The organism is Pradoshia sp. Z4_20, assembly GCF_058216035.1.
This window is the reverse complement of sequence record NZ_JBZAJD010000011.1, coordinates 1-56,035: the sequence shown is the minus strand read 5'-3', so window position 1 is coordinate 56,035 and position 56,035 is coordinate 1. Positions and strand designations below refer to the sequence as shown.

Genomic DNA, 56,035 nt, shown 5'->3' with positions numbered 1-56,035 from the left:
GATATGAATCAGCAAAATGGATGGGGAAATGCCCTGGCTGTAATGAATGGAATACCATGACAGAGGAAATTGAAATAACAGCTAATAAAAATCAGAGACGTACAGCTTTTACCCATTCGGATCAGGCAATGGCTAAGCCTACATCGATTAGTTCCATAGGTACGGAGCAGGAACCTCGCGTATTAACAGATTCAAATGAACTCAATCGTGTTCTTGGAGGAGGAATTGTACCTGGATCCTTGTTATTGATAGGTGGAGATCCGGGAATTGGAAAATCTACTTTATTACTGCAGGTTTCATCCCAGCTAGCGAATAATAATTACGATGTTTTGTACATATCTGGCGAGGAATCAGTGAAGCAAACAAAACTGAGGGCTGTTAGACTGGGGGTATCTTCAGACCATCTCTATGTTTATTCTGAAACAGATATGGGGATGATTGAACAAGCTATCAATGAAATGAACCCTAATTTTGTCATAATTGACTCTATTCAAACGGTATTCCATCCTGATGTAACATCTGCTCCAGGCAGTGTATCACAGGTTCGTGAATGTACAGCTGAATTAATGAGACTGGCTAAGACAAAGGGAATTGCAATATTTATTGTTGGCCATGTTACAAAAGAGGGTAATATTGCCGGACCGAGACTATTGGAACATATGGTGGATACCGTGCTCTATTTTGAAGGGGAACGTCATCATACTTATCGTATTCTAAGGGCAGTCAAGAACAGATTTGGTTCTACAAATGAAATGGGTATTTTTGAAATGAAGGAAGAAGGATTGGAGGAAGTTTTGAATCCTTCGGAGATATTCCTTGAAGAACGTTCTCAGGGTGCAGCGGGTTCAACTGTCGTAGCTTCGATGGAAGGAACACGGCCCATACTTGTAGAAATACAAGCCCTCATTTCTCCATCTATCTTCCCTAATCCAAGAAGGATGGCAACAGGAATTGACCATAATCGTGTCTCTTTGTTAATGGCTGTTCTGGAGAAAAGAGTTGGTCTCTTACTTCAAAACCAAGATGCATATTTAAAGGTCACCGGTGGAGTAAAGTTGGGTGAGCCTGCTGTAGATTTGGCTGTAATTGTCAGTATAGCTTCAGGCTTTAAAGACGTACCTACTAGAGCAACGGATTGCATTGTTGGTGAAGTTGGATTAACCGGTGAAGTTAGAAGGGTATCGCGGATAGAACAAAGAGTAAAGGAAGCAGCGAAGCTTGGATTTGAGCGTATTATCGTGCCTGCCAATAATTTGGGTGGCTGGAAACCTCCGTCAGAAATCAAAGTGATTGGAGTCAATTCGGTAAGCGAAGCTTTAAAATATGCATTAGGGGGTTAAGGTAATGGATAAAAAGGCAGCAGAAAAAGCCAAGGCGCAAATCATTCAATTGGTATCCCCAGGCACACCCTTTAGAGAGGGCCTTGATAATGTTTTGCGTGCCAATACGGGTGGATTAATTGTGGTTGGATATAACGATAAAGTTAAATCCCTTGTAGATGGAGGATTTAAAATCGGCTGCCCTTTTTCACCCAGTTATCTATATGAATTAGCTAAAATGGATGGAGCCATTATCCTTAATGAGAAAGTGGAGACCATTATGCTTGCGAATGCCCATCTTGTACCAGATAAAACGATACCTTCAATGGAAACCGGAATGAGGCATCGAACAGCTGAGAGAATTGCTAAAGAGACGAAGGCATTGGTAATAGCCATTTCTCAACGAAGAAATGTCATTACTCTTTATCAAGGAAACTTTCGATACGTGCTGAGGGAATTGTCTGTGATATTAACAAAGGCTAATCAAGCGATGCAAACACTTGAACGGTATCGTTCTGTTTTGCAGGAAAGTATTCATAATTTAAGTAAGCTGGAATTTGAAGAGATGGTAACATATGCGGATATTCTATATGTAATGCAGAGGCTTATAATGGTTATGAGAATTAAAACCGAGCTTTTGATTTATATGAATGAATTAGGTGTTGAAGGAAGGCTGCTGCGTTTGCAATTACATGAAATGCTGCATGTGGTGGAACAGGAGGTAATGCTTGTCTTAAAGGATTACACAATTGATCCGGAGGGCCTTAAGCCAGAACAGGTTTTTCAGGCGTTTGTTGATTTATCCTATTCAGAATCTGTTGAGGACACAGCTATCATGAAAACTCTTGGGTATACAGGGTTTGTACCGATGGAACAGATCGTCTCACCCTGTGGGTATCGGGCCCTTCATAAGATACCAAGGCTGCCCTTCAGTATCATCCATAATCTCGTAAAGAGGTTTGGCAAGCTATCTAATTTGTTGAATGCAAGCGTAGCGGATTTGGATGACGTAGAGGGTATAGGAGAAGTAAGAGCTAAAAAAATCCACCATGGGCTGAGACATATAAAAACAGAAATTGGGCAGCACAGCTTATAATATAAGATAAAATATGGAAGTTCTGACATCTATCTGACGTATAATCAGGTTATAATAATAGATAATGCATAAAAAAGGCTGATATATGCTTTTTGTTACAGTGTAATTACATCTTCTTTACAGCAAGTTAATTAATGGGTAAAAACTATTAAAGCAGGAAAGTCCTCGTTTATAATTATTAATGGGAGGTGAAGGAATGTTAAAAAGAATTATACAACTGTGTTTCTTAATCGTAGGAGGAGCCATAGGAATCATCGTATTGCCAGATTTATTTTCATTAATTACTGATAATTCATTTATTACTAATCCTATTTTTACTGGTTTCGCAGGTGCAATTATTTTTTATATCATTACTTTCTGGATGGTTGATCATGTAGTACATTTCATTAAATGGGTGGAAGAACAATTAATTATTGCTCCCATCACGGATATTATATTTGGAAGTATGGGGCTTTTACTTGGCCTTCTATTGGCCTTCCTTATTGGTCTTCCGCTGAATTCAATTCAGTTACCGATCATCAACACAGTCGCTCCAATTCTCTTGACTTTAATATTTGGTTATTTAGGCTTCCAGGTGGGCTTTAAAAAACGGGATGAGCTAACCAACCTTGTGACTAACTCGGTTAAAACAAGGAAAAAAGGTACAGAGCAAGATGGCGATACAGAAGCAGCTCCATCCAATATAAAAAGGAAAGTTCTCGATACAAGTGTAATTATCGACGGACGTATTGCAGATATTTGTAAAACTGGCTTTTTGGAAGGACCTATCGTTATTCCACAATTTGTGCTTGGTGAATTGCAGCATATTGCTGATTCTTCCGATGCATTGAAAAGAACAAGGGGAAGAAGAGGGCTCGATATTCTGAATAAAATCCAAAAAGAGCTTCCAATTGAAGTCGAGATGTATGAAGGTGACTTTGAAGACGTACAGGAAGTAGATAGTAAGCTGGTCAAATTAGCCAAGGTATTGGACGGTATTGTTGTGACCAATGACTTCAATTTAAATAAAGTCTGTGAGTTCCAAAATGTTCAGGTATTAAATATTAATGATTTAGCAAATGCAGTTAAACCGGTGGTTATTCCTGGTGAAGAAATGCTCGTCCAGGTTATCAAGGATGGGAAAGAGCAAAATCAGGGTGTAGCGTATCTGGATGACGGAACGATGATTGTGGTTGAAGATGGCCGAAATTATATCGGTAAGAAGATTGAGGTCATTGTTACATCCGTTTTACAGACTTCGGCTGGACGTATGATATTTGCGAAACCAAAATTAATGGAAAAAGCATTATAAAAGAAATAGCTATCGATGATATAGGAGTAGAAGATGGATTATGAAGTGATTATCCCTGCAGCTGGGCAAGGGAAAAGAATGAAGGCAAGTAAAAATAAGCTTTGGATTGAACTGAAAAATAGCCCGATTATCGCACATACCTTGTCTGTATTTGGCACGGATAAGCATTGTAAACAAATTATTTTGCCAATCAATCCTGCAGAAAAAGAAGAATTTAATAGGCTGATCAAAACATTATCACTACCGACTCCTATTGTATTGATAAATGGCGGCAGCGAGCGGCAATATAGTGTCAGCAATGGGTTGAAAGCCTTAAGTGACGAGGCAGAAATCGTCCTCGTGCATGATGGAGCCAGACCGTTTATTAATCATTCTATGTTAAGAAATTTAATTGCTGATGCAAAAGAGTTCGGTGCAAGTGTGTTAGCCATACCTGTTAAGGATACGATTAAACAAGTCAGAGATACCATGGTAGAGAAAACAATCGATCGATCAAGCTTGTGGGCAATCCAAACCCCGCAAGCTTTTCGTGTGTCTCTGTTAAAGGAGGCACATGAGGCAGCTGTTATCACAAATTACCTTGGAACAGATGATGCGAGTCTGGTTGAGCAAATTGGGAAGAGAGTAGCCATAACAGAAGGAAATTACGATAATATTAAAATTACCACACCAGAGGATCTATATTTTGCTGAAGCGATTCTTGAGAAAAACTTAAAAGGAGACCGTCATGTTTAGAATAGGACAAGGTTTTGATGTACATCAATTAGTAGAAGGACGACCATTGATTATTGGGGGTATTACCATTCCTAATGACAAAGGATTGCTTGGGCATTCTGATGCGGATGTTCTGCTCCATACTGTAGCAGATGCATGTCTGGGTGCTGTGGCAGAGGGAGATATCGGCAAGCATTTTCCGGATACTGACCCGGCTTTTAAAGATGCCGATTCTAAAAAGCTTTTAACCCATGTATGGAAACTTGTAAAGCAAAAGGGATATAAGCTAGGCAATATTGATTGCACAATAATTGCAGAGCGGCCGAAAATGCGCCCTTATATCGATCAAATGCGTAAAGTAATAGCCGATCTACTTGAAGGTGACATGGAACAAGTAAACGTAAAAGCTACTACAACTGAAAAGCTTGGATTTCCAGGCAGAGGTGAGGGCATAGCGGCTCAAGCTACGGTTCTTTTAATAAAAGAATAGAACTGGTGGTTTTAAACAAGATTAAAATAGTGGTAAAATGAATCCTACTTAGGTACTTTATCATTTGGGAGGAAATATTAATGACTAGCAGTATACGTGTTCGGTACGCTCCAAGTCCGACTGGACATCTTCATATCGGTAATGCCAGAACAGCTTTATTTAACTATTTATTTGCACGCAGCCAGGGTGGCAGCTTTGTTATAAGGATTGAAGATACAGACCAAAAAAGAAATATTGCCGGTGGAGAAGAAAGCCAATTAAAGTATTTGAAATGGCTGGGCATGGATTGGGATGAAAGTGTCGATGTACCTGGTGCATATGGACCTTATCGCCAATCAGAACGTACTCATATTTATGAGGAATATTATCGTGATCTTATTAAAAGAGATATGGCTTATAAATGCTATTGCACAGAAGAAGAACTAGAACAAGAACGTGCGGAACAGATGGAACGTAATGAAACTCCGGCTTATTCGGGTAAATGTCGCCATCTGACAGAAGAAGACCATGCAAGGCTCGAAGCGGAAGGCAGAAAACCAAGCATTCGCTTTGTTGTTCCAAAAGGTAAAGTATACACATTCAATGATATGGTTAAAGGTGATGTATCGTTTGAATCTGATGGCATTGGAGACTTTGTCATTATTAAAAAAGATGGAATTCCTACGTATAACTTTGCAGTAGCAATTGATGATCATTTGATGGAAATATCTCATGTACTTCGCGGAGATGACCATATCACCAATACGCCTAAGCAATTGATGGTTTATGAAGCCTTTGGGTGGGATCCTCCTGTTTTTGGCCATATGACATTGATTGTCAATGAAAGCCGTAAAAAATTAAGTAAGCGTGATGAATCCATTATTCAGTTTATCGAGCAATATGAAGAACTTGGCTATTTGCCTGAGGCTCTGTTTAATTTTATTGCCCTTTTAGGATGGTCTCCGAGCGGTGAGGAAGAAATCTTCTCGAAGGAAGAGTTTATCTCAATCTTTGATGCAGACCGATTATCTAAATCACCAGCTTTGTTTGATAAACAAAAGCTTACGTGGATGAATAATCAATACATGAAAAAGGTTGATACGGAACGAGTGCTTGAATTGGCGTTGCCTCATTTACAGGAAGCAGGTCTTGTACCAACTGAAATGTCTGAGGAAGAACATCATTGGGTACAAAAGCTTATAGCTTTATATCAGGATCAAATGAGCTACGGAGCAGAAATCGTGGACCTATCAAGCATCTTCTTTAAGAAAGAGATTGTTTATAATGATGAAGCGAAGGAAATACTGGGAGAAGAACAGGTTCCTGAGGTATTGAAGGCCTTCCTTGATGAAGTAAAGAGTATGCCTGAATTTGTTGACAGTGAGATTAAGGCAGCAATTAAACGAGTACAAAAAGAAATAGGCCATAAAGGCAAAAAATTATTTATGCCTATCCGTGTAGCGGTAACCGGACAAGCTCACGGTCCTGATCTGCCAAAAGCAATCGAGCTTTTCGGCCGCAATCGAGTGATTTCTCAATTAGAAGAACTTTTACGTTAACATTTTAACCGTAATATAATATAGTATAATTAAACATTCATACTTAAAGTGATGAATGGGGATAAGTAGGATTAAAGAAGATGTTTATTAGAGAATAACCATCATTGGCTGGAAATGGTTATAACCTCTCTTAATCTGAATGCACCCCTGAGCCCTTCTTTGAACGCCTGGTAATTTAGGCCAGTAGAGGAAGGCGGCATACCCACTGTCGTTAAAAAGGGGAAAGTTGGAGCTCGATACTTAAGCTCAAACAGAGTGGAACCGCGCCTATAAGCGTCTCTGTCTTTTGGACAGGGCGCTTTTTTTATGCAGAAAAATGGCTGGTGATGGGAGAAACAGGATGTTTATTATACGATCTTTAGGAAGGATAAGTTACCGTGTTTCCATCTTTCGTAAAGTACATCTCTAGAGAAGAGAAAAGTACTGCTTGTTTTTGCTTTTATGCGTTTAAGGAGGGGTAACATCATGTGGAAACGGTTAAAAGAAGATATAGACGTTATATTTGAACAGGATCCTGCAGCAAGATCGACAATTGAAATCATCCTGACGTATTCAGGTTTACATGCTATCTGGAATCATCGAATTGCACATTTTTTTTATAAGAGAAATTTCAAATTTATTGCCAGGGTCATCTCCCAGTTTAGCCGATTTTTAACCGGTATAGAGATACATCCGGGAGCGACAATCGGCAGGCGCTTTTTTATTGATCATGGCATGGGTGTCGTTATTGGAGAAACTTGCGAGATTGGTGATAATGTGACTGTATACCAGGGGGTTACACTTGGAGGTACAGGTAAAGAGTCAGGCAAACGTCATCCAACAGTTGAGGATAATGTATTGATTGCAACGGGGGCTAAAGTGCTCGGCTCCATCGTCATAGGGGAAAACTCGAAGGTTGGAGCGGGTTCAGTGGTTTTAAAAAATGTCCCTGCCAACTCAACGGTAGTCGGCATTCCCGGTAAGGTGGTTATCAAAGATGGCGTACGATTAAAACAAGATTTAAATCATCGGGACCTTCCTGACCCTGTAGAAGATCATTGCAATCGAATGGAACAGGAAATTGATATATTAAAGAAAGAGATAATGGATTTGCGAAAGGAGTTAAATAAACGTGAGCGTTCAAATTTATAATACACTGACAAGAAAAAAGGAAACCTTTCAGCCGATTGAAGAGGGAAAGGTTAAGATGTATGTGTGCGGTCCGACTGTATACAACTATATTCATATAGGGAATGCGAGACCGGCGATTGTATTTGATACGGTCCGCAATTACTTACAATATAGAGGCTATGATGTAAAGTTTGTTTCTAATTTTACAGATGTTGATGACAAGTTAATCAAAGCAGCTCGTGAACTGGGAGAAGATGTGCCGGCTACAGCTGACCGGTTCATTAAAGCTTATTTTGAGGATGTTGGAGCACTTGGATGCAAAAAAGCTGATGTGCATCCAAGGGTAATGGAAAATATGGATTTAATCATTGAATTTATTCAGGCCCTAATAGATAAAGGAATGGCTTATGAATCCAGTGGGGATGTGTACTACCGTACAAGAGATTTTAAAGATTATGGAAAGCTTTCGCACCAGTCCATAGATGAGCTGCGGGTAGGCGCGAGAATAGAAGTAGATGAGCGGAAACAGGATGCACTTGATTTTACTTTGTGGAAAGCGGCTAAAGATGGTGAAATTTCTTGGGATAGCCCATGGGGCAAAGGAAGACCGGGTTGGCATATAGAATGTTCTGCGATGGCTAAAGAATACTTAGGGGATAGGATTGATATTCATGCTGGAGGACAGGATTTAGCATTCCCTCACCATGAAAATGAAATTGCACAGACAGAAGCTTTAACCGAAAAGCCATTCGCAAATTATTGGATGCATAATGGCTATATTAATATTGATAATGAAAAAATGTCTAAATCTCTCGGTAATTTTGTAATGGTACATGATATTATTAAGCATCATGATCCGGCAGTATTAAGATTCTTTATCCTGTCCGTTCATTACAGAAATCCAATTAATTACAGTGAAGAGTTATTAGAGTCAACGAAGATTTCATTGGACCGCTTGCGAACTACTTACGAAAACTTAAAACACCGCCAAACGGCAAGCACCAATATTACTCATAACGATGCGGAATGGTTCGAGAAAATCGGAGAATTGCATGCAATGTTTGAAGAAGCAATGGATGATGATTTCAATACCGCAAATGCTATTTCGGTATTGTTTGAACTATCAAGGCAAGGTAATTATTATCTGTTAGAAAAAGTGACCTCCGATGCAGTTATTGAAGCATTTTTAAATGAGTTTCGTATTTTATTTGATGTACTCGGTATTAAGCTTGAGGTTGAACAATCGCTTGATGCTATGGTAGAAAAATTAATTGAAGAACGTAATCGGGCAAGAAAAGAACGTAATTTTACTCGCTCTGACGAGATTAGAGATGAGCTAAAAGCAATGAATATTATTTTGGAAGATACTGCCCAAGGTACACGCTGGAAACGGGGATAAAAAGAATGCTTGAGGACTTAAAGGAATTAGATGTAACGGCTTTGGGAAGTCTGGCTCTGGCCTATATTGGAGATGCGGTATATGAAGTATATATTCGCCATCATCTGCTATCTATTGGACAAGTAAAACCAAACAGGCTTCATAAAGAAGCAACGAAGTATGTATCTGCTAAATCACAGAGTGCAGTCGTACATTATTTATTAAATGAGCATCTTCTAACTGAAGAGGAAGAAGCTGTTATCCGCAGAGGGAGGAATGCTAAGTCAGGCACAATCCCAAAAAATACAGATGTGCAAACATATAGATACAGCACAGCTTTTGAAGCATTAATTGGTTATCTATATGGGAGCAAGAAACAGGAACGTCTTGATGAAATTATAGAGTTGGCGATTCAATTTAAAGAGAGGAGTGAAGTGCAGAGATGAGCGATGATTTAATTATGGGACGTAATACCGTCTTAGAGGCATTGCGATCGAAACGCGATATTCATAAGATTTGGATTGCAGAAGGAGCTACGAAAGGGCAGATTCAGCAGGTAATCGCGGTTGCAAAAGAAAATAAAGTTATGATACAAACAGCACCAAAGAAAAAACTGGATCAAATGATTGAGGGGAATCACCAGGGAGTTATTGCTCAGGTGGCGGCCTATCAATATGCAGAAATTGACGACATGTTTAAGCTGGCGGAATCCAGACAGGAAGACCCATTCATTCTATTGCTTGATGAACTGGAGGATCCGCACAATCTGGGTTCTATCTTAAGGACAGCTGATGCATCCGGTGTTCATGGTATCATCATTCCTAAGCGGAGAGCGGTTGGGTTAACAGCTACAGTTGCTAAATCATCGACCGGGGCAATTGAGCATATCCCGGTTGCACGCGTAACGAATTTATCACGCACGATAGAAGATTTAAAGGAACGCGGTGTATGGATTGCTGGTACAGATGCGAAGGGAAGCCAGGATTATCGGTTGATGGATGGAACGATGCCTCTTGGGATTGTAATTGGTAGTGAAGGGAAAGGAATCAGCCGGGTAATCAAGGAAAAATGCGATTTCTTATATCACTTGCCAATGGTGGGGCATGTTACCTCTCTCAATGCAAGTGTGGCAGCCAGCTTGCTAATGTATGAAGTATATCGAAAGCGATATCCGTTAGAGGGATAAAGATGGAAACCATACTGGTGGTAGATGGCTATAATATCATAGGTGCATGGCCTGATTTGCGCAAGCTGCGCGATCAGGACCTTGCTGCCGCTAGAGACCGTTTAATTGAAATGATGGCTGAATTTCAAGGTTTTTCCGGACACCGGGTTATAATTGTATTTGATGCTTACTTCGTACAGGGAATGGAGAAAAAGTATAGAAATTCAAAAGTTGATGTTATTTTTACAAAGGAAAATGAAACAGCTGATGAATGTATCGAAAGGCTGGCTTCTAAATTAATAAAAATAAATACTCGTGTGTATGTTGCGACATCAGATTACACGGAGCAGCGAACCATCTTTGCGCAGGGGGCTTATCGGAAATCTGCCCGTGAACTGTTGCAGGAGATGGAATATGTAGAAAAAGAGATTGAAAAAAAGGTCGTGCAAACAAAGGATGAACAGCCTGTATCAAGGATCCCGTTAAGTCGAGAAGTGTCGGAAATGTTCGAAAAATGGAGGAGAGGAAATCTGTGAGGGCATTGACGCTATAAAAGCGCTTACTGTATAATATTGCTATCTTTGGTATCTTACGGAGGGATCGGTGTGGCAATTTCTATCGGGGTAATGCTGGATGATGATTATGGTCATATGGAAGATGAACTGTTAGTCGACCGGGTTCATCAAGGGGACAGCGGGGCCCTGGATTTTTTGATCCACAAATACAGAAACTTTGTAAGGGCTAAAGCGAGAACCTATTTTTTAATAGGTGCAGATAAAGAAGATATTGTTCAGGAAGGTATGATTGGTTTATTCAAGGCCATCCGAGATTATAAGGAGGACAAGCTTACATCCTTTAAAGCGTTTGCTGAGCTCTGTATTACCAGGCAAATTATTACTGCTATTAAAACTGCGACAAGGCAGAAACATATACCGCTCAATTCCTATGTCTCTTTGGATAAGCCTATCTATGATGAAGAGTCAGATCGCACATTGATGGATGTTATAACAGGTGTTAAAGTTATGGATCCAGAGGAATTAATTATTAATCAAGAAGAATTTGATTATATTGAGCTTAAAATGAGCGAGCTGCTAAGTGATCTGGAACGAAAAGTCCTGTCTCTGTATTTAGATGGACAATCCTATCAAGAGATATCAGAGGAATTGGATAGACATGTTAAATCAATTGATAATGCATTGCAAAGAGTAAAGCGTAAATTGGAACGGTATCTAGAAGTTCGCTAGTTTAGTATATTCATAGGGTTATATCTTTAACCCGCTTATTGACAGACAATTTCCTACATGATAAATTTGTAGTGGACTTGTTAATTAAAATAAAGGTGCATTTTTATGAATAAAAAAGTTATCATCGCATGTACAAAATGCGGTTCAAGGAACTATTCAACGAATCATAACCAGTCTAACCAAGAAAAGGTGCGACTGGAGCTAAATAAATTTTGTAAAACTTGTAATACGCACACACCTCATAAACAAACAATCTAATGATTTGGATTGTAAAACTGTATTGGCTGGAGGTTTCAAATTAATGCGACGCATTCTAGAATTCTTCCGAGGCGTTTCTCGAGAAATGAAAAAGGTAAGCTGGCCTAAGAAAAAAGAGCTTACAACCTATACGATAACTGTTTTATCAACAGTCATCATTATGGCAGTGTTTTTTGCGGTTATTGATCTAGGGTTATCCGAACTTATACGTGTCATTCTTAAATAGTGAATAAACAGCACAAAACATGGTATAATGAAAACTAGCATAAGAAAAGACTTGAAAGCCCGGAAACGGGTTTTTTAATTTGTCTAAAAAATAGATTCGATACTTAGCAGGAATCTGCTGGATTTAAAATTTGCGCAAAAATTAAAAAATAACAGCTGACAAGATATATTTGAATATCACTGTTTGCAAGGAGGGAAGGACGTTTAGTCCTAATAGAATATGGAGAAAAATTGGTATGTTGTTCATACGTATTCCGGATATGAAAATAAAGTTAAAGCGAACTTAGAAAAACGTGTAGAGTCAATGGGTATGCAAGATAAGATCTTCCGTGTCATTGTTCCGGAAGAAGAAGAAACTGATTTCAAAAATGGTAAGAAGAAAGTAGTTAAGAAAAAGGTATTCCCAGGATATGTACTCGTGGAAATTGTTATGACAGACGATTCTTGGTATGTTGTCCGCAATACACCAGGTGTAACTGGGTTTGTAGGTTCGACTGGATCAGGTTCTAAGCCGGTTGCGTTAATGCCTGAAGAAGCAGCAGTGATTCTGAAAAGAATGGGTATGGACGAAAAAAGAATTGAAATCGATTTGTTTATTGGCGATTCAGTTAAAGTTAAGGAAGGTCCCTTCGCTGAATTTGCTGGTACAATAGAAGAGTTGGACAAGGCTAAGGGTAAACTGAAAGTTCTTGTTAATATGTTTGGCCGCGATACCCCGGTTGAATTGGATTTTGACCAGGTGGAAAAATTATAATCCTGAAAAACTTGCCTTTCATATTAAAAAGTGATAATATTTCTAGGGTCAGTATGTCTCAAGACAGAGACCTGAACTAATGGTAAATTCTTTATGAGTGAAATAAAGAATGATTGTATATTTGAGTGGGAGGGCAAAGCCCAATTACCACATCACGGACGATAAGGAGGTGTGTCTCGTGGCTAAAAAAGTAATTAAAATCGTGAAATTGCAGATTCCTGCAGCTAAAGCTAATCCAGCTCCACCGGTTGGTCCAGCATTGGGTCAAGCAGGTGTTAACATCATGGGTTTCTGTAAAGAGTTTAATGCTCGTACAGCAGAACAAGCAGGTCTAATCATTCCTGTTGAAATCACAGTATTTGAAGACCGTTCTTTCACTTTTATTACAAAAACTCCTCCAGCAGCTGTTCTTCTTAAGAAAGCAGCAGGAATTGAGTCTGGTTCTGGTGAACCAAACCGTAATAAAGTGGCAACAGTTAAGCGTGACAAAGTACGTGAAATCGCTGAATCCAAAATGCCTGACTTAAATGCAGCAAGTGTTGAATCAGCTATGCGTATGGTAGAAGGTACTGCACGCAGTATGGGAATTGTCATCGAAGACTAATTGTTGTATGGAGGTTGCGAATGTACGGTACATCGCAACCTTTTTCGTGGGAGGTCAATTCCGTTAAAACCACAATATTAGGAGGATATAATAATGGCTAAGAAAACTAAAAAATACGCTGAAGCTATTCAGCTTATCGATCGTACAAAAGCTTATTCCGTAACAGAAGCAATTGAATTAGCGAAGAAAACAAGCTTCACTAAATTTGATGCAACTGTAGAAGTAGCATTCCGTCTTGGAGTTGATCCTAAGAAAGCTGATCAACAAATCCGTGGAGCGGTTGTACTTCCAAACGGTACTGGTAAAACACAACGTGTATTAGTATTTGCTAAAGGTGAAAAGCTTAAAGAAGCTGAAGCTGCAGGTGCTGATTATGTTGGAGATACTGACTACATCAACAAAATCCAACAAGGTTGGTTTGACTTTGATGTTATCGTAGCAACACCTGATATGATGGGTGAAGTTGGTAAATTAGGTCGTGTATTAGGACCTAAAGGTTTAATGCCAAACCCTAAAACAGGAACTGTTACATTTGATGTTGAAAAAGCAATCAATGAAATTAAAGCTGGTAAAGTAGAATACCGTGTTGATAAAGCGGGTAACATTCATGTTCCTATCGGAAAAGTTTCCTTCGAAGATAGCAAGCTAGTTGAAAACTTCACTACAATTTTTGAAACTCTTCAAAAAGCGAAGCCAGCAGCAGCTAAAGGAACTTACATGAAGAATGTAGCTGTTACTACAACTATGGGACCTGGAATCAAGGTAGATCCATCTTCTTTCTAAGCTAAAAAATAAAATTTGACAACAGGGTAGTTATTTAATATAATTACAAATGTTGTTATAAATAATTTAACATTTATGCCATAGACAGCAGGTGCGGTTAAAGCTTAATTTCCTGCCGAGGTATTCGATCATAATAGAACTATTTTGTTCGGACTATCATCGTACCTCCATGTCTGTCATGATATGGAGGTTTTTTTACGGGTGTGAATGGTAACATTCTACAGGAGGTGTTAATATGAGCAATGCGAATAATGTTAATGCAAAGAAACAAATTGTTGATGAAATCGCTGGTAAACTGAAAGACAGTGTATCCACAGTTGTTGTTGACTACCGTGGTTTAAACGTTGCTGAAGTTACAGAACTTCGTAAACAATTACGTGAAGCTGGCATCGAGTTCAAAGTTTACAAAAACTCCATGACTCGCCGTGCTGCTGATCAAGTTGAACTTTCTGACCTTAACGAAGCTCTTACTGGACCAAATGCGATTGCATTCAGTACTGAGGACGTTGTAGCTCCGGCTAAAATCTTGAACGACTTCGCTAAAAAACACGAAGCTCTAGAAATTAAAGCAGGTGTAATCGAAGGAAACGTTGCAACTGTTGAAGAAGTTAAAGCTCTTGCAGAACTTCCATCTCGCGAAGGTTTGCTTTCTATGTTGCTCAGCGTGCTTCAAGCACCTATCCGCAACTTGGCACTTGCTACAAAAGCAGTGGCAGAACAAAAAGAAGAACAAGGAGCTTAATTGCTTCTTGATTAGAAATACGTATACAACGATTTATTAAAAACTAAGGAGGAACTTATAATGACTAAAGAACAAATCATTGAAGCAGTTAAAAATATGACTGTTTTAGAACTTAACGATCTTGTAAAAGCAATTGAAGAAGAATTTGGCGTAACTGCAGCTGCTCCTGTAGCTATGGTTGGTGCTGCTGGCGGAGAAGCTGCAGCTGAAAAAACTGAATTTGATGTTGTTCTAGCTAGCGCTGGAGATCAAAAAATCAAAGTTATCAAAGTAGTACGTGAAATCACTGGCCTTGGTCTTAAAGAAGCTAAAGAAGTTGTTGATAACACTCCTAAAGCTATCAAAGAAGGCGTTTCTAAAGACGAAGCTGAAGAAATCAAAGCTAAACTTGAAGAAGTTGGCGCTGGTGTAGAAGTTAAGTAATTTTACACACATCATATGAAAAGGCTCGCTGCAAATACAGCGGGCTTTTTCTGACTTTAGAAATAGGTTTTCGTTAAAATGATCCGAAATGCAATTGGTCAGGAGGGATCTGGGTTGTCAGATCATTATTATTCCCGCAATCCTCAGGTTGATAGTAATCCTGATGAATGGAGCTATACTTTAAGAGGGAAGACATTTCGTTTTAAAACAGATGCTGGTGTTTTTTCTAAACGTGAGGTTGATTTTGGCTCAAGATTGTTAATCGAGGCCTTCGTGGAACCTGCGGCTTCCGGCAAACAGCCAATCATTGATGTCGGCTGCGGCTATGGACCGATAGGTTTATCTTTGGCTGATTCTTTTTCTGACAGAACAATTCATATGGTAGACGTGAATGAAAGAGCTCTCCATTTGTCAGGGGAAAATGCTCGAATCAATGAGATCAAAAATGTTAAGATTTATGAGAGTTCTGTTTATCAAAATGTTACGGAAGCTGAATTTGCGGCGGTTGTTTCGAATCCGCCCATCAGAGCCGGAAAAAAAGTGGTTCACGAAATACTTGAAAGAAGTAAGAGTGTTTTACAGGATGGCGGCGAGTTGTGGATTGTCATTCAAAAGAAACAGGGAGCTCCATCCGCAATGGCTAAAATGGAAGATGTTTTTGGAAACGTTGAGGTCATTATAAAGAAAAAAGGGTACTATATTTTGAAGTCTAAAAAAGTTTGACTTGACAATATGCCTATGTTAATATTAAAAAATGCATATATATAATTTGGGACACCCTGCACATTTTGGTAAAGAAACAAATAAATGTGTATATGTTCTGGAAAATATGGAAAAAATAAACCAATACTATGCGTTTTTGAAATTGAGGTTTTCAGATTGAAACCCTTTTTCTTTTTTTGTTCTATCAGCTTGTATATGGCTGTTAGAATATAAATTCTATCATAAACGCTTTATTTGAGGGGTGAATCAGTTGACAGGTCAACTTGTTCAGTATGGACGACATCGCCAACGCCGGAGCTATGCGCGCATTAGCGAAGTGCTCGAATTACCGAATTTAATTGAAATTCAAACCTCTTCCTATCAATGGTTTCTTGATGAGGGCTTAAGAGAAATGTTCCAGGACATTTCCCCTATCGAGGATTTTACAGGAAATCTGTCTCTTGAGTTTATCGATTATAGCCTCGGAGACCCGAAATATCCTGTGGAAGAATCTAAGGAGCGGGATGTAACCTACTCCGCCCCATTACGGGTTAAAGTAAGACTTGTAAACAAAGAGACGGGAGAAGTTAAAGACCAAGATGTCTTTATGGGTGATTTCCCTCTCATGACGGAAACGGGAACGTTTGTTATAAACGGTGCCGAACGTGTTATCGTATCCCAATTAGTACGATCCCCGAGTGTATACTACAGCGGGAAGGTTGATAAAAACGGAAAGCGTGGATTCACAGCTACCGTAATTCCAAACCGCGGAGCATGGTTGGAATATGAAACTGACGCGAAAGATGTAGTTTACGTAAGAATCGATCGTACAAGGAAGTTGCCGGTAACGGTTCTTTTGCGTGCTCTTGGATTCGGCTCTGATCAAGAAATCATCGATCTAATCGGTGATAACGAGTACATCCGTAACACATTGGAAAAAGATAATACTGAAAGTACAGAAAAAGCTTTGCTTGAAATCTATGAGCGTCTTCGCCCAGGTGAACCACCTACGGTCGAAAATGCGAAAAGTTTGCTTGTATCACGTTTCTTTGATCCGAAGAGATATGATTTGGCAAATGTAGGACGCTATAAAATTAACAAGAAACTTCATATAAAAAATCGTCTTTTCAACCAAAAAGTAGCTGAAACTTTGGTGGACCCTGAAACAGGAGAAATCTTAGTTGAAAAAGATACTTTGTTGGATCGCCGTACTCTCGATAAAATCATCCCTTACTTAGAAAATGGGATTGGCTTCAAAACGTACAACCCTGTTGGGGGAGTCGTGGAAGAAGATGTACTGGTTCAAAATGTAAAAATCTATGCACCGAGCGATGCTGAAGGTGAAAAAGTAATTAATGTTATCGGCAATGCTTATGTAGAAAAGAAAGTTAAAAACATTACACCTGCTGATATTGTATCTACTATCAGTTACTTCTTTAACTTACTGCATGGTGTTGGCGACACAGATGATATCGATCATTTAGGTAACCGACGTCTGCGTTCAGTTGGTGAGCTATTGCAAAACCAATTCAGAATTGGTTTATCCCGTATGGAGCGTGTGGTTCGTGAGAGAATGTCCATCCAGGATACAAACACAATTACACCGCAGCAGCTTATTAACATTCGCCCGGTTATAGCTTCTATTAAAGAATTCTTTGGAAGCTCCCAGTTGTCTCAGTTTATGGATCAAACAAATCCACTTGCTGAATTGACACATAAACGGAGATTGTCTGCACTTGGACCTGGTGGTTTAACAAGGGAACGTGCCGGAATGGAAGTTCGTGACGTTCACTATTCCCACTATGGACGTATGTGCCCAATTGAAACACCTGAGGGACCAAACATTGGTTTGATTAACTCACTATCTACATTCGCAAAAGTAAACCCATACGGTTTCATTGAAACGCCATATAGAAGGGTAGACCCTGCGACAGGCAAAGTAACTGATCGAATGGATTACTTGACTGCTGATGAAGAGGATCTTTATGTAGTGGCACAGGCAAATGCCCCGCTAACTGAAGATGGTGGATTTATGAACGAGGAAGTTGTAGCTCGTTTCCGTGGTGAAAATACAGTTGTTAAACGTGATCGCGTTGACTATATGGACGTATCACCTAAACAGGTTGTATCAGCTGCAACAGCTTGTATCCCGTTCCTTGAAAACGATGACTCCAACCGTGCCCTTATGGGAGCGAACATGCAACGTCAAGCGGTTCCGCTTATTCGTCCGCAGGCTCCAATTGTTGGTACAGGTATGGAATATGTATCCGGTAAAGATTCCGGTGCTGCTGTAATTTGTAAGCACGATGGAATCGTAGAACACGTGGAAGCCAGAGAAATCTGGGTAAGACGTGTTAGTGAAGTAGATGGTGAAGAGGTAAAAGGTAATCTTGATAAATACCGTACCCTTAAATTCATCCGTTCTAACCAAGGAACATGTTATAACCAACGTCCGATCGTTAAATCGGGTGACCGTGTTGTTAAAGGAGAAATTCTTGCAGATGGTCCGTCCATGGAGCTTGGCGAATTGGCATTAGGCCAAAACGTACTTGTTGCCTTCATGACATGGGATGGTTATAACTATGAGGATGCCATCATTATGAGTGAACGTCTTGTTAAAGACGATGTATATACTTCTATTCATATCGAAGAATATGAATCTGAAGCTCGTGATACTAAACTTGGACCGGAAGAAATTACACGTGACATTCCAAACGTTGGGGAAGATGCCCTGCGCAACTTGGATGACCGTGGAATCATTCGCATCGGTGCCGAAGTTAAAGACGGTGACCTTCTAGTTGGTAAGGTAACTCCTAAAGGGGTTACGGAGCTGACTGCAGAAGAAAGATTGTTACATGCAATCTTTGGTGAGAAGGCTCGTGAAGTTCGTGACACATCTCTCCGTGTACCGCATGGCGGTGGAGGAATTGTCCATGATGTTAAAGTCTTTACACGTGAAGACGGTGATGAACTGCCACCAGGTGTGAACCAGTTGGTACGTGTATACATCGTTCAGAAACGTAAGATCCATGAAGGAGATAAAATGGCCGGTCGTCACGGTAACAAAGGGGTTATCTCCCGAATTTTACCTGAAGAAGATATGCCTTTCCTTCCGGATGGAACACCTGTCGATATCATGTTGAACCCATTAGGGGTACCATCACGTATGAATATCGGTCAGGTATTGGAATTGCACTTAGGTATGGCTGCAAGACAGCTTGGAATCCATGTGGCAACTCCTGTATTTGACGGTGCGCGTGAAGAAGATGTTTGGGATACAATCGAAGAGGCTGGTATGTCTCGCGATGCGAAAACAATTCTTTATGACGGCAGAACTGGAGAACCATTTGATAACCGTGTTTCCGTTGGTGTCATGTATATGATCAAACTGGCACACATGGTTGATGATAAACTTCATGCCCGTTCAACAGGACCTTACTCACTTGTTACGCAACAACCATTGGGTGGTAAAGCTCAATTCGGTGGTCAGCGTTTTGGTGAGATGGAGGTATGGGCACTTGAAGCATATGGTGCTGCATACACACTTCAAGAAATCCTTACAGTTAAATCTGATGATGTTGTTGGTCGTGTGAAAACTTATGAAGCAATTGTAAAAGGTGACAATGTACCTGAACCGGGCGTTCCGGAATCTTTCAAGGTTTTAATCAAGGAACTTCAAAGTTTAGGTATGGATGTTAAGATTCTTTCTGGTGATGATAAAGAAATTGAAATGCGTGATCTGGAAGATGATGACGATATTCACCAAGCAGATACATTAACCATAGATCCTGATGTGAAAAGTCCCGAATCAGAAACAGTTGGTACAATCGAGTAACCTTAGTGATATTGGGATACGGAAAGGGAGGTAGGCCCCTTGTTGGATGTAAACAATTTTGAATATATGAAAATAGGCCTTGCTTCACCGGATAAGATTCGCTCTTGGTCTTTCGGAGAAGTGAAAAAGCCAGAAACTATAAACTACCGTACACTTAAACCTGAAAAAGATGGGTTGTTCTGTGAGCGCATTTTCGGTCCTACAAAGGACTGGGAATGCCACTGCGGTAAATATAAAAGAGTACGCTACAAAGGTGTAGTTTGTGACCGTTGTGGTGTTGAAGTAACTAGAGCTAAAGTGAGACGTGAGCGTATGGGCCATATTGAATTGGCTGCTCCGGTTTCTCATATTTGGTACTTTAAAGGAATTCCAAGCCGTATGGGTCTTTTGCTTGACATGTCTCCGCGTGCCTTGGAAGAAGTAATTTATTTTGCTTCTTACGTTGTTACAGAAGCAGGAGATACTGCTTTAGAGAGAAAGCAGCTTCTATCTGAAAAAGAATACCGTGCATACCGTGATAAATACGGCAACAAGTTCCAAGCTGGGATGGGTGCAGAATCCATTAAAAAGCTTCTTCAGGATATCGATCTTAACAAAGAGGTAGAATCCTTGAAAGAAGAGCTTAAAACAGCTCAGGGACAACGCCGTACACGTGCGATTAAACGTCTTGAAGTATTGGAAGCATTCCGTCATTCAGGTAACGAACCTTCTTGGATGATTCTGGATGTACTTCCGGTTATTCCTCCTGAGCTTCGTCCAATGGTTCAATTGGATGGCGGCCGTTTTGCAACATCTGACTTGAATGACCTGTATCGCAGAGTAATCAACCGTAACAATCGTTTGAAACGTCTGCTTGATTTAGGTGCTCCAAGCATCATTGTTCAAAATGAAAAGCGTATGCTTCAGGAAGCAGTTGACGCATTGATTGATAACGGTAGACGTGGCCGTCCTGTAACAGGACCTGGTAACCGTCCGCTTAAGTCTTTGTCTCATATGCTTAAAGGTAAACAAGGTCGTTTCCGTCAAAACTTACTCGGTAAACGTGTTGACTATTCTGGTCGTTCCGTTATCGTTGTAGGACCAAACTTGAAAATGTACCAATGTGGTTTGCCGAAGGAAATGGCAATCGAACTATTCAAGCCTTTCGTAATGAAAGAACTTGTTGAAAAAGGATTGGCTCATAACATCAAATCAGCTAAGAGAAAGATCGAAAGACATTCTCCTGATATTTGGGATGTGCTTGAAGAAGTAATTAAGGAGCATCCGGTTCTATTAAACCGTGCCCCGACACTTCACCGTCTAGGAATCCAGGCGTTCGAACCAACATTAGTTGAAGGTAGAGCTATTCGACTTCACCCGTTAGTATGTACAGCGTATAACGCTGACTTTGACGGTGACCAAATGGCTGTTCACGTACCTTTATCTGCAGAAGCACAAGCGGAAGCCCGTCTATTGATGCTAGCTGCGCAAAACATCCTTAACCCTAAGGATGGTAAACCGGTTGTAACTCCATCACAGGATATGGTTCTTGGTAACTATTATCTGACAATGGAAAGACCAGGAGCAGTTGGAGAAGGTATGATCTTCAACGACACTAATGAAGCAGTACTTGCCTATCAAAACGGATATGTTCACTTACACACTCGTGTAGCTGTTCATGCTAGCTCTTTAAATAACGAAACGTTTACGGAAGAACAGAATAAGCAATTATTGCTTACTACTGTTGGTAAATTGATATTCAATGAAATTCTTCCTGAAACTTTCCCTTATATTAACGAACCAACAAGATCCAATCTGGAAGAAAAAACACCAGAGAAATATTTTGTTGAAAAGGGAGCAAATGTGAAGGAGATCTTGGCGAATCGCGAAAGAATCCAACCATTTAAGAAGAAAATTCTTGGTAACATTATTGCTGAAGTCTTTAAACGTTTTAAAATAACTGAAACATCCAAAATGCTTGATCGCATGAAGGATTTAGGATTTAAATATTCGACTCGTGCAGGTATTACTGTAGGGGTTGCAGATATCGTCGTTTTACCTGAAAAACAAGAAATTCTTGAAAAAGCTCAAGGTAAAGTAGACAGTGTCATGAAACAATTCAGACGTGGTTTAATCACAGAAGAAGAACGTTATGACCGTGTTATCTCAATTTGGAGTGAAGCGAAGGATGATATCCAAAGTAAGCTAATGGCATCCTTACATCACTTGAATCCAATCTTTATGATGAGTGATTCCGGAGCCCGTGGTAACGCATCTAACTTTACGCAGCTTGCGGGTATGCGTGGATTGATGGCCAACCCGGCTGGTCGTATTATTGAGCTCCCAATCAAATCAAGTTTCCGTGAAGGCTTAACGGTATTGGAGTACTTCATCTCCACTCATGGTGCGCGTAAAGGTCTTGCCGATACAGCATTGAAAACAGCCGATTCCGGTTACTTAACAAGACGTCTGGTTGATGTTGCACAGGATGTTATCGTTAGAGAAGATGACTGTGGAACAGACCGCGGCTTAGAAGTAAGAGCTTTGAAAGATGGTACAGAAACGATCGAAAGCCTTGAAGAACGTCTGGTAGGACGTTATGCAAGGAAGAAAGTTAAACACCCTGAAACAGGCGAAGTTCTGATTAATGAGAACGAAATCTTCACTGAAGATCTTGCTCAAAAAATTGAAGAACTTGGTATTGAAGAAGTAACAATTCGCTCTGCATTTACATGTAACACTCGCCATGGTGTATGTAAGAAATGTTACGGACGTAACCTTGCAACTGGTCAAGAGGTTGAAGTTGGTGAAGCAGTCGGAATCATCGCTGCTCAATCCATCGGTGAACCTGGTACACAGTTGACAATGCGTACTTTCCATACAGGTGGGGTTGCCGGAGACGATATTACACAAGGTCTTCCGCGTATTCAGGAGTTGTTTGAAGCACGTAACCCTAAAGGGCAGGCAGTTATTGCTGAAATCGAAGGTACGGTTACAGCGATTAACGAAGTCCGTGACAAACAACAGGAAATCACAATTCAAGGTGCAGTGGAAAGCCGCTCTTATACAGCTCCGTACTCTGCGCGCTTGAAAGTGAATGTAAATGACACAGTTGTTCCTGGTCAGGAACTTACAGAAGGTTCTATTGATCCAAAAGAACTTCTTAAAGTTACAAATGTACGTTCTGTACAGGAATACCTGTTAAAAGAAGTGCAAAAAGTATACCGCATGCAAGGGGTAGAAATTGGCGATAAACACGTAGAGGTTATGGTTCGTCAAATGCTTAAGAAAATTCGTGTTATCGATGCCGGAGAAACCGATGTATTGCCAGGAACATTACTGGATATTCATCAGTTCACAAAAGCAAACCATGAGGCGTTGCTTCAAGGTAAAAATCCTGCTACGGGACGCCCGCTATTGCTTGGTATTACAAAAGCATCTCTTGAAACGGATTCCTTCCTGTCCGCCGCATCCTTCCAGGAAACTACTCGTGTCCTTACAGATGCAGCGATTAAAGGAAAACGTGATGAATTGCTTGGACTTAAAGAGAACGTTATTATCGGTAAGTTAATACCTGCTGGTACAGGTATGCATCGTTACCGTAAAGCTGTTCCGGTTCTAACTGAACAAAAGGAAGAAACGGTTCCAGCTGAGTAACCAATCTACATCAGAAGAGGTAGCCGGATGATCAATCCGGCTAATCTTCTGTATATATAAAGTAAATAAGGGTAACAAATTAATTTTTTTCGTGCGATTGTTGACATTTATGTTTTATAAATGGTACTATAGCAAAGGTGCTCCTATTAACCTGTTACTTTGGAGGATATTAATGATGTCTTATGAAAAAGTATCTCAGGCAAAGAACCTGATAATAGGGACGAAACAAACAGTGAAAGCTCTCCGAACAGGAAATGCCGAAACAGTTATTATTGCTCTTGATGCTGATTCAACAATCACATCAAAAGTAATTGATGCTGCTAAAGAGTATTCCGTTCCAATCGATTATGTAGACTCGATGAGGTTGCTCGGAAAAGCATGCAAAATAGATGTTGGAGCAGCAGCTGTTGTCATTATGAAATAGAAAACTGTTTTTGCAGTTGATGCAAAAACTTTGTTTTTACCCTTTTATGAACCACCTGGATGTGTGGGACTAGGGGAACCAATTTTGAAGGGAGGAAACATCATGCCAACTATTAACCAATTGGTACGTAAGCCACGTAAATCTAAAGAAGAAAAATCAAAGTCTCCAGCTTTGAATAAAGGTTACAACAGCTTCAAGAAATCCCAAACAAACGTATCATCTCCACAAAAACGTGGGGTATGTACTCGTGTTGGTACAATGACTCCAAAGAAACCAAACTCCGCGTTACGTAAATATGCGCGTGTACGTTTGACTAATGGAATCGAGGTTACTGCTTACATTCCTGGTATCGGCCACAACTTGCAAGAGCACAGTGTTGTATTAATCCGTGGAGGACGTGTAAAAGACCTTCCAGGGGTACGTTACCACATCGTGCGTGGCGCTCTTGATACTGCAGGCGTTAACAACCGTATGCAAGGTCGTTCTAAATACGGTACGAAAAAACCTAAAGCAGCTAAAAAATAATTTTAAAACCAAAATAATTACTTCTTTGAAAGGAGGAACAAAATATGCCTCGTAAAGGACCTGTTTCAAAAAGAGATGTATTACCTGATCCGATATATAATTCCAAGCTTGTAACAAAATTGATCAACAAAATGATGATCGATGGAAAAAGAGGGACTTCCCAAAAAATCCTTTATGCTTCTTTCGATATCGTAAGAGAGCGTACTGGTAACGATCCAATGGAAGTTTTCGATCAAGCTTTAAAAAATATCATGCCAGTTCTAGAAGTTAGAGCACGCCGTGTAGGTGGAGCTAACTACCAAGTACCAGTTGAGGTTCGCCCTGACAGACGTACTACTCTAGGACTTCGTTGGTTAGTAAACTATGCTCGTCTTCGTGGTGAAAAAACTATGGAAGAGCGCTTAGCTAACGAAATCATGGATGCAGCTAATAACACTGGCGCTTCTGTTAAGAAACGCGAAGATACACATAAAATGGCTGAAGCTAACAAAGCTTTCGCTCACTATCGTTGGTAAAATCAAAACTACTAAAAATCTATATCCACAAGGAAGGAGAAAGACCCAATGGCTAGAGAGTTCTCCTTAGAAAAAACTCGTAATATTGGTATCATGGCTCATATCGATGCTGGTAAAACGACGACTACTGAGCGCGTTCTTTACTACACAGGTCGTATCCACAAAATTGGAGAAACTCATGAAGGTGCATCACAAATGGACTGGATGGAGCAAGAACAAGAGCGTGGAATCACGATCACATCTGCTGCAACAACAGCAGCTTGGAAAGAACACCGTGTAAATATCATCGACACACCAGGACACGTAGACTTCACAGTTGAAGTTGAACGTTCCCTTCGTGTACTTGATGGTGCGGTAGCAGTACTAGATGCACAATCCGGTGTTGAACCACAAACTGAAACAGTTTGGCGCCAAGCTACAACTTACGGAGTACCACGTGTTGTTTTTGTTAACAAAATGGACAAAATCGGTGCGGATTTCTTATACTCCGTAAAAACTTTACATGAACGCCTTCAAGCGAATGCACACCCAATTCAGATACCAATCGGTGCTGAAGATGACTTCGAAGCAATCATTGACCTAGTGGAAATGAACGCAGTATTCTATGGTAACGACCTTGGTACTGATATCGAAGTTCGTGAAATTCCTGAAGAGCACATGGCAATAGCAGAAGAATACCGTGAGAAGTTAATAGAAGCAGTAGCAGAACTTGACGAAGAATTAATGGAAAAATACCTTGGCGGTGAAGAAATCACTAAAGAGGAATTGAAAGCAGCTATCCGTAAAGGTACTGTAAACGTTGAATTCTACCCAGTTATCTGTGGTTCTGCATTCAAAAACAAAGGTGTTCAGTTAATGCTAGATGCTGTAATCGACTACCTTCCATCTCCATTAGATGTACCTGCAATCAAAGGTATTCTACCGGATACAGATGAGGAAGTTGAACGTCATGCTGATGACAGCGAGCCATTCTCTGCGCTTGCTTTCAAAGTTATGACTGACCCTTATGTTGGTAAATTAACATTCTTCCGTGTATACTCTGGTACTTTGAGCTCCGGTTCATACGTACAAAACTCTACTAAAGGAAAACGCGAGCGTGTAGGACGTATCCTGCAAATGCATGCGAACTCCCGTCAAGAGATCTCAGAAGTACACGCTGGGGATATCGCCGCTGCTGTAGGTCTAAAAGATACTACAACTGGAGATACTCTATGTGAAGAAAAGAACCTGGTTATCTTGGAATCCATGGAATTCCCTGAGCCAGTTATCTCTCTTTCAATTGAACCTAAATCTAAAGCAGACCAAGACAAAATGTCTACTGCTCTTCAAAAGCTTCAAGAGGAAGATCCAACTTTCCGCGCTCATACTGACCAAGAAACTGGTCAAACTATCATCGAAGGTATGGGTGAGCTTCACTTAGATATTCTTGTTGACCGTATGCGTCGTGAGTTTAAAGTAGAAGCTAATGTTGGTGCACCTCAGGTTGCTTACCGTGAGACTTTCCGTACACCTGCACAGGTTGAAGGTAAGTTTGCTCGTCAATCCGGTGGACGTGGACAATACGGTCACGTTTGGATCGAGTTCTCACCTAATGAAGAAGGTAAAGGCTTCGAATTTGAAAATGCTATCGTTGGTGGTGTAGTACCACGTGAATACGTTCCTGCTGTACAAGCTGGTCTAGAAGACGCTCTTGACCGCGGTGTACTTGCTGGCTACCCATTAATCGATATTAAAGCAAAACTATTTGATGGTTCTTACCATGACGTTGACTCCTCTGAGATGGCATTTAAAGTAGCAGCATCTTTAGCACTTAAAAATGCAGCGAAAAAATGTAATCCCGTTATCCTTGAGCCAATGATGAGCGTTGAAGTTGTTATCCCTGAAGAGTACATGGGTGACATCATGGGTAATATCACAGCTCGTCGTGGACGTGTAGAAGGTATGGAAGCACGCGGTAACGCACAAGTTGTACGTGCTATGGTACCTCTATCTGAAATGTTCGGTTACGCAACAACATTGCGTTCCAACACTCAAGGACGTGGCGTGTTCTCTATGACTTTCGATCACTACGAAGAAGTTCCTAAGAGCATCGCTGAAGAGATTATCAAAAAAAATAAAGGTGAATAATTGATTTTCATTCTTTATTAAAGTATAACTACTTATGTAAGCCAAGATAGAAGACATTGTCAACTGTCTTGGCACATAGTATAAAATAACAATTTTCTTATATTAAAGGAGGAAATTCCTAAAATGGCAAAAGCTAAATTTGATCGTTCTAAACCACATGTTAATATCGGAACAATCGGTCACGTTGACCATGGTAAAACAACTTTAACAGCTGCAATCACTTCTGTACTTGCAAAAGTAGGTGGAGCTGAAGCTCGCGCTTACGACCAAATCGATGGTGCTCCAGAAGAAAGAGAACGTGGTATCACAATCTCTACTGCACACGTTGAGTATGAAACTGAAACTCGTCACTATGCACACGTTGACTGCCCAGGACACGCTGACTATGTTAAAAACATGATCACTGGTGCAGCACAAATGGACGGCGGTATCTTAGTAGTATCTGCTGCTGACGGCCCAATGCCACAAACTCGTGAGCACATCCTTCTTTCTCGTCAAGTAGGTGTACCTTACCTTGTTGTATTCATGAACAAATGTGACATGGTTGATGACGAAGAACTTCTTGAACTAGTTGAAATGGAAATTCGTGACCTTCTTTCTGAATACGAATTCCCTGGCGATGATATCCCAGTAATCAAAGGTTCTGCTCTTAAAGCTCTTGAAGGAGAAGCTGAGTGGGAAGAAAAAATCAACGAGCTTATGGCTGCTGTTGACGAATACATCCCAACTCCAACTCGTGACACTGACAAACCATTCATGATGCCAGTAGAGGACGTTTTCTCTATCACTGGTCGTGGAACAGTTGCTACTGGCCGTGTTGAACGTGGTCAAGTTAAAGTTGGTGACGTTATCGAAATCATCGGTCTTGCTGAAGAACCAAAATCTACAACTGTAACAGGTGTAGAAATGTTCCGTAAGCTTCTTGATTACGCTGAAGCTGGTGACAACATCGGAGCTCTTCTTCGTGGTGTAGCACGTGAAGAAATCCAACGTGGACAAGTACTTGCTAAACCAGGTACTATCAACCCACACACAAAATTCAAAGCAGAAGTTTACGTATTGTCTAAAGAAGAAGGCGGACGTCACACTCCATTCTTCTCTAACTACCGTCCACAATTCTACTTCCGTACAACTGACGTAACTGGTGTTGTAAACCTTCCAGAAGGAACTGAAATGGTTATGCCTGGAGACAACATCGAAATGTCTGTTGAACTAATTGCTCCAGTTGCGATCGAAGAAGGAACTAAGTTCTCTATTCGTGAAGGCGGACGTACAGTAGGCGCAGGCGTAGTTGCTAGCATTACTGAATAATTCTTACTTATTAAAACAGGCGGGTGTACAACCGCCTGTTTTTTTGTTTTGTTTTTTCCTGCGAAATGTGGGAAGTTGGATACGTTAATTTGTTCATATTAGGATTCATTCCCCAGCAAATATCTACCCTTATCTATTAATACAACCTCATATACACAATTCTCCACGCTGTTTACAAAAAATTGAAATTATTTAACACCCATAAACTTCCTACGATGTAAAAAATCAGATACAATAGATATATGCAAATTTTTAGTGGGGGACAAAGGATGATAGGAACGTTAAAATCTATGCTTCACCCTCGAGAAACAAACATCGAGATGAGAAGCGTAATGACAAAAACTCATTACATACTTTGGTTTGGTGGATTACTTCTATTTAGTACGATTTTATTTGGGGTCTATGGATATCTAGGGTTGGGCAGCGAAAACTTGTCAGTATATATGGAGACTGTAAAAGAAAACAGATGGGAAATGACCAAGGTTTTATACTTCATTGGCAAACTAGCTGCTGGTCTCTTATATCCGTTATTATTCACACTATATTTTACAGTACTATTTTGGATCGTATTTGAGGACCTCTCATTTCGAGGAGTGTGGAAGCTTCAGCTTATTCCTTTAATAGTGATGCTCATAGCGAAAACAATAGAACTAATATTTATGCTGTTACTCAGGGTACCTGAACACTCATCACCATTTAGTCTAGGGATCATGACGCAAATGCTAACACCACAGATCTTTTGGGTAGAATTAGCTGCAAATATTACTATATTTGTACTGTTGGCAGGCTATCTTCAATATCGAATTTTCCACAAGTCACTTGATTATAGTAAAAAGAGAGTGATTATAACTGTATCATTATCCTGGATAATATATATATTGCTGGATGGTGCAACGGATACATTATTTAGAATCATGAAGGTGATTATATGAATTTTAGCCTTAGGGAGAAAAAATGGTCTCTTGTATCCTTAGCTGTATTTTTATTTATACTTACAAATACCATTATTATTTACAAAATAGATAAAATTGATCGTACAGTCCTTATTACAGACCCTTATATCACGAAAAAAGGTACATTAAAGGAAACGCTTCAAACGGAAGGGAAGGCTGAGCCTTCTGAGATATATAAGATTTATTATGAAGAACCTAGAGGGATGCTCGATGAGATCCTGGTGGAAGAGGGAGAGGATGTCCAAGTAGGAACGCCATTGCTAACCTACATTATAGATAACGATAGCAGCGATGTTATAAAACAATTAGAAAATGCTAACAAACGTCTCTCTATGAAAATAGATAAATTAAATGAAGATATATCCGTGCTCCAGTCAGAAGTCCAAGAGTATGAAAGCTTGCAGACTGTTGAAGAAGAGGAGAAAGAACCGGATTTAGATAACACACGAATATTGGAGTATGAGATAAAAAACATAGAATATGAAATTAAGATGATCGAGCTGCAAATTGAGGATAATCAAACACAGATAGATATGGCCAACAGTGCTGAAGATCAAATTACAATAGAAAGTAAAATTGATGGAACTATTGTGCATAGGAATGATTTTAGCAGAACAGCAGATAATCCGTTATTGACTATTATGAATCAAGCCTCTTTAGTAGTGGACGTTTTGGTTGGGGAAGATGACATCCAGCGAATAAAACTGGATCAGGAGGTCATCATTAAACCAAAGCATTTGGATTCAAAATTGATTACTGGCAAGGTAATAAAAATAAGTGATGTTCCGTTTAGTGAGGATCATAAGAAAGATAAAAGCTTCTATAATATATCGATTCAACCAGAAAATCTAAGTGAATCATCAGAAGAAAGTACAGAGAGTCAGATTTTAATCGGATCACATGTGGCTGCTGATATCACATTGAAGGAACTTAACAATGTAGTAGTTCTTCCAAAGAAAACTTTGGCAGGAAATCATGTGGTGCTTCTTGAAAAGGGAAAGCTGAAACAAAAAAAGATTACGGCAGGATTAGAATTCGATGAAAAGGTAGCCGTAACCAAAGGGCTTAAAGAAAAACAACGTATACTTCCTGCAGCTGATGCGAGCATTAAGGGTGATACAAGGTACATAAAATTCGTGGACTTTGATCACATAAATAAGAAGGCTTATAAACAATTTAATAATGAAGAGAGATTGTGGTTACTGGCACGAGGTCTCATACAATAATCAGTTGGTGAGTGGTGAGAGAGGAACAAGCTTCCCTCTCTTTTGTTATTTACATGTAAGAGAAAGCTAGTATATTTATGGAAAGAAGAACGATAACTTGAAAAAGTAGAAGTGAGATTGTATACTAATATTCGTGTGATAGAAGAAATTATTTTTAACTGTTGCATACCCAGAAAGTATAATGTATAATAGACAATGTTGGTCTTTTCATTGCGATGATGTGGAAGGTTGCTGACACACCCGGCCGCTTTGCCATGGCGCGTGTGTAAGGAGATTTCCACGGAGAATGTCTATTACAAAATAGGCGATAAAGGAGGGAAAATAATGGCAAAACAAAAGATTCGCATTCGTTTAAAAGCATATGATCACAGAATTCTTGATCAATCTGCTGAGAAAATTGTAGAAACTGCAAAACGTTCTGGTGCAGCTGTTTCCGGTCCGATTCCACTTCCGACTGAGAAAAACGTGTACACGATCCTACGTGCGGTTCATAAATACAAAGATTCTCGTGAGCAATTCGAAATGCGCACACACAAACGTCTAATCGACATTGTAAATCCTACACCACAAACTGTAGATTCACTAATGCGTTTAGATTTGCCGTCTGGCGTAGATATCGAAATCAAATTATAATCGTTCTATAAAAATAAAAAAGAAAACACTAGGAGGTGTGACTCATGACCAAAGGAATCTTAGGTAGAAAAATCGGTATGACTCAAGTATTCGCTGAGAACGGTGAACTTATCCCGGTAACAGTTGTTGAAGCAGTACCAAACGTTGTTCTTCAAAAGAAATCTGTTGAAAATGATGGCTACGAAGCTATCCAACTAGGTTACGAAGATCTTCGCGAAATGCTTTACAACAAACCACAACAAGGACACGCTGCTAAAGCGAACACTGCTCCTAAGCGCTTCGCTCGCGAAATTCGCGATGCAGATCTCAATAACTATGAGGTAGGTCAAGAAGTCAAGGTAGATCTTTTCGCTGAAGGCGAAATCGTTGATGTAACAGGAATCTCAAAAGGTAAAGGTTTCCAAGGACCAATTAAGCGTCACAACCAATCTCGTGGCCCAATGTCTCACGGATCTCGTTACCATCGTCGTCCTGGTTCAATGGGACCAGTTGCTCCAAACCGCGTATTCAAAGGCAAAAAACTTGCTGGACGTATGGGTGGAACTCAAATCACTGTACAAAACCTTGAAATCGTTAAGGTTGATGCAGAACGTAACGTAATCCTTATCAAAGGTAACGTTCCTGGACCTAAAAAAGCTTTACTTAAAATCAAAAGCGCGGTTAAAGCGAACTAATCTATCGAGAAAGGAGGAAAATCGCAATGCCGAAAATTGCTCTTTTAAACCAAGCTGGTTCTCAAGTAGGCGATATCGAGCTTAACGAATCAGTATTTGGTATTGAACCAAATGAGAGTGTTGTAACTGAAGCAATCCTTATGCAAAGAGCGTCTTTGCGCCAAGGAACTCATAAAGTTAAAAATCGTTCTGAAGTAAGTGGCGGTGGCCGTAAACCATGGCGTCAAAAAGGAACTGGACGTGCTCGTCAAGGTTCTATCCGTTCCCCACAATGGCGTGGTGGTGGTGTGGTATTCGGACCAACACCAAGAAGCTACTCTTACAAACTTCCTAAGAAAGTACGTCGTTTAGCTATTAAATCTGTACTTTCCGCTAAAGTGAACGAAGAAAACGTAATCGTTCTTGATGCTTTAACTTTTGAAGCACCAAAAACTAAAGAATTCACAGCTGTATTAAAAGGCTTGAATACTGAAAACAAAAAAGCGTTGATCGTAACTGCGGATGTAGACGAAAACGTTGCACTTTCCGGTCGTAACATTCCGGGAGTAACAATCGTTGAAGCTAACGCTATTAACGTATTGGATGTTGTAGGGCATGAGAAGTTAATCATGACTAAAACAGCTGTTGAAAAAATAGAGGAGGTGCTTGGATAATGGAAGCACGTGATATTATTAAGCGCCCCGTCATTACTGAAAGCTCAGCTGACATCATGGCCGATAAAAAATACACTTTTGAAGTTGACGTAAGAGCTAATAAAACTCAAATCAAAGATGCTGTTGAAGAAATCTTTGAAGTTAAAGTTGAAAAAGTTAACGTTATGAACTACAAAGGTAAATTCAAACGCATGGGTAAACATGCTGGATATACAAACAAACGCCGTAAAGCGATTGTTAAACTAACTGCTGATAGCAAAGAAATCGAATTCTTTGAAGCATAATTTCTAAAGAAAAGGAGGGACACAACATGGCGATTAAAAAGTATAAACCTACCAGTAATGGTCGTCGCGGAATGACTGTTTCCGATTTCGCTGAAATTACAACGGATCAACCGGAAAAATCATTATTAGCACCTTTACACAGAAAAGGTGGCCGTAACAACCAAGGTAAGTTAACTGTTCGTCATCAAGGTGGCGGTCACAAGCGCCAATACCGTATCATTGATTTCAAACGTGATAAAGATGGCATTCCAGGACGCGTTGCTACTATCGAGTACGATCCAAACCGTTCTGCTAACATTGCACTAATCAATTATGTTGATGGGGAAAAACGTTACATTCTTGCTCCGAAAAACTTGGTGGTAGGCATGGAAATCATGTCTGGACCAGAAGCGGATATCAAAGTAGGTAATGCTCTTCCATTAATTAATATCCCAGTGGGTACTGTTATCCACAATATCGAGTTGAAACCTGGCAAGGGAGGACAATTAGTTCGTTCTGCAGGTACTTCTGCTCAAGTTCTAGGTAAAGAAGGACGCTACGTACTAGTACGTCTTAATTCCGGAGAGGTTCGTATGATACTTGCTACTTGCCGTGCAACAATCGGTCAAGTTGGTAACGAGCAACACGAACTTATCAACATCGGTAAAGCGGGACGTTCTCGTTGGTTAGGTAAACGCCCTACTGTACGTGGTTCTGTAATGAACCCAGTAGATCACCCACACGGTGGTGGTGAAGGTAGAGCACCTATCGGACGTAAGTCTCCAATGACTCCATGGGGCAAACCAGCTCTTGGATTCAAGACTCGTAAAAAGAAAAACAAATCAGACAAATTTATTGTTCGTCGTCGTAAAAAATAACGCGGTTGTACTACGGTTCGCGTGTAGAACCGTAGAGCAATCACGAAGGGAGGCACAAACATGGGTCGCAGCCTAAAAAAAGGACCATTTGTTGACGATCATCTCATCAAGAAGGTTGAAGCATTGAATGAAGCTGACAAGAAACAAGTTATCAAAACTTGGTCAAGACGTTCTACAATCTTCCCACAATTCATCGGACACACAGTTGCTGTATACGATGGACGCAAACACGTACCAGTTTATGTAACGGAAGACATGGTAGGCCACAAGTTCGGTGAATTCGCACCAACTCGCGCTTACAAAGGTCATGCCGGAGACGATAAGAAAACAAGACGTTAATCAGAGAGGAGGGCATAAATATGCAAGCAAAAGCTGTTGCTAGAACAGTTCGTATTGCTCCTCGTAAAGCTCGTTTAGTATTAGATCTAATCCGAGGTAAGCAAGTAGGCGAAGCAGTTGCTATTCTTAACTTAACTCCGAAAGCAGCTTCCCCTGTTATCGAAAAAGTATTAAAATCTGCTGTTGCAAACGCAGAACACAACTACGATATGGACGTTAACTCGCTTGTCATTTCTGAAGCCTATGCTAACGAAGGACCAACACTTAAACGTTTCCGTCCACGTGCAATGGGTCGTGCAAGCGCGATTAACAAACGCACAAGCCACATCACAATCGTTGTATCAGAAAAGAAGGAGGGATAATCCGTGGGTCAAAAGGTAAATCCGGTCGGTATGCGTATCGGGATCATCCGTGATTGGGAATCCAAATGGTTCGCAGAAAAGGACTACGCTAAACTTTTGCACGAAGACATTAAAGTACGTGAGTACATTATGAAACGTCTTCACGATGCATCTGTTTCTAAAATCGAAATCGAACGTGCTGCAAACCGCGTGAACATTTCTATCCACACTGCAAAACCTGGTATGGTTATCGGTAAAGGTGGTACAGAAGTTGAAGCGCTTCGTAAAGCACTTAATCAATTAACTGAAAAACGTGTTCACATCAACATCATTGAAATCAAGAGAGCTGATTTGGACGCTAAATTAGTAGCGGAAAATATCGCGCGTCAATTAGAAAACCGTGTATCTTTCCGTCGTGCACAAAAACAAACTATCCAACGTGCAATGCGCGCTGGTGCAAAAGGTATCAAAACTCAAGTATCTGGACGTTTAGGTGGAGCTGATATCGCTCGTGCTGAACACTACAGTGAAGGAACTGTTCCACTTCATACTCTTCGCGCTGACATCGACTATGCTACAGCAGAAGCGGACACTACTTACGGAAAGCTTGGAGTAAAAGTATGGATCTATCGTGGAGAAGTCCTTCCTACCAAGAAGAAGTCTGTGGAAGGAGGAAAATAATATGTTATTGCCTAAACGCGTAAAACATCGCCGTGAACACCGCGGAAAGATGAGAGGCCGTGCAAAAGGCGGTACAGAAGTAGCATTCGGTGAATACGGTCTACAAGCTCTTGAGGCTTCTTGGATCACAAACCGTCAAATCGAAGCAGCTCGTATCGCAATGACTCGTTATATGAAACGTGGCGGTAAAGTTTGGATTAAAATTTTCCCTCACAAACCATACACTGCAAAACCTTTAGAAGTACGTATGGGTTCCGGTAAAGGGGCACCTGAAGGTTGGGTAGCAGTAGTAAAACCTGGTAAAATTATGTTCGAAATCGCTGGAGTATCTGAAGAGGTAGCACGTGAAGCCCTTCGTCTTGCAGCTCACAAACTTCCAGTAAAATGCAAGTTTGTAAAACGTGAAGAAATTGGTGGTGAAGCAAATGAAATCTAATGAGATCCGTGATTTAACCACTGCCGAAATAGAACAAAAACTTAAAGCACTTAAAGAAGAGCTTTTTAACCTTCGCTTCCAGCTTGCTACAGGACAATTAGAAAATCCTGCACGTATTCGTGAAGTTCGCAAAGCGATTGCACGTATGAAAACAGTTGTACGTGAAAGAGAGCTCAACGTAAACAATTGATAATGAGAGGAGGTTCACACAATGAGTGAACGCAACCAGCGCAAAGTATACACTGGCCGTGTTGTTTCTGACAAAATGGATAAAACAATCTCTGTTGTCGTTGAAACAAAGAAAACACATCCTTTGTATGGCAAACGCGTGAAATACTCCAAAAAATATAAAGCTCATGATGAAATGAATGAAGCAAAAGTTGGCGATATCGTTAAGATTATGGAAACTCGCCCATTATCCGCAACTAAACGCTTCCGTTTAGTAGAAGTTGTAGAAAAAGCGGTTATCATTTAATATAAATGTTTCGGATTTAGTAATTCCGAAGGGAGGTTACGCAGATGATTCAACAGGAATCTCGTTTGAAAGTAGCTGACAACTCTGGTGCTCGTGAAGTACTTACAATCAAAGTTCTTGGCGGTTCCGGTAGAAAAACAGCTAATATTGGTGATGTAATCGTATGTACGGTCAAACAAGCAACACCAGGAGGCGTTGTTAAAAAAGGTGACGTTGTGAAGGCAGTTGTTGTTCGTACTAAACGCGGCGTTCGTCGTACAGATGGTTCATACATTCGATTCGACGAAAATGCATGCGTGATTATTCGTGATGACAAGAGCCCTCGTGGAACACGTATTTTTGGACCTGTTGCTCGTGAACTTCGCGACAGCAACTTCATGAAAATCGTTTCACTAGCTCCTGAAGTTCTTTAATAAACAGTGATATAGACTTTTCAAGGAGGTGCGAATCTCGTGCATGTAAAAAAAGGTGATAAAGTAGTAGTCATCTCCGGCAAGGATAAAGGGAAACAAGGCGTAGTTCTTGAAGCATTCCCTAAGAAAGATCGTGTTCTTGTTGAAGGTGTAAATATTGTAAAGAAACACGCTAAGCCTTCTCAAGCGAACCCACAAGGTGGTATTTTCGAACAAGAAGCAGCGATTCATGTTTCTAACGTTATGATTATTGATCCTAAGACTGGTAACCCTACTCGTGTAGGCTATCAAACAGTCGACGGCAAAAAAGTACGTGTAGCAAAAAAATCAGGTGAATCTTTAGATAAATAAGTCATAAACGAAGGGAGGTACAACAAGTGAACCGCCTTAAGGAAAAATATCAAAAAGAAATTACTCCTGCTCTAATGAGCAAGTTTGAATACAATTCAGTAATGCAAGTTCCTAAACTTGAAAAAATCGTTGTGAACATGGGTGTCGGCGATGCCGTTTCAAACGCGAAAGCATTGGACACTGCTGTAGAAGAATTAGCAACTATCACTGGTCAAAAACCAGTTGTAACTAAAGCTAAGAAATCTATCGCTGGTTTCCGTCTTCGTGAAGGCATGGCAATCGGTTGTAAAGTAACTCTACGCGGAGAGCGTATGTATGAGTTCCTTGATAAATTGATTGCAGTTTCCCTACCACGTGTACGTGACTTCCGTGGAATCTCCAAAAAAGCATTCGACGGTCGTGGTAACTACACATTAGGTGTTAAGGAACAGTTGATTTTCCCTGAAATCGACTACGATAAAGTAAACAAAGTCCGCGGCATGGACATTGTTATCGTAACGACAGCTAATACTGACGAAGAAGCTCGTGAGCTTCTAACTCAATTCGGAATGCCATTCCAAAAGTAATCGCTAAATAAGGGAGGCGAAAAAGTGGCTAAGAAATCAATGATCGTGAAACAACAACGTACACCAAAGTTTAAAGTACAAGAGTACACACGTTGCGAACGCTGCGGCCGTCCGCATTCTGTATACCGCAAATTTAAACTTTGCCGTATTTGTTTCCGTGAACTAGCATATAAAGGACAAATTCCAGGCATTAAAAAAGCTAGCTGGTAAAACCCGAAAACGGGAAGGAGGTTATCATTGTGGTAATGACAGATCCAATTGCAGATTTGCTAACTCGCATTCGTAATGCGAACATGGTTCGTCACGATAAATTGGAAGTTCCAGCTTCCAAAATGAAAAAGGATGTAGCTGATATCTTGAAACGTGAAGGTTTCATCCGTGACGTAGAATTTATTGAAGATAATAAACAAGGTATCTTGCGTATCTTCTTAAAATATGGTGCTAACAACGAGCGCGTAATTACTGGTATCAAACGTATCAGTAAACCAGGTCTTCGTGTATACGCAAAAGCAGGAGATGTTCCTCGCGTATTAAACGGTCTTGGAATCGCAATCGTATCTACTTCTCAAGGTGTTATCTCTGATAAAGAAGCACGCGCTAAGAAAATTGGCGGAGAAGTAATCGCGTACGTATGGTAATAAACATTTCACTGATGAATGGAGGTGCACGAAATGTCCCGCGTAGGTAAAAAACCTGTAGAAATTCCAGCTGGAGTTACAGTTACTTTGAACGGAAATACAGTAACTGTTAAAGGACCAAAAGGTGAATTGACTCGTACTTTTCACTCTGATATCGAAATCAAAGTTGAAGATAATATCGTAAATGTATCCCGTCCAACTGATGAAAAACTTCATCGTTCATTGCACGGTACTACACGCGCTATCATCGCTAACATGGTTGAAGGTGTCTCCCAAGGCTTCGAAAGAAATCTTGAGTTAATCGGGGTTGGTTATCGTGCTCAAAAACAAGGTAAGAAACTTGTATTGAATGTAGGATACTCTCACCCAGTTGAGATCGAACCAGAAGAAGGAATTGAAATTGAAGTTCCTGCTAACACAAAAATCACAATCAAGGGTACTGACAAGGAGCGCGTTGGAGCTTTAGCTGCTAACATCCGCGATGTACGTCCTCCTGAACCTTACAAAGGTAAAGGTATCCGTTATGCTGGCGAACAAGTTCGTCGTAAAGAAGGTAAAACTGGTAAGTAAAGGCCCTAAAGCTTAGGAAAGGAGTGTCGTAAATGATCACGAAGGCTAACAAAAACGCTACTCGTAAGAAAAGACATGCACGTGTCCGCGCTAAATTAGCGGGTACACCGTCTCGTCCGCGTTTAAATGTTTTCCGATCCAATAAGCACATTTATGCACAGCTTATTGATGATGCTAATGGTGTTACTTTAGCTAGTGCATCAACACTTGATAAAGAAATTAGCCTTGAGTCCACTAGTAACGTGGATGCAGCTAAAAAAGTTGGCGAAGTAATCGCTAAACGTGCTGTAGAAAAAGGTGTTTCCGAAGTTGTTTTTGACCGTGGAGGATACTTATATCACGGACGTATACAAGCACTTGCAGATGCTGCACGTGAAAACGGATTACAATTCTAATAGACAAAGGAGGGACATATTAGATGCGTCGCATTGATCCAAATAAATTAGAACTTGAAGAACGCGTAGTTACAGTCAACCGCGTAGCGAAAGTTGTTAAAGGCGGACGTCGTTTCCGTTTCACAGCGCTAGTGGTTGTCGGAGATAAAAATGGGCATGTAGGATTCGGTACTGGTAAAGCACAAGAGGTGCCAGATGCAATCCGTAAAGCTGTTGAGGATGCGAAGAAAAACCTGGTTACTGTACCAATGGTTGGAGTTACAATTCCTCATGAAGTAATCGGACGTTTCGGATCTGGTGAAATCTTAATGAAGCCAGCTTCTGAAGGTACTGGAGTTATCGCTGGTGGACCAGTTCGTGCCGTGCTTGAATTAGCAGGTATCGCTGATATCCTTTCCAAATCTCTAGGCTCTAACACACCTATCAATATGGTACGTGCTACTATTGATGGCATTAAACAAATGAAAAGTGCGGAAGAAGTTGCAAAATTGCGCGGTAAATCTGTAGAGGAACTGTTAGGATAAGGAGGGAAATCAAATGGCTAACAAATTAGAAATTACCCTCACGCGTAGCTTAATCGGTCGTCCTGAAGATCAACGCGTAACAGTAAATACTCTTGGTCTTAAAAAAATGCACCAAACTGTAGTGCATAACGACAATGACGCTATTCGCGGTATGATTAACAAGGTATCTCACCTTGTTACTGTTAAAGAAATCTAAGCTTACTAACGTTTATATAAGGAGGTGCCAGCATGAAACTTCATGAATTAAAACCTGCAGAAGGTTCTCGTAAAGAACGCAAACGCGTAGGCCGCGGTATTGGTTCAGGTCATGGTAAAACTGCCACTAAAGGACACAAAGGTCAAAACGCCCGTTCCGGCGGTGGAGTAAGACCAGGATTTGAAGGGGGTCAAACTCCTTTATTCAGACGTTTACCTAAACGCGGATTTACAAACATTCATCGTAAAGAATACGCAGCAGTTAACCTTGAAAAATTAAATCGCTTTGAAGATGGTACTGAAGTAACACCTGAATTGTTAATCGAAACAGGTGTTGTGAAAAGCGAAAAAGCAGGAATCAAAATTCTTGCAAAGGGTAACGTAGAGAAAAAATTAACAGTTAAAGCACACAAATTCTCTGCAGCTGCTAAAGAAGCGATTGAAGCCGCAGGCGGTAAAACTGAGGTGATTTAATGTTCCGTACATTGCGTAATTTCATGCGAGTGAAAGATATCAGGAATAAAATTCTCTTTACTCTTGCAATGCTGGTTATCTATCGCATCGGGTGCTTTATACCTGTTCCCGGTGTGAATGCAGACATTCTTGCAATGAACGATGAGTTAAGTGTATTTGGAGTTTTGAACTTCTTCGGTGGTGGAGCTTTAAGTAACTTCTCTATCCTTGCAATGGGGATCATGCCATATATTACGGCTTCGATCATCATCCAGCTATTGCAAATGGATGTAGTTCCTAAATTTGCAGAATGGGCAAAGCAAGGTGAAGTTGGAAGGCGTAAATTAGCTCAGTTTACCCGCTATGGAACCATAGTTCTTGGATTTATTCAAGCACTTGGAATGTCATATGGTTTTAATAACATGGCTAATGGAGCTTTGATTGATAATCCAGGAATTACGACATATCTGTTAATAGCTACTGTATTAACAGCCGGTACCGCATTTCTATTGTGGCTCGGTGAACAAATCACTTCTAAGGGAGTAGGAAACGGAATTTCGATCCTTATCTTCGCGGGTATCGTATCGGCAATTCCTTCTACGCTCAACCAGGTTTATGCATCCATGTTCGAAGATGCTGGAGATGCATTATTCCTTAATATAGCAATTGCTGTATTGATTGTACTTGCAATCATCGCTGTAGTTGTTGGTGTAATATTTATTCAACAGGCAAACAGAAAAGTACCTATTCAATACGCTAAGCAGGTTTCAGGTAAAAGTCCAGTCGGTGGACACAACACACATTTACCTTTAAAAGTAAACTCTGCTGGTGTTATTCCGGTTATCTTTGCAGTTTCCTTTATTATTACTCCGCCAACAATTGCATCATTTTTCGGTGAGAATAGTGTAACAACATGGATTACTAAAACATTTGATTACACACAACCCGTTGGAATGATCCTTTACGTTGCTTTGATTATTGCATTCTCCTATTTCTATGCTTTTATTCAGGTTAATCCGGAGCAATTGTCTGAAAATCTGAAGAAGCAAGGTGGATATGTACCAGGAATACGTCCAGGCAAAGCCACTCAGGAATACTTCACGAGAGTATTATACCGATTGACTTTTGTTGGGGCTCTATTCCTTTCATTCATCGCAGTGCTTCCTGTAATATTTATCAAGCTAGGCAATCTTCCATCATCTGCCCAAATAGGTGGAACGAGTCTCTTGATTATAGTTGGGGTAGCCTTGGATACAATGAAGCAATTAGAATCGCAACTTGTAAAAAGACATTACAAAGGTTTTATTAAATAAAAGGTTTCGGGGACTATTATGCTCCCCAAGCCTATTATTGTTTAGGGGGAAAAAGTGTGAATCTTGTATTAATGGGACTGCCAGGAGCCGGTAAAGGTACTCAGGCAGAAAGAATAGTAGAAGAATACAACATCCCTCATATCTCTACTGGAGATATGTTTCGGGCAGCTATGAAAGAGGAAACACCACTTGGTTTAGAAGCTAAATCATATATGGATAAAGGTGAACTGGTACCGGATGCAGTTACAATCGGTATCGTACGTGAACGTTTAGCTAAAGATGATTGCCAAAAAGGCTTTTTGCTAGATGGATTTCCACGCACAGTTGCTCAGGCTGAAGCACTTGAACAGCTTTTAGCTGAAATGGATCGTCAATTAGACTATGTCATTAATATACAAGTCAATAAAGATAGCTTGTTAGAACGATTGACAGGCCGCCGCATCTGTAAAGATTGCGGAGCTACCTACCACCTAGTATTTAATCCTCCTGCCAAAGAAGGCGTGTGCGACCGCTGTGGTGGAGAGTTGTACCAAAGAGCTGATGATAACATCGATACGGTGCAAACCCGTCTCGAAGTAAACATTCAACAGTCGCAGCCACTGATTACCTTCTATGAAGGAAAAGGATATTTACGAAATCTTGACGGACAACAACCGATTGATAAAGTCTTCGCGGATATAGAAGAGCTTCTCGGGAGCTTGTCTCGATGATCATTTGTAAAACCCAACGCGAGATTGAAATCATGCGTGAAGCTGGGCGTATTGTTGCTCTGACACATCAGGAACTGCAAAAATACATTAAACCCGGTGTTTCAACAAAGGAACTGGATGCTATTGCGGAAAAGTTTATACGCAAACATAATGCAATTCCGTCCTTTAAAGGGTATAATGGTTTTCGTGGCAGTGTTTGTACATCCGTTAACAACGAACTTGTACATGGCATTCCTGGGGATAAGACATTAAAAAACGGCGACATTATCAGCATTGATATTGGTGCACAACTTAATGGCTATCACGGCGATTCAGCATGGACCTATCCAGTTGGAGACATTGATGATGAAACCAGGAGACTGCTTCAAGTAACAGAAACATCCCTCTATAAGGGGATTTCGGAAATAAAGCCAGGCCAACGTCTCTCTAATATCTCACATGCTATTCAAACATATGTCGAGGAAAACGGCTTTTCTATAGTAAGAGAGTATGTCGGACACGGTATCGGTCAAGACTTACATGAAGCACCGCAATTGCCTCACTTTGGTCCGCCGAATAAAGGCCCAAGATTGAAGCAGGGAATGGTGCTGTGTGTTGAGCCAATGGTGAATGCAGGAAGCCGCTATGTTCAAACATTAGCCGACAACTGGACAGTTGTTACAGTTGATGGGAAGAACTGTGCTCATTTTGAGCATACCATTGCGATTACCGAAGAAGGCTATGAAATCTTAACATTAGTTTAAATGTAGGTGATCTTGATTGGTCCAAAAGGATAGATCTCCCCGGTTGGGACAATTTGTTCGGGTCACTCAAGGCAGGGATACCGATCAATATGCCATAATTGTAAAAATTATAGATGAAAAGTTTGTTTGTATTGCTGACGGAGACAAGCGTAAGTTTGATTCTGCCAAGCGTAAAAACATACTTCATCTTCATTTGTACGAAGACTGGTCTCAGGAAGTGGAGAGCAGTTTAGGGGAAACAGGTCGCGTAACGAACGGAAAGCTCCGTTTCGCTTTGACTTATTTTATGAAAAGCCAAGAGAAGAAGGGAGAAGAACTGTAATGGCAAAAGATGATGTTATTGAAGTTGAGGGTACAGTTACTGAGACTTTACCAAACGCTATGTTTAAAGTTGAATTAGAGAATGGCCATACTGTCCTTGCCCATGTATCAGGCAAAATCAGAATGCATTTCATTCGTATTCTGCCAGGTGATAAAGTGACGGTAGAGCTATCTCCTTATGACTTGACCCGCGGAAGAATTACGTATCGTTTTAAATAATCTCGGTTGCACTCCGCATTTTATAAGGAGGGAAAACAATGAAAGTCAGACCATCAGTAAAACCAATCTGCGAAAAATGTAAAGTTATCCGTAGAAACGGTAAAGTAATGGTTATTTGTGAAAACCCAAAACATAAGCAAAAACAAGGGTAATATTTGAAGGAGGTGCACATAAATGGCACGTATTGCAGGTGTAGATATTCCTCGTGAAAAACGAGTTGTTATTTCTTTAACTTATATTTTCGGTATTGGTAGACCAACTGCTGAAAAAGTACTTGCAGAAGCTGGAGTTTCTCAAGATACTCGCGTACGCGATCTTACTGAAGATGAATTGAACAAAATCCGTGATATTATCGATGGATACAAAGTAGAAGGTGACCTTCGACGTGAAGTTTCCTTAAACATCAAACGTTTAATGGAAATCGGTTGCTACCGTGGATTACGCCACAGAAGAGGACTTCCTGTTCGTGGACAAAACACTAAAAACAACGCACGTACTCGTAAAGGCCCACGTAAAACTGTTGCTAACAAGAAAAAATAATAAGTAAGGAGGTTTTGTCGATATGGCACGCAAAACGAACACACGCAAACGCCGCGTGAAAAAGAATGTAGAGTCAGGTATTGCTCACATTCGTTCTACTTTCAACAACACAATTGTTACAATTACTGATGCACACGGAAATGCTATTTCTTGGTCAAGTGCTGGTGCACTTGGTTTCAGAGGTTCCCGTAAATCTACACCATTTGCAGCGCAAATGGCAGCAGAAACTGCAGCTAAAACTTCTATGGAACATGGTATGAAAACTTTAGAAGTTACTGTTAAAGGCCCAGGATCTGGTCGTGAAGCAGCTATTCGTGCATTACAAGCAGCTGGTCTTGAAGTTACTGCAATTAAAGACGTAACTCCAGTACCTCATAATGGTTGCCGCCCGCCTAAACGCCGTCGTGTATAATATTGTTTGAATAGAATTTATTTCCCTGTCTATAATGGGGTAATATAGTGATTTTTCTTTTCTCAAGGAAATCACAAATATGTTGCGCACATTGGGAGTATATATTGGGGAATTTCGGTTAGATGCAAACCACTACCTTCTTCTAGCCGGGGTTTCGACGTTACGAAGGAGGGTATTGTTGAATGATCGAGATAGAAAAACCAAAAATTGAAACGGTTCAAATCAGCGAAGACGGAAAATATGGTAAGTTCATCGTTGAACCACTTGAGCGTGGATATGGAACAACTTTGGGTAACTCCTTACGTCGTATCCTACTATCCTCATTGCCTGGTGCTGCCGTTACATCTATTCAAATAGATGGTGTGCTCCATGAGTTCTCTACTATTGAGGGTGTAGAAGAAGATGTAACTGCTATTATCCTAAATATTAAGAAACTCGCATTAAAGATTTATTCTGATGAAGAAAAGACTCTTGAAATTGATGTTCAGGGGGAAGGGGCAGTAACGGCTGCAGATATTACACATGATAGCGATGTGGAAATCCTAAACCCGGATTTACTGATAGCTCACCTTTCTAAAAAAGCTCACTTGCGTATGCGCTTGGTAGCTAGAAGAGGAAGAGGCTACACGCCAGCTGATCAAAACAAACGTGATGATCAACCAATCGGTGTAATCCCTATTGATTCCATTTACACACCAGTATCTCGGATGACATATCAAGTTGAAAACACTCGTGTAGGTCAACTGACAAACTATGATAAACTTACAATCGATGTATGGACTGATGGAAGCACTGGTCCAAAAGAAGCTATAGCTTTAGGTGCGAAGATTGTAACAGAACATCTGAATATCTTTGTTGGTTTAACAGACGAAGCTCAAAATGCTGAAATTATGGTTGAAAAAGAAGAAGACCAAAAAGAAAAAGTTTTGGAAATGACAATTGAAGAGCTTGATCTTTCTGTTCGTTCTTACAACTGTTTAAAGCGTGCTGGTATTAATACAGTACAAGAGCTTGCTAATAAGACTGAAGAAGATATGATGAAAGTTCGTAATCTTGGCCGTAAATCACTTGAAGAAGTGAAAGCTAAGCTAGAAGAACTAGGTCTTTCCCTACGTAAAGACGATTAATGAATGAATAGATAGAATCAGTTATTTCAACAAAGGAGGGAAACTTTCATGGCATACAGAAAGTTAGGACGTACAAGCGCACAGCGTAAAGCAATGCTTCGCGATTTGGCTACTGATTTAATTATCAACGAGCGTATCGAAACGACTGAAACTCGTGCGAAAGAATTACGTTCCGTAGTCGAAAAAATGATTACTTTAGGTAAACGCGGAGATTTACATGCACGCCGTCAAGCTGCTGCATACATCCGTCACGAAGTAGCAAACGCTGAAACTGGGCAAGATGCAGTTCAAAAATTATTTGCTGATATCGCGCCTCGTTACGAAGAGCGTCAAGGTGGATACACTAGAATCATGAAAATTGGTCCACGTCGTGGAGACGCAGCACCAATGGTAATTATCGAGTTAGTTTAATGATGTAAGGGTAGGGGTGGACAGAGTATCTGACACCCATATCCTATATTAAATACCTTAATCCAATGATTCTGGTATAAGCTAACTAAAGCATCATGCGTTTACGCATGTGCTTTACTCTTATTTTACTGAATAATCCAAAAAACGATAGAGCGTTACGATAGGCATGAATTGGGTGACGATCCAATTGATGTTTGTCTAGCTCTCGCACCCCTTGTACAGACAAAACGTACGTTGTCTGACATTAAGATAAGTGAATGCTGCTCTTAATTCAGGAAATCCATTGGGATAATCCGGAAGGGGTGCAGCGTTTTTTTATATCCAAAAATAGTTGAGCTAAGCAGAGAATAGAGCAGCACAGGGAGGAAGCTATGAGTAAACCGTTGGCTGAAGTTAGTAATATATCCTTTCAATATGAAGCGAAGACGAATAAAGCTCTGGATAATGTATCGTTTAAAGTCCAGGAAGGTGAATGGCTCGCTATTGTTGGGCATAATGGTTCCGGCAAATCAACATTGGCCAAGCTATTAATAGGGCTCTATTTTGCTAATGAAGGAACGATCATGGTCAATGATATGGTCATGAGCGAAGGCACTGTTTGGGATATCCGACAGCATATTGGAATGGTCTTTCAAAATCCTGATAATCAGTTTGTAGGTACAACTGTGCAGGATGATGTGGCTTTTGGTTTAGAAAACGCCGGCATTGAGAGAGAGGATATGATAAACCGTGTCCAGGATGCATTAAGGAAAGTTCGCATGGATGAGTTTCTCGATCAAGAGCCGCACCATTTATCAGGTGGACAAAAGCAACGTGTTGCAATAGCAGGTGTACTGGCCTTGCGCCCATCTATTATTATTCTGGATGAAGCCACCTCCATGCTTGATCCTTTGGGTAGATCAGAAGTACTTGGCATTATTAGAGAATTGAAGGAAGACAAACAATTGACAGTAATATCGATCACTCATGACTTGGAGGAAGCTGCCCGAGCTGACCGGATGATTGTATTGAATCAGGGGAAAATATTTGCGGAAGGCAGTCCGGCTGAGATATTTAAGTTAGAGGAAGAACTTGTGAAATTAGGACTTGATATCCCGTTTTCTATAAAACTTTCTAAATCATTAAGAGAAAATGGTATCCAGGTTTCTGATCAAATCACCGAAGAAGGGCTGGTGAATGAACTATGCAAATATCACTTGAAGAAGTAGAGCATACCTATCAACTGGGGACGCCATTTGAGCATCGCGCTTTATATGATATTAATGTTCGTTTTCCAACTAATTCTTTTATAGGTGTAATTGGTCATACTGGCTCAGGCAAATCTACTCTCTTACAGCATTTAAATGCCTTGTTAAAGCCAACAAAAGGGAAAGTCACCATTGGAGAAAGAGTTATCTCCGCAGATAAGAAAGAAAAGAATTTGAAAGCCATCCGTCAAAAAGTAGGAATTGTCTTTCAGTTCCCTGAACACCAGCTTTTTGAGGAAACCGTATTAAAAGATATCTGCTTTGGACCCATGAATTTTGGTGTGAGTGAGGAAGATGCCAAAAAACGTGCGTATGCAGCGATCAAATTAGTGGGTCTGGACGATTCGATTATGGAGTCTTCTCCATTCGATTTATCCGGCGGTCAAATGCGAAGAGTAGCTATAGCAGGAGTACTGGCCATGGAACCGGAAGTTATTGTTCTGGATGAACCTACAGCCGGGTTGGATCCAAGAGGGCGAAAAGAAATTATGGATATGTTTCATGCCCTTCATAAGGAAAAGGCTCTTACAACCATATTGGTTACACATAGCATGGAAGATGCAGCAAGATACGCAGACGAACTGATTATCATGCATAGAGGAACGATTGTCAAAAAAGCCTCTCCAAATGAAGTATTCTCTGATCCAGAGGTGTTAATGGATTTAGGACTGGCAGTGCCTGATACCATTCGATTCCAGATGGAATTTGAACAAAAGAGCGGTTTAGTCCTCTCCAAGAAGCATCTGTCATTGGATGATTTGATTAGCGAGATATCAAATCTCCTGGGAGGTGGACAACAATGATGGATAAATTTATAATGGGGCGCTATGTTCCAACTGATTCAGTTGTCCACAGAATGGACCCAAGGGTAAAATTATTATTAGTCTTTTTCTATGTATGCATCGTATTCCTGGCTAATAACTGGATATCGTACGCCATTTTAATTACTTTTACCTTAGTATTGCTAGGATTAACAAAAATTAAACCGCTATTCCTATTACAGGGATTAAAGCCGGTAATCTTTTTAATCATTCTAACATTGCTTATACAACTGTTTTTCACAAAAAGAGGAGAGGTTGTCTTCTCGCTCGCCGGTATTGATATTTATGATGAAGGAATTAAGATGGGGATCTTTATATCCTTGCGTTTTACATTATTAATCTTAGTTACTTCTATCCTGACGCTTACGACAACGCCGATTGAGATAACGGATGGAATGGAATATCTATTGAACCCTTTAAGGAAAATTAAATTCCCGGTTCATGAGCTTGCATTAATGATTTCTATCTCATTACGCTTTATTCCAACGTTGATTGAAGAGACGGATAAAATTATGAAGGCACAAACCTCAAGAGGCGTCGATTTTTCATCGGGCCCGCTGAAGGAAAGATTGAGTGCAGTCGTCCCGCTCCTTGTTCCATTATTTGTAGGTTCTTTTAAACGTGCTGAGGAGCTGGCTACAGCGATGGAAGCAAGGGGATACAGGGGCGGAGAAGGCAGGACCAAATATCGTGCTCTTAAGTGGGAATTTCCTGACATGATCTTAATCATCTCTCTCATCCTCTTATCAATCGCTCTTATCCTCACTAGAAACTAAATAGGGAGAGTACTGGAATGATACGTTACAAATGTACAATAGCTTATGATGGGACAAATTTTGCCGGCTACCAAATTCAGCCTGACAAGCGTACGGTTCAATTGGAATTGGAAAAGGTCCTAATGACCATGCATAAGGGAAGAGAGGTCAAGGTGGCTGCTTCAGGGCGTACAGATGCCGGTGTTCATGCCAAAGGGCAAGTCATTCATTTTGACTCTCCACTTGAGCTGCCTGCGGAAAGATGGAAAAAAGCACTGGGAACTATGCTGCCTGCAGATATAGCCATCGTAGATATCGAGAAGGCAGATCCTGAATTTCATGCCAGGTTTAATGCGGTTGGTAAAGAATACCGTTATAGTATTTCGTTGGCTGAAGTAAAAGATCCCTTTATACGAAATTATGCCTATCACTATCCTTATAAACTCGATTTAGCTATGATGGAGAGAGCGACAGAGTATTTAACCGGGACCCACGATTTTACCAGTTTTTGCTCCGCTAAAACAGAAGTGGTGGATAAAGTAAGAACGGTCAAGTCAATTAATTTTCTTAAAGATGATCAACAATTGGTCATACGTTTTGTTGGAGATGGCTTTCTGTATAATATGGTACGGATTATGGTAGGTACTTTATTGGACGTTGGAATTGGTAAACGTCGTCCGGAGGATATGAAGGATATCATAGCTGCCCAAGATCGCACGAAAGCGGGGAGAACCGCACCAGGACACGGGCTATATTTATGGAAAGTAGATTATAAATAAAATCTAAATTCCATGACAACTAATCCAGGTGTAACATTTTCTTGACAATGGCCGAAAAACGGTATATCATATCCTTTGGTATGTTAAAACCACGAGAATAGCCCCGGAAACTATTTCGTGTTTAGATAGAGCCACAAATTTTATCAAAAAAATGAAACAATGAACTATTTTTAGGAGGGTAAATCAATGCGTACGACGTATATGGCGAAAGCTAGTGATGTAGAACGTAAATGGTACGTTGTAGATGCCGAAGGTCAAACTTTAGGTCGTCTAGCATCACAAGTAGCCTCAATTCTTAGAGGTAAACACAAACCAACTTATACTCCACATGTTGACACTGGTGACCATGTGATTATTATCAATGCATCTAAAATCGAACTGACTGGTAAGAAATTAACTGATAAAATTTACTACCGTCACTCCATGCACCCAGGTGGTTTGAAAACAAGAACTGCTCTTGAAATGAGAACTAACTACCCAGAGAAAATGTTGGAGCAAGCTATCAAAGGTATGCTTCCAAAAGGATCTCTTGGTCGTCAAATGGGTAAAAAATTAAACGTATATGCTGGAGCTGAGCATCCACATCAAGCACAAAAACCTGAAGTTCTTGAGCTTCGCGGTTAATATTAAAGGAGGATATAACATTGGCACAAGTACAATATTACGGTACTGGTCGACGTAAGAGCTCCGTTGCTCGTGTGCGTTTGATTCCAGGTGAAGGCCGCATCATTATCAATGATCGTCAAATCGATGACTACATTCCATTCGCAGCACTTCGTGAAGTAGTAAGACAACCTCTAGTTGTTACTGAAACAACAAACAGCTATGACATTTTAGTAAACGTTAAAGGTGGAGGCTACACAGGTCAAGCAGGCGCTATCCGTCACGGTATCGCTCGTGCATTACTTGAAGTAGATCCAGAATACCGTCCAGGACTAAAACGTGCAGGATTGTTAACTCGTGACCCACGTATGAAAGAGCGTAAAAAATACGGTCTTAAAGGCGCGCGTCGTGCACCTCAGTTCTCAAAACGTTAATATTACAATTGCGTTCAAAAGACTCTCAGACATTTGTCTGGGGGTCTTTTTTTGTTATGTTTGGACATATTGACCAACAGACGGCTTAGTTGTGTAAGCGAAGTTTGGTTTGGCTGGAGTGATCCAGATTAGCTCGGTTACGTATGATTAATATTCGGGATGGATTGGCTGGATTATGAGCTAATTCGGCTGGATTAATAATCCGTTTGGCCGGATCAAATAGAAAGTGGCTGGATTCATTAGATATTTGGCAGAATTAAATAAGAAGACGAGTATATTCTAAACAAAGTGGCTCGAAAAGAGACCCTGATATCACATATCGATCCGATTAACACCTCCTTATATACGATATTTTATAACTTCTCCTTACATTTCCCATTTATCCCATGGCATGAGTCTATGCCATCCATCAAACAATAGAGTATATCTTAACTAAGTTCTATTGATGATTATATTTTGATTTAGAGGTGGTTTAATGAATACAGTTGTAAATCTTGCTGCTTTTCGTAAAGAAAAGCGGTTGAAATATGAGCGTGAGATACTGAAGGATTTTTCGCTTGAACTTTTAGGGAGGCAATATCGCCATCTTGCTAAAGGGTTAAAATGCTTTCCGGGATACTCGATTGAGCCTGCTGAAGAGCATTGCTATGATATTGCAGTGGAGGGATTCCTTCTAGGTGGATATTATAGTAAGTTTAATCGGTATGGAGAGTCGCCAGAGCGGATAAAAGAGAGAGCAAAAAAAGAAATTGATATGCTCTCACAGCAATTGTTTTACTACCTTTATCAATCGGAGGAAAATGGCTCTCCCTTTATACAAGAAACATTGCGCGGTTTGACGGATGAATATGTAACGGCATGGTGGATGGAAGGATACGCAAAAGGAATTAATCGCTATAAAATGAGGATGAAATAGATCTAGCTTGTTCTATCTAAACTCCTTGTCCCATAAGATATAGTAATAGTGGATTATGGGGTAAAGGGGATAAGATATGAATGTTCATAAGAAGGTTCTCACGACCTGTTTTGTGGTTGGGGTAGTTCTTCTGTTTTTAATGATGTCATACAGGATGAACCAGCGTGTATCATTTCAGCAGTGGAATCTGCCCTTGGCTGGAAAAGTTATTGTCATTGACCCGGGACATGGAGGGATAGATGGCGGGGCGACCTTTAATGGTGTAATCGAGAAAAATGTAACATTGCCAATTTCGTTAAGACTAAGGGATTACCTGCAGGAACAAGGTGCCCTTGTTTTAATGACAAGAGAAAAAGATGTAGATCTTGCTGGTTCTGACTCCAGGAGTATACGGGAAAGGAAGCGGACGGATTTAATTACACGAACTAAATTTATAAACAATTCTGAGGCGGATTTGTATATTAGCGTGCATGCCAATGCCTTTCCACAGGTAAATTCGAAAGGAGCCCAAACATTTTATTCGCCTAAGTTTTCTGAAAATAAGCAAGCAGCTAAATTGGTCCAAGCGGAGTTTATTCGTAATTTAAAAAATACGAAAAGGCATGCCAAACCAATGGAAAGTGTATATTTAGTCAAGCATGCGAATAAACCGGGAGTTCTGGTAGAAGTAGGCTTTCTTTCAAATGATGAAGAAAGACGCAATTTACAAAACAAAGTGTACCAGGATGATATCGCACTCTCAATCTATACGGGAGTGATTAGATATTTTTTAAAGGAACATGAAGAAGATTGAAAATACAGAATCAATTTAGCAAATGATACCTATTGAATATGTTATACTAATAGCGGTTACAAATACATACAAGGTAGGTGTCGTTCGTGCTTACAGAAGCAAAGGTACGGGAATTACTTGAAGAATTAAAAGATCCATTTTTAAATAAAACCCTTAAAGAAACAAACGGTATTATAGAGATAAAGATTAAAGAGGAAAAGCGGCATGTGAGCGTGAAAATTGCCATTGCTAAAACAGGTACGGCTGAACAGCTGCAAATCCAACAAATGGTTGTAAATACATTAAAGGAGGCTGGGGCGGATACAGTTGGCATTCGTTTTGCTGACTTGCCAGAGGATGCCTTGGCTAAATTCCGTGAGTCTTTGCCGAAAGAAGAAAAAGGATTACTCGATAGTGACACTACCTTTATTGCAATTGCGAGTGGAAAAGGGGGAGTCGGCAAATCTACAGTCTCTGTAAATCTGGCAGTGGCTTTGGCGCGCCTTGGTAAAAAGGTTGGCCTGGTGGATGCTGATATTTATGGTTTTAGTGTTCCGGATATGATGGGGATTGATAAGCGTCCAACTGTTAAAGAGGAACGTATATACCCAGTTGATCGTTTCGGTGTAAAAGTGATCTCTATGGGGATGTTCGTTGAGGATAATGCACCAATTATATGGAGAGGTCCGATGCTTGGAAAGATGCTGAATAACTTTTTCCAGGAAGTAGAGTGGGGAGATTTGGATTATTTGTTGCTTGACCTTCCTCCTGGAACTGGAGATGTAGCCTTGGATGTTCATTCCATGCTGCCAACCTGTAAAGAAATCATCGTTACCACTCCGCACCCTACAGCTGCGTTTGTTGCTGCTAGAGCGGGTGCTATGGCAATTCGCACAGAGCATGAGGTAATTGGTGTTGTTGAAAACATGTCTTACTTTGAGAGTAAAACAACCGGCGAAAGAGAATACGTCTTCGGTAAAGGTGGCGGAGAAAAGCTAGCGGAAGAGCTTAATACAGAATTATTAGGCAAACTTCCTCTTGGACAGCCTGATTGGAATGATGAGGAGTTTGCGCCATCAATCTACGCAGAAGATCACCCGACCGGAAGGATGTTTACAGATATAGCTGAGAAAGTAACTGAAATGGTTAATAAATGAGTAAACGCCTCCGTTGAATGGAGGCGTTTTATTTATGTTTGAATTTCTTTCTTATTGTTTGAACTATTCTCTTTAGATTTTTCATCAGCCGCTTTTAGTAGGATGTCTTCTATCTTTGCCTTATAGAGCGGGCTATCAATGACCTCTGTTAAGACGGATTGAAGCTCTTTGCGATAGTCCTTACCTTGCATAATTTCTGTGAATTCTTTTCTCATATCCGAATCCTTTAGGACATTTGTTAATAATGCCATATATTCCGGATCAGTCATTAAATCTTTAAGAATCTGTTTATGAGAGGATTCCAGTCCATTTGCAAGAGATTTTACAAACTTCGGATCCTTGAATGCATTCTCCCAGAACTTTTTTTCTTTGTCAGAAGTTAATACTGTCTCAATGGTATTTGAAATATCCTCCTGATTCATAATTAATTCGGTTTTAACTGATTCATCTTGAAGGATATCCTCTATTGCTTTCTTTCCTTCATCTGATTTTAAGACATCTACAATGATTTTTTTAGTTTCACTATAGTTTTCTTCGCTTGATTCTGTATTCGTTTCACTGCAGCTGGTTAAAGTGAACAGGCATAAGATAAGACCAAGAGCACACTTGAATATAGTAGTCATCTATTGAATCCTCCTCTAATAAATCTACATTGATAATATGAATCGAGAATAAAAAAATATACGTGTTTAAATGAATTAATAGATTTTCATGACAACGGTTGGTACAATTTAGTAGAACATACATAGAGGGTGGGGAAAAATGAGCAGTCGATATTGGGTGAAGCTATTTATGAATACCTTGCTGATAGGTGGTGTTACAGCGGGGGTCGTTGGTTTATTTGCAAAATGGAATGAGTTTTCACTTAAGACACCAGTTGAATTACTAGTTGGCTTTTTGTGGATGGCTGGAGTTGGGTTAATATTCAGTGTTATTAGCCAGATGTGTTTTTTTGCGTATTTAACCGTTCATAGACTAGGAATGGAAATGTTTAGATCTGTTTTTGTCTGGCATGCCATTCAATTGGTGCTTACTGTATTTGTATTAGTTGACCTAGCTTATTTACGGTTTGTGTTTTTTGGAAATAAAACAGAAGGTGCCTTTTCATATATATGGTACCCTATCTTAATTTTAGTAGTAGCGTTAATAGTAGGTGTGCTGAAAGTTAAACAAACAAATAAAAGTGCCTTTATACCTACCTTGTTTTTTATGGTTGTAGTAACAGTAATAGAATGGTTCCCGGTGCTTAGGGTAAATGATGAAAGTTATATGTATTTCATGTTAATCCCTTTGCTTATCTGTAACACTTATCAGCTGTTGATTTTGCCAAAATACCATGAGAAATCAAAAGAAGCTGCGAAGGAACGTATGAAACGCACGCAGCAAAAAGCCGCACACTCGTAAAGGAGTGCGGCTTTTTTAGTTTAATTGAAGAGTCTCCCTAATCATTAAATGACTACTGTTTACCATATAGGGTATCCTGCTAATTTCGTGGCTGGTTGATTTAGAGTTGGATATCATTTCAGAGACAGAGAGTAGTTTCAGATTTTTATTAGTCAATTCCTCTTTAATGAGGGGGATCGCTTTAGCGGTTTGTATGGCGGCATCAGAAGCGTGAAGTAAGATGATATCCCCTTTTTTGGCCTGAGCGACATTCTGGGCAATAATCTTTGTCCCTGGGTTTTTCCAATCCATAGAATTGACACTCCAATGAACCATTGTAAGGTTCGACTTCTCGGCAATTTTTAATACTCGTCTATCTACATCCCCAGTAGGAGTCCGTAATAGGAGCGGCTTTTCGATTCCAGCTTTTCGGAAGGCTTCAAGCCCTTTAGATATATCATTTTGGATGCCAGGCTCTTCAAGCTCTGTGTAATCGATATAGGAATATCCTAGAAGGCCAATCTCGTAGCCCTGTTCTTTAATCATCTTAACAATATGGGGATGCCGTTCAACCCAAGAGCCTGCTAAGAAAAACGTGGCAGCATGAATTTTTTCCTGTTTTAAAGCTTTTAGAATATCCTCAGCCTTTTCATCGCCCCAGCCGATATTAAAGGTCAAAGCTACTCCTTTTTCTCCTTTGTATATAATCTTGGGTTTCCCATTGATTGAGAAAGAGGGTGAGACTGCGAGGAATTCCACATAAAAAAATAGGGCTGTGAAGAATGTAATAATTAGTAATAATATTAGCTGCTTTCCTCTGCGTGCATTTGTTACATAAAAAAAGGGCATGTAATTCACCTCATCTAATTAATCAGCTTTTAATGTAATGTATTTGCTGGGTGGGACAAATATTACAGTTAAAAAAATAGCTTGTATAAAATTTAAAGGAATGATGTAACATATCCCTGTTGATCATTAGGTAGGAGGGATATCGTGCTGGGGGTTTTACTGACGGAAAAAGAAGGTATGGAATTAGAGTTTTTAATTAAGAGAGAAATGGATGAAATTTGTACGGATGAAAGAATAAAAATCCATCATCCAATTGTTCAAAGAGCAATTGAAGAAAGATATAAGCTTTTGTTAAAACTCCTAATTAGAATTGCTCCGAAAAGCGAGTATTTAAGGTATTTGAATACACCTATAAAAACAGAAAATAATTTTGATAAAAAGTGTTGACTTGGAATTTAAATGCTGATATATTTATATACGTTGTCACGAACGAAGTCGAAACGAAAGAAATCGACTAAAAAAACTTTTAAAAAAGTTGTTGACAACAAAAAGCGAATTTGATAATATATAAAAGTCGCTGAAACAAGCAACACAGATTGTTCTTTGAAAACTAAACAAAACGAAACGCCAAGCAAGTCTAAAAAACAAGAGATTTTTAAAATCTCGTCAATTTGCTTTAAAATTTAGCTAGATCAAACATCTTTCGGAGAGTTTGAT

General features: G+C 40.1%; 73 protein-coding genes and 2 other annotated features (1 of these 75 cut by a window edge). Of the genes, 71 read left to right on the top strand and 2 right to left on the bottom strand.

Features of this window, described 5'->3' with window-relative positions:
• From radA to AC4BHP_RS17130, 69 genes are all read left to right on the top strand, one after another.
• Positions 1-1,340 carry the 3' portion of a DNA repair protein RadA gene (gene radA, locus AC4BHP_RS17470; RefSeq protein WP_490553560.1) on the top strand. 40 nt of this gene lie to the left of the window's left edge, so only the last 1,340 of its 1,380 coding nucleotides appear in the window; its start codon lies off the left edge, out of view; its stop codon occupies positions 1,338-1,340.
• Between the two features lie 4 nt (positions 1,341-1,344).
• A complete protein-coding gene (gene disA / locus AC4BHP_RS17465) occupies positions 1,345-2,415 on the top strand; it encodes a DNA integrity scanning diadenylate cyclase DisA (protein ID WP_490553559.1) in 1,071 nt (356 codons plus the stop codon).
• Between the two features lie 196 nt (positions 2,416-2,611).
• Positions 2,612-3,706, top strand: a complete 1,095-nt coding sequence (locus AC4BHP_RS17460; protein WP_490553557.1) for a PIN/TRAM domain-containing protein — start codon at positions 2,612-2,614, stop codon at positions 3,704-3,706.
• A 33-nt stretch (positions 3,707-3,739) separates the two neighbouring features.
• Complete coding sequence (gene ispD, locus AC4BHP_RS17455; RefSeq protein ID WP_490553555.1) at positions 3,740-4,441, top strand: 2-C-methyl-D-erythritol 4-phosphate cytidylyltransferase; 702 nt, start codon at positions 3,740-3,742, stop codon at positions 4,439-4,441.
• Positions 4,434-4,910, top strand: a complete 477-nt coding sequence (gene ispF, locus AC4BHP_RS17450; protein ID WP_490553553.1) for a 2-C-methyl-D-erythritol 2,4-cyclodiphosphate synthase — start codon at positions 4,434-4,436, stop codon at positions 4,908-4,910. The genes ispD and ispF overlap by 8 nt, the downstream gene beginning before the upstream one ends.
• 80 nt (positions 4,911-4,990) lie before the next feature.
• A complete protein-coding gene (gene gltX / locus AC4BHP_RS17445; protein ID WP_490553551.1) occupies positions 4,991-6,448 on the top strand; it encodes a glutamate--tRNA ligase in 1,458 nt (485 codons plus the stop codon).
• Between the two features lie 42 nt (positions 6,449-6,490).
• Positions 6,491-6,732: a binding site (T-box leader), on the top strand.
• Positions 6,733-6,913: 181 nt separating this feature from the next.
• A complete protein-coding gene (cysE, locus tag AC4BHP_RS17440; RefSeq protein WP_490553550.1) occupies positions 6,914-7,579 on the top strand; it encodes a serine O-acetyltransferase in 666 nt (221 codons plus the stop codon).
• Positions 7,560-8,957: a cysteine--tRNA ligase gene (cysS, locus tag AC4BHP_RS17435; RefSeq protein ID WP_490553548.1), complete on the top strand. Its 1,398-nt coding sequence runs from the start codon at positions 7,560-7,562 to the stop codon at positions 8,955-8,957. Before cysE ends, cysS begins: the two co-directional genes overlap by 20 nt.
• A 5-nt stretch (positions 8,958-8,962) precedes the next feature.
• A complete protein-coding gene (locus AC4BHP_RS17430; protein ID WP_066103044.1) occupies positions 8,963-9,382 on the top strand; it encodes a Mini-ribonuclease 3 in 420 nt (139 codons plus the stop codon).
• On the top strand, positions 9,379-10,122 hold the full coding sequence (gene rlmB, locus AC4BHP_RS17425) for a 23S rRNA (guanosine(2251)-2'-O)-methyltransferase RlmB (protein WP_490553546.1): 744 nt from the start codon (positions 9,379-9,381) through the stop codon (positions 10,120-10,122). The genes AC4BHP_RS17430 and rlmB overlap by 4 nt, the downstream gene beginning before the upstream one ends.
• A gap of 2 nt (positions 10,123-10,124) precedes the next feature.
• On the top strand, positions 10,125-10,637 hold the full coding sequence (locus AC4BHP_RS17420) for an NYN domain-containing protein (protein WP_066103038.1): 513 nt from the start codon (positions 10,125-10,127) through the stop codon (positions 10,635-10,637).
• Positions 10,638-10,727: 90 nt separating this feature from the next.
• Entirely contained in the window at positions 10,728-11,345 is a 618-nt protein-coding gene (gene sigH, locus AC4BHP_RS17415; RefSeq protein WP_066103081.1) for an RNA polymerase sporulation sigma factor SigH, read from the top strand.
• A gap of 105 nt (positions 11,346-11,450) precedes the next feature.
• On the top strand, positions 11,451-11,603 hold the full coding sequence (gene rpmG / locus AC4BHP_RS17410) for a 50S ribosomal protein L33 (RefSeq protein ID WP_077248002.1): 153 nt from the start codon (positions 11,451-11,453) through the stop codon (positions 11,601-11,603).
• 43 nt (positions 11,604-11,646) lie between these two features.
• Positions 11,647-11,829: a preprotein translocase subunit SecE gene (secE, locus tag AC4BHP_RS17405; RefSeq protein ID WP_066103034.1), complete on the top strand. Its 183-nt coding sequence runs from the start codon at positions 11,647-11,649 to the stop codon at positions 11,827-11,829.
• Positions 11,830-12,048: 219 nt separating this feature from the next.
• A complete protein-coding gene (gene nusG / locus AC4BHP_RS17400) occupies positions 12,049-12,582 on the top strand; it encodes a transcription termination/antitermination protein NusG (protein ID WP_066103031.1) in 534 nt (177 codons plus the stop codon).
• Between the two features lie 178 nt (positions 12,583-12,760).
• Positions 12,761-13,186 (top strand): 50S ribosomal protein L11, encoded by a 426-nt coding sequence (gene rplK, locus AC4BHP_RS17395; protein WP_066103028.1) that lies wholly within the window; start codon positions 12,761-12,763, stop codon positions 13,184-13,186.
• Between the two features lie 93 nt (positions 13,187-13,279).
• Complete coding sequence (rplA, locus tag AC4BHP_RS17390) at positions 13,280-13,969, top strand: 50S ribosomal protein L1 (RefSeq protein ID WP_066103025.1); 690 nt, start codon at positions 13,280-13,282, stop codon at positions 13,967-13,969.
• Between the two features lie 60 nt (positions 13,970-14,029).
• Positions 14,030-14,174, top strand: a sequence feature (ribosomal protein L10 leader region).
• Between the two features lie 30 nt (positions 14,175-14,204).
• Positions 14,205-14,711, top strand: coding sequence for a 50S ribosomal protein L10 (gene rplJ, locus AC4BHP_RS17385; protein ID WP_066103022.1), 507 nt, complete (start codon positions 14,205-14,207; stop codon positions 14,709-14,711).
• A 60-nt stretch (positions 14,712-14,771) separates the two neighbouring features.
• Positions 14,772-15,134, top strand: a complete 363-nt coding sequence (gene rplL, locus AC4BHP_RS17380; protein WP_066103019.1) for a 50S ribosomal protein L7/L12 — start codon at positions 14,772-14,774, stop codon at positions 15,132-15,134.
• Between the two features lie 114 nt (positions 15,135-15,248).
• Positions 15,249-15,857 (top strand): class I SAM-dependent methyltransferase, encoded by a 609-nt coding sequence (locus AC4BHP_RS17375; protein WP_490553541.1) that lies wholly within the window; start codon positions 15,249-15,251, stop codon positions 15,855-15,857.
• A 250-nt stretch (positions 15,858-16,107) separates the two neighbouring features.
• Complete coding sequence (gene rpoB, locus AC4BHP_RS17370; protein WP_066103012.1) at positions 16,108-19,671, top strand: DNA-directed RNA polymerase subunit beta; 3,564 nt, start codon at positions 16,108-16,110, stop codon at positions 19,669-19,671.
• Between the two features lie 39 nt (positions 19,672-19,710).
• Positions 19,711-23,307: a DNA-directed RNA polymerase subunit beta' gene (rpoC, locus tag AC4BHP_RS17365; protein WP_066103009.1), complete on the top strand. Its 3,597-nt coding sequence runs from the start codon at positions 19,711-19,713 to the stop codon at positions 23,305-23,307.
• Positions 23,308-23,482: 175 nt separating this feature from the next.
• Positions 23,483-23,731 carry a 50S ribosomal protein L7ae-like protein gene (locus AC4BHP_RS17360; protein ID WP_066103006.1) on the top strand — a complete coding sequence of 83 codons (249 nt, stop codon included), beginning with the start codon at positions 23,483-23,485 and terminating at the stop codon, positions 23,729-23,731.
• 102 nt (positions 23,732-23,833) lie between these two features.
• Complete coding sequence (rpsL, locus tag AC4BHP_RS17355) at positions 23,834-24,256, top strand: 30S ribosomal protein S12 (protein ID WP_049672552.1); 423 nt, start codon at positions 23,834-23,836, stop codon at positions 24,254-24,256.
• A gap of 44 nt (positions 24,257-24,300) precedes the next feature.
• Positions 24,301-24,771 carry a 30S ribosomal protein S7 gene (gene rpsG / locus AC4BHP_RS17350; RefSeq protein WP_066103004.1) on the top strand — a complete coding sequence of 157 codons (471 nt, stop codon included), beginning with the start codon at positions 24,301-24,303 and terminating at the stop codon, positions 24,769-24,771.
• Between the two features lie 48 nt (positions 24,772-24,819).
• Complete coding sequence (fusA, locus tag AC4BHP_RS17345) at positions 24,820-26,898, top strand: elongation factor G (RefSeq protein ID WP_066103001.1); 2,079 nt, start codon at positions 24,820-24,822, stop codon at positions 26,896-26,898.
• A 123-nt stretch (positions 26,899-27,021) separates the two neighbouring features.
• Positions 27,022-28,209, top strand: coding sequence for an elongation factor Tu (tuf, locus tag AC4BHP_RS17340; protein ID WP_066102999.1), 1,188 nt, complete (start codon positions 27,022-27,024; stop codon positions 28,207-28,209).
• 269 nt (positions 28,210-28,478) lie between these two features.
• Positions 28,479-29,141, top strand: coding sequence for a hypothetical protein (locus AC4BHP_RS17335; protein WP_066102996.1), 663 nt, complete (start codon positions 28,479-28,481; stop codon positions 29,139-29,141).
• A complete protein-coding gene (locus AC4BHP_RS17330; RefSeq protein ID WP_490553537.1) occupies positions 29,138-30,388 on the top strand; it encodes an efflux RND transporter periplasmic adaptor subunit in 1,251 nt (416 codons plus the stop codon). Before AC4BHP_RS17335 ends, AC4BHP_RS17330 begins: the two co-directional genes overlap by 4 nt.
• A 324-nt stretch (positions 30,389-30,712) precedes the next feature.
• Positions 30,713-31,021 (top strand): 30S ribosomal protein S10, encoded by a 309-nt coding sequence (gene rpsJ, locus AC4BHP_RS17325; protein ID WP_066102989.1) that lies wholly within the window; start codon positions 30,713-30,715, stop codon positions 31,019-31,021.
• A 44-nt stretch (positions 31,022-31,065) separates the two neighbouring features.
• On the top strand, positions 31,066-31,695 hold the full coding sequence (gene rplC, locus AC4BHP_RS17320) for a 50S ribosomal protein L3 (protein WP_066102983.1): 630 nt from the start codon (positions 31,066-31,068) through the stop codon (positions 31,693-31,695).
• Between the two features lie 26 nt (positions 31,696-31,721).
• Entirely contained in the window at positions 31,722-32,348 is a 627-nt protein-coding gene (gene rplD, locus AC4BHP_RS17315; protein ID WP_066102980.1) for a 50S ribosomal protein L4, read from the top strand.
• A complete protein-coding gene (gene rplW, locus AC4BHP_RS17310) occupies positions 32,348-32,632 on the top strand; it encodes a 50S ribosomal protein L23 (protein ID WP_066102977.1) in 285 nt (94 codons plus the stop codon). The genes rplD and rplW overlap by 1 nt, the downstream gene beginning before the upstream one ends.
• Before the next feature lie 26 nt (positions 32,633-32,658).
• The gene (gene rplB / locus AC4BHP_RS17305; RefSeq protein WP_066102974.1) at positions 32,659-33,489 is read left to right on the top strand and encodes a 50S ribosomal protein L2; all 831 of its coding nucleotides are present in this window, start codon (positions 32,659-32,661) and stop codon (positions 33,487-33,489) included.
• Between the two features lie 60 nt (positions 33,490-33,549).
• Positions 33,550-33,828: a 30S ribosomal protein S19 gene (gene rpsS, locus AC4BHP_RS17300; protein WP_066102971.1), complete on the top strand. Its 279-nt coding sequence runs from the start codon at positions 33,550-33,552 to the stop codon at positions 33,826-33,828.
• A gap of 20 nt (positions 33,829-33,848) precedes the next feature.
• Positions 33,849-34,190 (top strand): 50S ribosomal protein L22, encoded by a 342-nt coding sequence (rplV, locus tag AC4BHP_RS17295; protein WP_066102967.1) that lies wholly within the window; start codon positions 33,849-33,851, stop codon positions 34,188-34,190.
• Positions 34,191-34,193: 3 nt separating this feature from the next.
• Positions 34,194-34,850 carry a 30S ribosomal protein S3 gene (gene rpsC / locus AC4BHP_RS17290; protein ID WP_066102964.1) on the top strand — a complete coding sequence of 219 codons (657 nt, stop codon included), beginning with the start codon at positions 34,194-34,196 and terminating at the stop codon, positions 34,848-34,850.
• A 1-nt stretch (position 34,851) separates the two neighbouring features.
• On the top strand, positions 34,852-35,286 hold the full coding sequence (rplP, locus tag AC4BHP_RS17285; protein WP_066102961.1) for a 50S ribosomal protein L16: 435 nt from the start codon (positions 34,852-34,854) through the stop codon (positions 35,284-35,286).
• The gene (rpmC, locus tag AC4BHP_RS17280) at positions 35,276-35,476 is read left to right on the top strand and encodes a 50S ribosomal protein L29 (protein ID WP_066102959.1); all 201 of its coding nucleotides are present in this window, start codon (positions 35,276-35,278) and stop codon (positions 35,474-35,476) included. Before rplP ends, rpmC begins: the two co-directional genes overlap by 11 nt.
• Positions 35,477-35,497: 21 nt before the next feature.
• The gene (gene rpsQ, locus AC4BHP_RS17275) at positions 35,498-35,761 is read left to right on the top strand and encodes a 30S ribosomal protein S17 (protein WP_066102957.1); all 264 of its coding nucleotides are present in this window, start codon (positions 35,498-35,500) and stop codon (positions 35,759-35,761) included.
• A gap of 44 nt (positions 35,762-35,805) precedes the next feature.
• The gene (rplN, locus tag AC4BHP_RS17270; protein ID WP_066102954.1) at positions 35,806-36,174 is read left to right on the top strand and encodes a 50S ribosomal protein L14; all 369 of its coding nucleotides are present in this window, start codon (positions 35,806-35,808) and stop codon (positions 36,172-36,174) included.
• Between the two features lie 39 nt (positions 36,175-36,213).
• Complete coding sequence (gene rplX / locus AC4BHP_RS17265; RefSeq protein ID WP_066102951.1) at positions 36,214-36,525, top strand: 50S ribosomal protein L24; 312 nt, start codon at positions 36,214-36,216, stop codon at positions 36,523-36,525.
• 26 nt (positions 36,526-36,551) lie between these two features.
• Positions 36,552-37,091, top strand: a complete 540-nt coding sequence (gene rplE / locus AC4BHP_RS17260) for a 50S ribosomal protein L5 (RefSeq protein WP_066102948.1) — start codon at positions 36,552-36,554, stop codon at positions 37,089-37,091.
• A 24-nt stretch (positions 37,092-37,115) separates the two neighbouring features.
• Complete coding sequence (gene rpsN / locus AC4BHP_RS17255; RefSeq protein ID WP_490553529.1) at positions 37,116-37,301, top strand: 30S ribosomal protein S14; 186 nt, start codon at positions 37,116-37,118, stop codon at positions 37,299-37,301.
• A 29-nt stretch (positions 37,302-37,330) separates the two neighbouring features.
• The gene (gene rpsH, locus AC4BHP_RS17250; RefSeq protein WP_066102945.1) at positions 37,331-37,729 is read left to right on the top strand and encodes a 30S ribosomal protein S8; all 399 of its coding nucleotides are present in this window, start codon (positions 37,331-37,333) and stop codon (positions 37,727-37,729) included.
• A gap of 33 nt (positions 37,730-37,762) precedes the next feature.
• Positions 37,763-38,299 (top strand): 50S ribosomal protein L6, encoded by a 537-nt coding sequence (gene rplF / locus AC4BHP_RS17245; protein ID WP_066102944.1) that lies wholly within the window; start codon positions 37,763-37,765, stop codon positions 38,297-38,299.
• A 32-nt stretch (positions 38,300-38,331) separates the two neighbouring features.
• On the top strand, positions 38,332-38,694 hold the full coding sequence (gene rplR, locus AC4BHP_RS17240) for a 50S ribosomal protein L18 (RefSeq protein WP_066102942.1): 363 nt from the start codon (positions 38,332-38,334) through the stop codon (positions 38,692-38,694).
• Between the two features lie 23 nt (positions 38,695-38,717).
• Positions 38,718-39,218 (top strand): 30S ribosomal protein S5, encoded by a 501-nt coding sequence (gene rpsE / locus AC4BHP_RS17235; RefSeq protein WP_066102939.1) that lies wholly within the window; start codon positions 38,718-38,720, stop codon positions 39,216-39,218.
• Positions 39,219-39,231: 13 nt separating this feature from the next.
• A complete protein-coding gene (rpmD, locus tag AC4BHP_RS17230) occupies positions 39,232-39,414 on the top strand; it encodes a 50S ribosomal protein L30 (protein ID WP_066102935.1) in 183 nt (60 codons plus the stop codon).
• A gap of 32 nt (positions 39,415-39,446) precedes the next feature.
• Positions 39,447-39,887 carry a 50S ribosomal protein L15 gene (rplO, locus tag AC4BHP_RS17225; protein WP_066102932.1) on the top strand — a complete coding sequence of 147 codons (441 nt, stop codon included), beginning with the start codon at positions 39,447-39,449 and terminating at the stop codon, positions 39,885-39,887.
• Complete coding sequence (gene secY / locus AC4BHP_RS17220; protein ID WP_066102930.1) at positions 39,887-41,179, top strand: preprotein translocase subunit SecY; 1,293 nt, start codon at positions 39,887-39,889, stop codon at positions 41,177-41,179. Before rplO ends, secY begins: the two co-directional genes overlap by 1 nt.
• Before the next feature lie 56 nt (positions 41,180-41,235).
• Positions 41,236-41,889, top strand: coding sequence for an adenylate kinase (locus AC4BHP_RS17215; RefSeq protein ID WP_066102927.1), 654 nt, complete (start codon positions 41,236-41,238; stop codon positions 41,887-41,889).
• Positions 41,886-42,632 carry a type I methionyl aminopeptidase gene (map, locus tag AC4BHP_RS17210; RefSeq protein ID WP_475597807.1) on the top strand — a complete coding sequence of 249 codons (747 nt, stop codon included), beginning with the start codon at positions 41,886-41,888 and terminating at the stop codon, positions 42,630-42,632. Before AC4BHP_RS17215 ends, map begins: the two co-directional genes overlap by 4 nt.
• Before the next feature lie 16 nt (positions 42,633-42,648).
• Positions 42,649-42,954, top strand: coding sequence for a KOW domain-containing RNA-binding protein (locus tag AC4BHP_RS17205; protein ID WP_140462330.1), 306 nt, complete (start codon positions 42,649-42,651; stop codon positions 42,952-42,954).
• Positions 42,954-43,172: a translation initiation factor IF-1 gene (gene infA, locus AC4BHP_RS17200; RefSeq protein ID WP_040372572.1), complete on the top strand. Its 219-nt coding sequence runs from the start codon at positions 42,954-42,956 to the stop codon at positions 43,170-43,172. The genes AC4BHP_RS17205 and infA overlap by 1 nt, the downstream gene beginning before the upstream one ends.
• A gap of 38 nt (positions 43,173-43,210) precedes the next feature.
• Entirely contained in the window at positions 43,211-43,324 is a 114-nt protein-coding gene (gene rpmJ, locus AC4BHP_RS17195) for a 50S ribosomal protein L36 (RefSeq protein WP_017473641.1), read from the top strand.
• A 22-nt stretch (positions 43,325-43,346) separates the two neighbouring features.
• Positions 43,347-43,712, top strand: a complete 366-nt coding sequence (gene rpsM / locus AC4BHP_RS17190) for a 30S ribosomal protein S13 (RefSeq protein WP_066102920.1) — start codon at positions 43,347-43,349, stop codon at positions 43,710-43,712.
• A 22-nt stretch (positions 43,713-43,734) separates the two neighbouring features.
• Positions 43,735-44,124: a 30S ribosomal protein S11 gene (rpsK, locus tag AC4BHP_RS17185; RefSeq protein ID WP_049672521.1), complete on the top strand. Its 390-nt coding sequence runs from the start codon at positions 43,735-43,737 to the stop codon at positions 44,122-44,124.
• A 182-nt stretch (positions 44,125-44,306) separates the two neighbouring features.
• Entirely contained in the window at positions 44,307-45,251 is a 945-nt protein-coding gene (locus AC4BHP_RS17180; protein ID WP_066102914.1) for a DNA-directed RNA polymerase subunit alpha, read from the top strand.
• Positions 45,252-45,299: 48 nt separating this feature from the next.
• Positions 45,300-45,662 (top strand): 50S ribosomal protein L17, encoded by a 363-nt coding sequence (gene rplQ / locus AC4BHP_RS17175; protein WP_066102910.1) that lies wholly within the window; start codon positions 45,300-45,302, stop codon positions 45,660-45,662.
• Between the two features lie 371 nt (positions 45,663-46,033).
• Positions 46,034-46,870: an energy-coupling factor ABC transporter ATP-binding protein gene (locus AC4BHP_RS17170; RefSeq protein WP_066102907.1), complete on the top strand. Its 837-nt coding sequence runs from the start codon at positions 46,034-46,036 to the stop codon at positions 46,868-46,870.
• The gene (locus AC4BHP_RS17165; RefSeq protein WP_490553518.1) at positions 46,846-47,712 is read left to right on the top strand and encodes an energy-coupling factor ABC transporter ATP-binding protein; all 867 of its coding nucleotides are present in this window, start codon (positions 46,846-46,848) and stop codon (positions 47,710-47,712) included. The genes AC4BHP_RS17170 and AC4BHP_RS17165 overlap by 25 nt, the downstream gene beginning before the upstream one ends.
• Positions 47,709-48,506: an energy-coupling factor transporter transmembrane component T family protein gene (locus AC4BHP_RS17160; RefSeq protein ID WP_490553517.1), complete on the top strand. Its 798-nt coding sequence runs from the start codon at positions 47,709-47,711 to the stop codon at positions 48,504-48,506. Before AC4BHP_RS17165 ends, AC4BHP_RS17160 begins: the two co-directional genes overlap by 4 nt.
• A 17-nt stretch (positions 48,507-48,523) precedes the next feature.
• The gene (truA, locus tag AC4BHP_RS17155) at positions 48,524-49,264 is read left to right on the top strand and encodes a tRNA pseudouridine(38-40) synthase TruA (protein ID WP_066102898.1); all 741 of its coding nucleotides are present in this window, start codon (positions 48,524-48,526) and stop codon (positions 49,262-49,264) included.
• Positions 49,265-49,450: 186 nt separating this feature from the next.
• Positions 49,451-49,888: a 50S ribosomal protein L13 gene (rplM, locus tag AC4BHP_RS17150; RefSeq protein ID WP_066102895.1), complete on the top strand. Its 438-nt coding sequence runs from the start codon at positions 49,451-49,453 to the stop codon at positions 49,886-49,888.
• 20 nt (positions 49,889-49,908) lie between these two features.
• On the top strand, positions 49,909-50,301 hold the full coding sequence (rpsI, locus tag AC4BHP_RS17145) for a 30S ribosomal protein S9 (RefSeq protein ID WP_066102893.1): 393 nt from the start codon (positions 49,909-49,911) through the stop codon (positions 50,299-50,301).
• 475 nt (positions 50,302-50,776) lie between these two features.
• Complete coding sequence (locus tag AC4BHP_RS17140) at positions 50,777-51,217, top strand: DUF2521 family protein (protein ID WP_066102892.1); 441 nt, start codon at positions 50,777-50,779, stop codon at positions 51,215-51,217.
• A gap of 76 nt (positions 51,218-51,293) precedes the next feature.
• Positions 51,294-52,010 carry an N-acetylmuramoyl-L-alanine amidase CwlD gene (gene cwlD / locus AC4BHP_RS17135; RefSeq protein WP_066102889.1) on the top strand — a complete coding sequence of 239 codons (717 nt, stop codon included), beginning with the start codon at positions 51,294-51,296 and terminating at the stop codon, positions 52,008-52,010.
• An 86-nt stretch (positions 52,011-52,096) separates the two neighbouring features.
• Entirely contained in the window at positions 52,097-53,146 is a 1,050-nt protein-coding gene (locus tag AC4BHP_RS17130) for an Mrp/NBP35 family ATP-binding protein (RefSeq protein ID WP_066102886.1), read from the top strand.
• Between the two features lie 32 nt (positions 53,147-53,178).
• Here AC4BHP_RS17130 and gerD read toward each other — a convergent pair whose 3' ends face one another.
• Positions 53,179-53,769, bottom strand: a complete 591-nt coding sequence (gerD, locus tag AC4BHP_RS17125; protein ID WP_490553513.1) for a spore germination lipoprotein GerD — start codon at positions 53,767-53,769, stop codon at positions 53,179-53,181.
• A gap of 139 nt (positions 53,770-53,908) precedes the next feature.
• On the opposite strand from gerD, the gene AC4BHP_RS17120 reads away from it, so the two are divergent.
• Positions 53,909-54,550, top strand: coding sequence for a KinB-signaling pathway activation protein (locus AC4BHP_RS17120; protein ID WP_066102880.1), 642 nt, complete (start codon positions 53,909-53,911; stop codon positions 54,548-54,550).
• Between the two features lie 15 nt (positions 54,551-54,565).
• On the opposite strand, the gene AC4BHP_RS17115 is transcribed toward AC4BHP_RS17120, so the two are convergent.
• A complete protein-coding gene (locus AC4BHP_RS17115; protein ID WP_140462325.1) occupies positions 54,566-55,378 on the bottom strand; it encodes a polysaccharide deacetylase family protein in 813 nt (270 codons plus the stop codon).
• A 144-nt stretch (positions 55,379-55,522) separates the two neighbouring features.
• Between AC4BHP_RS17115 and AC4BHP_RS17110 the strand changes: the two genes are divergently transcribed.
• Complete coding sequence (locus AC4BHP_RS17110; RefSeq protein ID WP_490553511.1) at positions 55,523-55,765, top strand: hypothetical protein; 243 nt, start codon at positions 55,523-55,525, stop codon at positions 55,763-55,765.
• The last annotated feature ends 270 nt before the right edge of the window (positions 55,766-56,035 follow it).

What these genes read in the sequence shown, in the direction of transcription:
- rpmC (WP_066102959.1), top strand. Translation starts at nt 35,276, where the DNA reads ATGAAATCTAATGAGATCCGTGATTTAACCACTGCCGAAATAGAACAA.
- AC4BHP_RS17140 (WP_066102892.1), top strand. Translation starts at nt 50,777, where the DNA reads ATGAATACAGTTGTAAATCTTGCTGCTTTTCGTAAAGAAAAGCGGTTG.
- rpsK (WP_049672521.1), top strand. Translation starts at nt 43,735, where the DNA reads ATGGCACGCAAAACGAACACACGCAAACGCCGCGTGAAAAAGAATGTA.
- infA (WP_040372572.1), top strand. Translation starts at nt 42,954, where the DNA reads ATGGCAAAAGATGATGTTATTGAAGTTGAGGGTACAGTTACTGAGACT.
- cysE (WP_490553550.1), top strand. Translation starts at nt 6,914, where the DNA reads ATGTGGAAACGGTTAAAAGAAGATATAGACGTTATATTTGAACAGGAT.
- rplP (WP_066102961.1), top strand. Translation starts at nt 34,852, where the DNA reads ATGTTATTGCCTAAACGCGTAAAACATCGCCGTGAACACCGCGGAAAG.
- rplD (WP_066102980.1), top strand. Translation starts at nt 31,722, where the DNA reads ATGCCGAAAATTGCTCTTTTAAACCAAGCTGGTTCTCAAGTAGGCGAT.
- rplL (WP_066103019.1), top strand. Translation starts at nt 14,772, where the DNA reads ATGACTAAAGAACAAATCATTGAAGCAGTTAAAAATATGACTGTTTTA.
- AC4BHP_RS17430 (WP_066103044.1), top strand. Translation starts at nt 8,963, where the DNA reads ATGCTTGAGGACTTAAAGGAATTAGATGTAACGGCTTTGGGAAGTCTG.
- rpmG (WP_077248002.1), top strand. Translation starts at nt 11,451, where the DNA reads ATGAATAAAAAAGTTATCATCGCATGTACAAAATGCGGTTCAAGGAAC.
- rplM (WP_066102895.1), top strand. Translation starts at nt 49,451, where the DNA reads ATGCGTACGACGTATATGGCGAAAGCTAGTGATGTAGAACGTAAATGG.
- AC4BHP_RS17120 (WP_066102880.1), top strand. Translation starts at nt 53,909, where the DNA reads ATGAGCAGTCGATATTGGGTGAAGCTATTTATGAATACCTTGCTGATA.
- rpsQ (WP_066102957.1), top strand. Translation starts at nt 35,498, where the DNA reads ATGAGTGAACGCAACCAGCGCAAAGTATACACTGGCCGTGTTGTTTCT.
- AC4BHP_RS17180 (WP_066102914.1), top strand. Translation starts at nt 44,307, where the DNA reads ATGATCGAGATAGAAAAACCAAAAATTGAAACGGTTCAAATCAGCGAA.
- AC4BHP_RS17460 (WP_490553557.1), top strand. Translation starts at nt 2,612, where the DNA reads ATGTTAAAAAGAATTATACAACTGTGTTTCTTAATCGTAGGAGGAGCC.
- ispF (WP_490553553.1), top strand. Translation starts at nt 4,434, where the DNA reads ATGTTTAGAATAGGACAAGGTTTTGATGTACATCAATTAGTAGAAGGA.
- rpsM (WP_066102920.1), top strand. Translation starts at nt 43,347, where the DNA reads ATGGCACGTATTGCAGGTGTAGATATTCCTCGTGAAAAACGAGTTGTT.
- rplV (WP_066102967.1), top strand. Translation starts at nt 33,849, where the DNA reads ATGCAAGCAAAAGCTGTTGCTAGAACAGTTCGTATTGCTCCTCGTAAA.
- rplO (WP_066102932.1), top strand. Translation starts at nt 39,447, where the DNA reads ATGAAACTTCATGAATTAAAACCTGCAGAAGGTTCTCGTAAAGAACGC.
- nusG (WP_066103031.1), top strand. Translation starts at nt 12,049, where the DNA reads ATGGAGAAAAATTGGTATGTTGTTCATACGTATTCCGGATATGAAAAT.
- sigH (WP_066103081.1), top strand. Translation starts at nt 10,728, where the DNA reads ATGCTGGATGATGATTATGGTCATATGGAAGATGAACTGTTAGTCGAC.
- secE (WP_066103034.1), top strand. Translation starts at nt 11,647, where the DNA reads ATGCGACGCATTCTAGAATTCTTCCGAGGCGTTTCTCGAGAAATGAAA.
- rpsL (WP_049672552.1), top strand. Translation starts at nt 23,834, where the DNA reads ATGCCAACTATTAACCAATTGGTACGTAAGCCACGTAAATCTAAAGAA.
- secY (WP_066102930.1), top strand. Translation starts at nt 39,887, where the DNA reads ATGTTCCGTACATTGCGTAATTTCATGCGAGTGAAAGATATCAGGAAT.
- rplA (WP_066103025.1), top strand. Translation starts at nt 13,280, where the DNA reads ATGGCTAAGAAAACTAAAAAATACGCTGAAGCTATTCAGCTTATCGAT.
- ispD (WP_490553555.1), top strand. Translation starts at nt 3,740, where the DNA reads ATGGATTATGAAGTGATTATCCCTGCAGCTGGGCAAGGGAAAAGAATG.
- rplR (WP_066102942.1), top strand. Translation starts at nt 38,332, where the DNA reads ATGATCACGAAGGCTAACAAAAACGCTACTCGTAAGAAAAGACATGCA.
- fusA (WP_066103001.1), top strand. Translation starts at nt 24,820, where the DNA reads ATGGCTAGAGAGTTCTCCTTAGAAAAAACTCGTAATATTGGTATCATG.
- tuf (WP_066102999.1), top strand. Translation starts at nt 27,022, where the DNA reads ATGGCAAAAGCTAAATTTGATCGTTCTAAACCACATGTTAATATCGGA.
- AC4BHP_RS17165 (WP_490553518.1), top strand. Translation starts at nt 46,846, where the DNA reads ATGCAAATATCACTTGAAGAAGTAGAGCATACCTATCAACTGGGGACG.
- rpsG (WP_066103004.1), top strand. Translation starts at nt 24,301, where the DNA reads ATGCCTCGTAAAGGACCTGTTTCAAAAAGAGATGTATTACCTGATCCG.
- rplW (WP_066102977.1), top strand. Translation starts at nt 32,348, where the DNA reads ATGGAAGCACGTGATATTATTAAGCGCCCCGTCATTACTGAAAGCTCA.
- gerD (WP_490553513.1), bottom strand. Translation starts at nt 53,769, where the DNA reads ATGACTACTATATTCAAGTGTGCTCTTGGTCTTATCTTATGCCTGTTC.
- truA (WP_066102898.1), top strand. Translation starts at nt 48,524, where the DNA reads ATGATACGTTACAAATGTACAATAGCTTATGATGGGACAAATTTTGCC.
- rpmJ (WP_017473641.1), top strand. Translation starts at nt 43,211, where the DNA reads ATGAAAGTCAGACCATCAGTAAAACCAATCTGCGAAAAATGTAAAGTT.
- rplF (WP_066102944.1), top strand. Translation starts at nt 37,763, where the DNA reads ATGTCCCGCGTAGGTAAAAAACCTGTAGAAATTCCAGCTGGAGTTACA.
- AC4BHP_RS17420 (WP_066103038.1), top strand. Translation starts at nt 10,125, where the DNA reads ATGGAAACCATACTGGTGGTAGATGGCTATAATATCATAGGTGCATGG.
- AC4BHP_RS17160 (WP_490553517.1), top strand. Translation starts at nt 47,709, where the DNA reads ATGATGGATAAATTTATAATGGGGCGCTATGTTCCAACTGATTCAGTT.
- rpsJ (WP_066102989.1), top strand. Translation starts at nt 30,713, where the DNA reads ATGGCAAAACAAAAGATTCGCATTCGTTTAAAAGCATATGATCACAGA.
- rpsE (WP_066102939.1), top strand. Translation starts at nt 38,718, where the DNA reads ATGCGTCGCATTGATCCAAATAAATTAGAACTTGAAGAACGCGTAGTT.
- AC4BHP_RS17360 (WP_066103006.1), top strand. Translation starts at nt 23,483, where the DNA reads ATGTCTTATGAAAAAGTATCTCAGGCAAAGAACCTGATAATAGGGACG.
- cwlD (WP_066102889.1), top strand. Translation starts at nt 51,294, where the DNA reads ATGAATGTTCATAAGAAGGTTCTCACGACCTGTTTTGTGGTTGGGGTA.
- rplJ (WP_066103022.1), top strand. Translation starts at nt 14,205, where the DNA reads ATGAGCAATGCGAATAATGTTAATGCAAAGAAACAAATTGTTGATGAA.
- disA (WP_490553559.1), top strand. Translation starts at nt 1,345, where the DNA reads ATGGATAAAAAGGCAGCAGAAAAAGCCAAGGCGCAAATCATTCAATTG.
- AC4BHP_RS17330 (WP_490553537.1), top strand. Translation starts at nt 29,138, where the DNA reads ATGAATTTTAGCCTTAGGGAGAAAAAATGGTCTCTTGTATCCTTAGCT.
- rplC (WP_066102983.1), top strand. Translation starts at nt 31,066, where the DNA reads ATGACCAAAGGAATCTTAGGTAGAAAAATCGGTATGACTCAAGTATTC.
- AC4BHP_RS17335 (WP_066102996.1), top strand. Translation starts at nt 28,479, where the DNA reads ATGATAGGAACGTTAAAATCTATGCTTCACCCTCGAGAAACAAACATC.
- map (WP_475597807.1), top strand. Translation starts at nt 41,886, where the DNA reads ATGATCATTTGTAAAACCCAACGCGAGATTGAAATCATGCGTGAAGCT.
- AC4BHP_RS17170 (WP_066102907.1), top strand. Translation starts at nt 46,034, where the DNA reads ATGAGTAAACCGTTGGCTGAAGTTAGTAATATATCCTTTCAATATGAA.
- rpmD (WP_066102935.1), top strand. Translation starts at nt 39,232, where the DNA reads ATGGCTAACAAATTAGAAATTACCCTCACGCGTAGCTTAATCGGTCGT.
- rpsS (WP_066102971.1), top strand. Translation starts at nt 33,550, where the DNA reads ATGGGTCGCAGCCTAAAAAAAGGACCATTTGTTGACGATCATCTCATC.
- rplB (WP_066102974.1), top strand. Translation starts at nt 32,659, where the DNA reads ATGGCGATTAAAAAGTATAAACCTACCAGTAATGGTCGTCGCGGAATG.
- rplQ (WP_066102910.1), top strand. Translation starts at nt 45,300, where the DNA reads ATGGCATACAGAAAGTTAGGACGTACAAGCGCACAGCGTAAAGCAATG.
- AC4BHP_RS17115 (WP_140462325.1), bottom strand. Translation starts at nt 55,378, where the DNA reads ATGCCCTTTTTTTATGTAACAAATGCACGCAGAGGAAAGCAGCTAATA.
- rlmB (WP_490553546.1), top strand. Translation starts at nt 9,379, where the DNA reads ATGAGCGATGATTTAATTATGGGACGTAATACCGTCTTAGAGGCATTG.
- rplN (WP_066102954.1), top strand. Translation starts at nt 35,806, where the DNA reads ATGATTCAACAGGAATCTCGTTTGAAAGTAGCTGACAACTCTGGTGCT.
- gltX (WP_490553551.1), top strand. Translation starts at nt 4,991, where the DNA reads ATGACTAGCAGTATACGTGTTCGGTACGCTCCAAGTCCGACTGGACAT.